Raw genomic sequence first — 46,421 nt, forward strand, 5'->3', positions numbered from 1 at the left:
GAACTGTTCCTGCTTCATCGCCGCCCCAGCAACCAGTTGGCCATGGCATACAGGCGCAGCACGCCGACCTGGCCGTGGGTGCCGGTCAGGGGTTCGGCAATGCCGGCCAGTTCCTGCTGGCGTGCCGACGACAGCCGTGGTGCGCGCTCGGCGAAGGCCATCAGCGCGGCCTGTTCCTCCGGCCGCAGTGGCTGTGGCGGCGCCAGCGCGCTGTCGATGGTCGGCGGCGGCGGCAGGTACAGTACCGGTGCATGCACCACCACGGTGCCGGCGACCAGGTCGCCGAGGCGGCGGCCATGCGGATCGAACAGGCTGCTGACCAGGCCCAGCGCGTAGCCGAATGGCAGCATGTCCACGGTCCGTAGCAGGTTGCGGGTGATGGCGGCCATCCAGCCCACCGGCGCGCCGTCGCGCGCGAGCACGCGCAGCCCCAGTGCGCGCTTGCCCAGGGTGCGGCCCCACCGCGCTTCGCAGACGATCGGGTAGGCCCAGTAGACCAGGAACATCAGCACCAGGCCGAGCCCGGAGCCGAACGTGTCCAGCAGCGCCAGCGGGATCGACATCAGCACCAGCACCGCGATGCGCACGCCCAGATCGATCAGCCAGGCCATCGCCCGCGGCACCGGGCCGGCCGCCGGCAGCTGCAGCGGCACACCCTCCGGCGTCACCACCTCGCGGTAGGTATCGAGCATCGGTGCGGCCATCAGCGCGATGGCCTTCGTTGTGGGCGCCGGAGTCCTCTCCGGCAGGCAGCCACAGGCATGGGGGTCTCGACAGGTCCTGGTCGGGCCCAGACTTTAGCAGAGCCGCATGGCGGCGTTGGCCGCTCAGCCCAGGTATTCGTCCTTCAGCCGCACGTAGTGGTCGGCCGAGTAGTGCAGCGACTCGATCTCCTTGTCGCTCAGCGTGCGCGCCGGGCGTGCCGGGTTGCCCACCCACAGCTCGCCTTCGCCGACCACCTTGCCCGGGCCGACCACCGCACCGGCACCGACGAAGCCATGGCGCTCGACCCGGGCGCCGTCGAGGATGCAGGCGCCCATGCCGATCAGGCTGTAATCACCGATGCTGCAGGCATGGATGATGCAGCCATGGCCGACGGTCACGCCTTCGCCGATCAGGGTCGGGTAGCCGGCCTTGTTGTAGGGACTGTGGTGGCTGACGTGGATGATGGTGCCGTCCTGCACGTTGGTGCGTGCACCGATGCGCACGTAATTGACGTCGCCGCGGATGATCGTGCCCGGCCACACCGACACGTCCTCGGCCAGTTCCACGTCGCCGATGACGGTGCAGGCCGGATCGATGTACACGCGCTCGCCGAGGACGGGCATCTTGTCGCGGAAGGGGCGCAGCGGGTTCATCGGTTTCTCCGGAAATCAGGGCGTTCGCACCGATGATACCTGCGTGGTCCGCACACCGCGTGGTAGTGCCGGCCGCTGGCCGGCAACCGCAGAAATCCAGATGCGCCCATGAGGTTGCCGCCCAGCGGCCGGCACTACCAGACGCAGGCGCGGTCGCCTACGCAGGCGCGTGCTCGGCCAGCATCTGCCGGAACAGTGCGTCCAGCCAGGCGCTGTCGCCCTGTCCGGCGGGCAACGATGGGGCCCGTGCTGCGCGGACAGCCAGCTCGCCCTCGATGAAGTCGCTGATCGCTGCAATGCGCGGTCCCGCGGCGACCTCAGCGCTGGCGCGCTTGACCACCAGCAGGGCATCGATCGCTTCACGCACCGGGCCCTCCGGCAGCCGCCGGTCCAGCAGATCCTCGAAGGCCATCGGCGGTGGCGTCTGCTCGTGCTCGATCCACTGGCAGGCCAGCAGCGGGCGCAGCACATACAGGTACTTCTTGGTGCGCACCGTATCACCACGCAGGTAACCGCGATGATTCGAGCGCGCCATGTTGAAGTAGTGCCACCACGTGCCCAGCGGCGAATAGAAGGCCTTTGCTGCCTCCCATAGCTGCGCCACGGCGGCGTCGTCCTGCCGGTACACGATCGGCGAACGCAGCCACTCGATCAGCGTCGGGTTGGACTTTGAAACCAGTCGCAGCGCCTTGCGCAGATCCCAGCCGCTGACATCGAGCGCATCGTCGATCGGCAGCTCGATCACGTCCCGCTGCGCATCGCCGGGGCCGGTGCTCTCGTTGACGGTGAGATACCACGGCTGGCGATGCACGTAGATGAAGCGTGCATCGTAGTCGCTGTCCGGCGACGAGAAGCCCCAGCCACGGCTGCCGGACTCGCACGCCAGCAGAACGCGCACGTCGTGGCGCTGTTCGATGTCGGCGAGGCTGGAAAGAATGGCGGCGCGCTTGTCCGGCGCGATCGGGTGGATGTCGTCCATGCAGTTGTGTTCGTAATGTCGAGCGTGCTCGACTGTAACGCAGTTGCGCACGGGTAGTGCCGGCCGCTGGCCGGCAACCACGGAAATCCAGGCGTGCCACGAGGTTGCCGGCCAGCGGCCGGCGCTACCGGCTAGGGTTCGTAGCTGTAACCCATCCCGTACACCGAGCGGATCGGTTCACCTTCCATGCCAGCGTCGGCCAGCTTGCGGCGCAGGTTGCGTACATGGCTGTCGACGGTACGGTCGACCACCACGCGATGGTCCAGGTACAGGCGGTCGAGCAGTTCATCGCGCGCCCAGATCCGGCCTGGCGTAGCCAACAGGGTGCGCAGCAGGCGGTACTCCACCGGCGTCAGGTCCAGGCCCCTGCCGTTCCAGGTGGCGCGCGCCGCCGGTTCGTCGATGTGCAGCCCGCTGTTGGCGCGTGCAGCCGGGTCCGGACGGTAGCGGCGCAGCACCGCCACCACCCGCGCCACCACTTCGCGCGGGCTGAAGGGCTTGCAGATGTAATCGTCGGCGCCGATGTCCAGGCCCAGCAGGCGGTCGATCTCTTCCACCCGCGCAGTGACCATGATCACCGGCACATCGCTGCTGGCGCGCAGTTCGCGGCACAGGTCCACGCCATCACGCTGCGGCAGCATCAGGTCCAGCAGCACCAGATCGGGTTGGTAGCGCGCGAATGCGTCGATCACCTGGCTGCCATCGTCCACCCATTCGCTGGTCATGCCGGCGGCCGCCAGGTAGTCGCGCAGCACCGAGGCCAGGCGTGGCTCATCCTCGACGATCAGGATCTTCGCGGACGCGGCGGGGGACAGGCTCATGCGGACTCCGGCAGGGTGACGACCACGCGCAGCCCGCCCAGCGGCGAGGGCTCGGCGTGGATATGGCCGTGGTGGGCGAGGACGATGTTGTGGCTGATGGCCAGGCCCAGCCCGCTGCCGCCGCTGGCGCGGTTGCGCGAACTCTCCACGCGGTAGAAGCGCTCGAACAGCAGCGCGCACTTGTCGGCCGGTACGCCCGGCGCGGTGTCTTCCACGATCAGCTGCACGCCGGCGGGAACGCGCGCAGCCTGCACGCGCACACGGCCGCCGGCATGGGTATAGCGCAGCGCGTTTTCCAGCAGGTTGGCCAGCACCTGCTGCAGCCGCCGCTCGTCGCCGGAGACCTGCAGCGGCGCGGCCGGCAGATCCTCCTCCAGCACCAGCCCCGCCGTGGAGAAGCGCACGCGCATGCCATTGAGCTCGCTGCGCAGCAGCGCCGCCACGTCCAGCGGGGCAAAGCGGTAGGCCAGGCCGCCGGACTGGGTCATCGACAGGTCGTGCAGGTCGTCGATCAGCTTGCCCAGCTGGCGGATCTCGCCCTGCAGGGCACCGAGGTTGGCGCGGTCCAGCGGGCGGATGCCGTCCTCGATGGCTTCCAGTTCGGCACGCACCACCGCCAGCGGCGTGCGCAGTTCGTGCGAGATATCGGCGATGAAGGCGCGGCGGTTGCGTTCGGTATCATCCAGCGCCTGCGCCATCCGGTTGAAGTCGTTGACCAGGGCGTCCAGCTCGTCATCGCTGGTGCGCTCGATGCGGGTGGCGTAGTCGCCGGCAGCGAGCCGATGGGTGGCTGCGGCCAGCTTGGCCAGGCGTTGCCGGAGCGCGCGCGATACCAGCCAGGCCAGCAGCACTGTCACCAGCAGCAGCGCGATGCCGATCACCCACCACGCACGCATCTGGGTGTTGTAGAAATTCAGGTCATTGGTGGCGATCACGGTCTGGAACGGCACCATGCCCAGCCAGCCGACCGTGTGCCCATCGACCTGCACAGCGTGCGGCTCGTCGTCGCTGGTCGCGTCCGGGTTGCCGGCCACGAACCGATGCTGTGCATCGAACAGGCCCAGGCGGGAGGGAACGCCGGTCTGGTCGGACAGCGGCGGCACGGGCCCCTCGTGCCCATGGGCCAGATCCGGGCGCAGCAGCCGCGCCCAGCGGTCACTGTCACCGCGCAGATGCTCCCAGCCGCCGTGCGTGCGGTACTCGCGCTGCAGGTGTGGCATCACGCGCTGCATGCGCAGATCGCCTTGGTCGTTGAGGTAGTCCAGGAAGCCGGTCTGGAATGCCACGCGGCTGGCAATACCATTCACTGCCAGCACCAGCAGGCAGGCGGTGAAGATCGCGAGGAAGGTCTTCGCGGTCAAGCCGAATTTGAGTCGTATCTTCGCCATCGCCGGCCATTAGCGGCGCATGCGGCGCCGAAAGCAAGCGCCCGCTGAGCCGGTCGCACAATCTCCATATTCTCTGCACACTTTCACGGCAGCGTGCACGGGTCAACGCAAGGCCCCACGCCCCCCATGTCATTCCTGCGCCCGCTGTCCCGCTTCCCCCGTCCGCTGATGTTGCCCCTGCTGCTGGCCCTGGCGGCCTGCTCGGCGGGCCGGACCGAACCTCCGGCTGCTCCCGAAGTGGGCGTCATCACCGCCCGCGCGCAGCCGCTGTCACTGCAGCAGACCCTGCCCGGCCGTGCGGTGCCGTTCGAGGTGTCCGAGGTGCGGCCGCAGGTCGGCGGACTGGTCCGCCAACGGTTGTTCACCGAAGGCCAGCAGGTCAAGGCCGGCCAGCTGCTGTACCAGATCGATCCGGCGCCGTACCAGGCTGCGTTCGATACCGCCCGTGGCCAACTGGCGCAGGCCGAGGCCAGCGTGCTGTCGGCGCAGCCCAAGGCCGAGCGCACCCGCGCGCTGCTGGGCATGGATGCGGCCAGCAAGCAGGATGCCGACGATGCCACCTCGGCGCTGAAGCAGGCGCAGGCCAACGTGATTGCTGCGCGCGCTGCACTGCAGGCCGCCCGCATCAACCTCGACTACACCCGGGTGACCGCACCGATCGACGGCCGCATCGGTACCTCCAGCGTCACCGCCGGCGCGCTGGTCGCCGCTGGCCAGGATGCGGCGCTGGCGACCATCCAGCGGTTGGACCCGGTCTATCTGGACGTGACCCAGTCCAGCACGCAGATGCTGGCGCTGCGCAAGCAGCTCGATGCCGGCCTGGTGACGGCCATCGACGGCAAGGCCCAGGTGAAGGTGCTGCTGGAGGACGGCAGCAGCTATGCCCATGAAGGCACCCTGGAGTTCGTCGGCAGCGCGGTCGATCCGGGCACCGGCAACGTGGTGCTGCGCGCGGTCATTCCGAACCCGGAGGGCCTGCTGCTGCCGGGCATGTACCTGAAGGCGGTGCTGCCGATGGCCACCGATGCGCGCGCTTTGCTGGTGCCGCAGAAGGCGGTACTGCGCAATGAGCGCGGCGAGCCGCTGCTGCGCCTGCTCGATGCCAGGGACCACGTGGTCGAGCGCCGGGTCAGCACCGGCCAGGTGGTGGGCAACCAGTGGCAGATCACCCAGGGCCTGAAGGCCGGCGAGCGGGTGATCGTCAGCAACGGCAGTGCGGTATCGCTGGGCCAGCAGGTGAAGCCGGTGGCCGCCACCACGGCGCAGCTGGCTGCAATGCCGGCGGTCGACCCGAACGGCAACACCGACGAAAAGTCGCACTGAGGCCTGCCGCGCATGGTTCGTTTCTTCATCGACCGGCCGATCTTCGCCTGGGTGATCGCCATCGCGGTCAGCCTGCTCGGCCTGCTCGCGATCCTGATCCTGCCGGTGGACCGCTACCCGCAGATCGCCCCGCCCACCATCACCATCCGCGCCACCTACACCGGCGCCTCGTCGCAGACCGTGGAAAACGCGGTCACCCAGGTCATCGAGCAGTCCCAGCAGAGCCTGGACCACCTGATGTACATGACCTCGACCAGTGCTTCCGATGGCTCGGCGCAGGTCAACCTGGTCTTCGCCACCGGCACCAACCCGGACACCGCGCAGGTGCAGGTGCAGAACCAGCTGCAGTCCGCGATGGCCACGCTGCCGCAGGCGGTGCAGCAGAACGGCCTGACCATCACCAAGTCCAGTGGCTCGATTTTCGAGGTGCTGTCGTTCACCAGCGAAGACGGCAGCATGGACAACTTCGATGTCGCCAACTTCATGGAGGCGCGCATCGATGACCAGATCAGCCGCGTCAGCGGCGTCGGCAACATCCAGCCGATCGGCCAGGAATACGCCATGCGCATCTGGCTGGACCCGGAAAAGATGCGGCAGTACGCACTGATGCCGTCGGACATCGAGACTGCACTGCAGGCGCAGAACACCGACGTATCGGCCGGTGAGCTGGGCGGCCAGCCGGCACTGAAGGGCCAGCAGCTGGACGCCACGGTCACCGCACGCAGCCGCCTGCACACCCCCGAGCAGTTCGCGCAGGTAGTGCTCAAGGCCGATGCCAATGGCAGCGTGGTGCACCTGGGCGACGTGGCGACGATCGGCCTGGGGCCGGAAAGCTACGACAGCATCAGCACGTTCAACGGCAAGCCGTCGGCCTCGCTGGGCATCGAGCTCAATGCCGGTGCCAACGCCATCGCCGTCTCCAAGGCCGTCGAGGCACGGCTGCAGCAGCTGCAGAAGTACTGGCCGCACGGCTACACCTACCACGTGGCATTCACCACCACGCCGTTCGTGACCATCTCGCTGAAGGAAGTGGTGATCACCCTGATCGAGGCGATCGCGCTGGTCGTGCTGGTGATGTACCTGTTCCTGCAGAACTGGCGGGCCACGCTGATCCCGACCATCGCAGTGCCGGTGGTGCTGCTGGGCACCTTCGGCGTGCTGGCCGCCTTCGGCTATTCGATCAATACCCTGACCATGTTCGCGCTGGTGCTGGCCATCGGCCTGCTGGTGGACGACGCCATCGTGGTGGTGGAGAACGTGGAGCGGGTGATGACCTTCGAAGGGCTGGCACCGAAGCCGGCCACGCTGAAGGCGATGGGCCAGATCACCGGCGCGCTGGTCGGCATCGTGCTGGTGCTGACCGCGGTGTTCCTGCCGATGGCGTTCTTCAGCGGTGTCACCGGCGTGATCTATCGCCAGTTCTCGGTGACGATCGCCGCCGCGATGATCCTGTCGGTGCTGGTGGCGATGACCATCACCCCGGCGCTGTGCGGCAGCATCCTGCACCCGATTCCCAAGGGCGGCCATCCGCATGGCGACCCCGCTGGCGAGCCCAGCCTGCTGGGCAAGTTCTTCATCTGGTTCAACCATCGCTTCGAGCGCACCTCCAACGGCCTGCGCCATCGCGTCGACCGCTTCCTCGGCCGGCGCACGCTGGGCGTCCTGTTCTATCTGGTGCTGAGCGTGGCCACCGGCCTGCTGCTGTGGCACCTGCCGGGCGCGTTCCTGCCCGATGAAGACCAGGGCATGCTCAACGCGTTGGTGAAGCTGCCGGCCGGGTCCACGCTGGAGCAGACCCGTGCCGTGATGGACCGCCTCAGTGCGGCGGCAGTGAAGGACGACAGCGTGCTGTCGATCCAGGCCACCGCCGGTTTCAGTGTGACCGGCAGTGGCCAGAACGTGGGCCAGGCGTTCATCCGCCTGAAGGACTGGGACGACCGCAAGGATGACGCCGATACCATCGCCGCACGACTCACCCGGGCCATGGCCAGTGTGCCCGATGCGCAGGTGTTCATCACCTCGCCACCGGCGATCCTCGGCCTGGGCGATGCTGGCGGTTTCACCCTGGAACTGCAGGACGAAGGCGGTGCCGGCCATGCCGCCGCCGTGGCCGCGCGCAACACACTGCTGAAGAAGGCCGCCAGCGACCCGAAGCTGGTCAACGTGCGCTACGCCAGCCTGGAAGACGCGCCGGTGTATGCGGTGAAGGTGGACGACGCCAAGGCGCAGGCGATGGGCGTGAATCCGCAGGACATCAACGACACCTTGAACGCAGCGCTGGGTGGCGACTTCGTCAACAACTTCATCTACAAGGGCCGCATCAAGAAGGTGTTCATCCAGGGCACGGCCGAAGCCCGCATGCAGCCGCAGGACATCGAGCGCTGGAGCGTGCGCAACCAGGCTGGGCAGATGGTGCCGCTGTCGTCGCTGGTCAGCGCGCACTGGACCAGTGCCCCGGCCGCATTGCAACGCTACAACGGCGTCTCGGCGATGGAGATCACCGGCCAGCCGGCACCGGGCGTCAGTTCCGGCGAGGCGATGGCCGAGATCGCGCGCCTGGCCGACACGCTGCCGGAAGGCTTCAGCCATGCCTGGTCGGACATGGCCTACCAGGAACAGCTGTCGGGCAACCAGGCGCCGATGCTGTACGCCATCTCGCTGCTGTTCGTGTTCCTGTGCCTGGCCGCGCTGTATGAAAGCTGGGCGGTGCCGTTCGCGGTGATGCTGGCGGTGCCGGTGGGCGTGTTCGGCGCCGTGCTGATGATGAACCTGCGTGGCCTCAACAACGACGTGTACTTCCAGGTCGGCCTGCTGACCACGATTGGCCTGGCAGCGAAGAACGGCATCCTGATCGTCGAGTTCGCGCGCATCCTCGAACAGCAGGGCAGGAGCACCCGCGACGCAATCCTGCAGGCGGTCTACCTGCGGCTGCGGCCGATCGTGATGACCTCGCTGGCGTTCCTGATGGGCGTGTTGCCGCTGGTGTTCGCCACCGGCGCCGGTTCGGCCGCGCGCCGTTCGCTGGGCACGGGCGTGGCCGGCGGTACGGTCGCCTCGATGGTGCTGGGCATGTTCTTCGTGCCGTTGTTCTACCTGCTGGTGCGCCGCCTGTTCCCGGGCCGCGCGCCGGCCGACGCCACTGCCCCGGAGGCAAGCCCATGAAGCCGATGCTGCTGCGCGCCCTGGCGGCCGCAACGATGACCACCGTGCTGGGCGGCTGCGTGAGCATGGCCCCGCACTACCAGCGTCCCGAGGCACCGGTGCCGGCGCAGTTCGGCAATGCCGCTACCGGCGCGGCCGAACCGGTACTGGCGATGCCGGCCTGGCGCGACGTGTTCCTGGAACCGCGCCTGCAGCAGGTCATCGCGCTGGCGCTGCAGAACAACCGCGACCTGCGCGTGGCGGTGCTGCAGGTGGAGAAGGAACGCGCGCAGTACCGCATCCAGCGCGCGGCGCTGCTGCCGTCGGTGGACGCCAGCGGCAGCGTCACCCGTGCGCGGGTGAGCGATGCCAACAGCGAAACCGGCGCTACCCAGGTGACCGAATCCGATGCCGTGCAGGTGGGGATCAGCAGTTGGGAGCTGGACCTGTTCGGGCGCATCCGCAGCCTGAAGGACGAGGCCCTGCAGAACTGGCTGGCCAGCGCCGAGAACCAGCGTGCCGCGCGCACCAGCCTGGTGGCTGAAGTGGCCACGGCCTGGCTGGCGCTGGCGGCCGACGAACAGTCGCTGGCGTTCACCCGGCAGACCCTGGACAGCCAGCAGCAGACCCTGCAGCGCACCGAAGCCCGCCATGCCCAGGGCCTGGCCTCGGGCCTGGACCTGTCGCAGGTGCAGACCAGCGTGGACGCCGCGCGCGGCGCGCTGGCCAGGCTGCAGGCCCAGCAGGCGCAGGATCGTGATGCGCTGCAGTTGCTGGTGGGCGCGCCGCTGGAGGCGGCACTGCTGCCCGGCGCGCAGGCACTGGACGGCAGCGTGGCGCTGGCACCGCTGCCTGCCAACCTGCCCTCAAGCGTGCTGCTGCAGCGCCCGGACGTGCTGTCGGCCGAGCACGCGTTGCAGGCGGCCAACGCCGATATCGGCGCCGCGCGCGCCGCGTTCTTCCCGACGCTGACGCTGACCGCCAATTACGGCCACAGTTCCACCGCGTTGTCGACGCTGTTCTCGGCCGGTACCCGCGGCTGGTCGTTCGCGCCCAGCATCACCGCACCGATCTTCCACGCCGGCGCGCTGAAGGCATCGTTGGATGCCTCGAAGATCGGCAGGGACATCGGCATCGCGCAGTACCAGAAGGCGATCCAGCAGGCCTTCACTGAAGTGGCCGATGCCCTGGCCACGCGCGATCACCTGGGCACGCAGATGGAGGCACAACGGGCACTGGTCGCCGCCAGCCAGCGCAGCTACACGCTGGCCGAGGCGCGCTACCGCACCGGGCTGGACGGCTATCTGCAGGCATTGGATGCGCAGCGCAGCCTGTTTGCCGCGCAGCAGGACCTGATCGCGCTGCAGCAGCAGGAAGCGGCAAACCGGGTGACACTGTTCAAGGTGCTGGGCGGTGGCGCGGACGCACGGTAACGCGCCCGCCAATGTGGGTGTGTCTTCCGCTCCGGTGGGTACCGACCTGGGTCGGCATAAAGGCCTTCATCCACGCATGGCGTGGATCTACCGGGGCGGGAGGCCTTGGTAGGTGCCGACCTTGGTCGGCACCCACCAGAAGCAGGTGCGACCGCTTACGCCACGCGGCCGCGGCGGGCACGCTCCAGGTGCACCAGCAGCAGCGAGATCGCCGCCGGGGTCATGCCCGGGATGCGCTGCGCCTGGCCGATGGTCTGCGGGCGCACGCGCTCCAGTTTCTGCAGCGCTTCGGCCGACAGCCCTCGCACCGTGGCGTAGTCGAAGCCTTCGGCGATCGGCGTGGCTTCATGCCGCTGCTGGCGCTCGATCTCCTCGCGCTGGCGGTCCAGGTAGCCGGCGTACTTCACGCCGATCTCCACCTGCTCGGCCACCTTGGCGTCGGCCACCGCCGGGCCCAGTGACGGCACCTGCATCAGCTGTGCGTAATCCAGTTCGGGGCGCTTGATCAGGTCCAGCACGTTGGTTTCGCGGCTGACCGCCACGCCCAGCGTGTCCTGTACCTCGCGGCCCAGTGCATTGGCCGGGGTCGCCCACAGCGCGCCCAGGCGCGCGCGCTCGGCGGCGACGGCGGCCTGCTTGGTCTCGAACGCGCTCCAGCGGTGATCATCCACCAGGCCCATTTCGCGGCCGGCCGGGGTCAGGCGCTGGTCGGCATTATCCTCGCGCAGCTGCAGGCGGTACTCGGCGCGGCTGGTGAACATGCGGTACGGCTCGTTGGTGCCGTGGGTGATCAGGTCATCCACCAGCACGCCCAGGTACGCCTCGTCGCGGCGCGGGCACCAGCCGTCCAGCCCGCGCACCTGGCGCGCAGCGTTGAGACCGGCCAGCAGGCCCTGCGCAGCAGCCTCTTCGTAGCCGGTGGTGCCGTTGATCTGGCCGGCGAAGAACAGGCCGTTGACCAGCTTGGTTTCCAGCGAGGCCTTCAGCCCGCGCGGATCGAAGAAGTCGTACTCGATCGCGTAGCCCGGGCGGGTGATATGCGCGTTCTCGAAGCCGCGGATGCTGCGCACCATCTCCAGCTGCACGTCGAACGGCAGCGAGGTGGAGATGCCGTTGGGGTAGATCTCGACGATGCCCAGGCCTTCGGGTTCGACGAAGATCTGGTGGCTGGCCTTCTCGGCGAAGCGCACCACCTTGTCCTCGATGGACGGGCAGTAGCGCGGACCGATGCCTTCGATCTGGCCGCTGTACAGTGGCGAGCGGTGCAGCGCGTCGCGGATGATCTGGTGGGTCTGTTCGGTGGTGTGGGTGATCCAGCAGCTGACCTGCTGCGGATGCTCGTCCACCGAGCCGAGGAAGGACATCACCGGGCGCGGCGAATCGCCGGGCTGCTCGTCCATCACGCTGTAGTCCAGCGAACGGCCGTCGATGCGCGGCGGCGTGCCGGTCTTCAGGCGGTCAACCTGGAACGGACGCTCGCGCAGGCGCGCCGCCAGCGTAGTGGCCGGCGGGTCGCCCATGCGGCCGGCGGCGTACTGGGTCGGGCCGACGTGGATCTTGCCGGCCAGGAAGGTGCCAGCGGTCAGCACCACGGCCTCGGCATCGAAGCGCAGGCCGGTCTGGGTGATGACCCCGCGCACGGCGTCGCCTTCGATGACCAGGTCATCGACGGCAGCCTGGAACACGGTCAGGTTGGCCTGGCCTTCAACGATGGCGCGGATCGCCATGCGGTACAGGTTGCGGTCGGCCTGGCAGCGGGTGGCGCGCACGGCCGGGCCCTTGGAGGCGTTGAGGGTGCGCCACTGGATGCCGGCACGGTCGGCGGCATGCGCCATCGCACCACCCAGGGCGTCGATTTCCTTGACCAGATGGCCCTTGCCGATACCGCCGATGGCCGGGTTGCAGCTCATCGCGCCCACCGTTTCGATGTTGTGGGTCAGCAGCAGGGTGCGCACGCCGGTACGGGCCGCGGCCAGCGCGGCTTCGGTGCCGGCGTGGCCACCGCCGATGACGATGACGTCGTAACGATGGAAGGACGGGTTCATGGGGGCTGTTCAGCTGGGGCGGGCGCGGCCGGGGCCGGCGCAGGGGTGGCGATTTTAGCGCCATTCGGGGCCAGGGCGTGGGCGTCGGCCGGCCGGCGCCGAAATCAGCGCTAAAGTTGGCAGGATTTTTGCAGATAACCCAATAGCACCCACCGTGGCTGGCGCCGCAGGCGCCCGTGACCGGAATTGGAACAGGGGCCGGTACAGGCGCACGGTGGGGAAGCAGGGGGCCGGCAGTCGGGGGACTGTCCGGCCCTGTTTTTTTCTGGAGGCTATCGGGAGAGCTCCATCCACGCATGGCGTGGATCTACTGATGACGGGCCTTGGGTGGCGACGGCACCAGAACAACGTGCCCCAGAAACAAACGGCCCCGCACTGCGGGGCCGTCTGTCTTCAGAGGTGCCGACATCCGACAGGGCCGGAACAGGGGGGATCCAGATGTTCCTGTCGGATATCGACGTAGAGCTTTTTGCGGCGGCCCGTGTCGTTTTTGTCACTTTGTGACGCGGGCCGTCACCGGTTCCGTAGAGTGCAACCTGGACCGGGTGAAATGCAAGACGGTTCAGCGCTCAACTGTGCGCTGCGTCCCACGATCCATGTTGCGCCACGGGGAACCGTTCATCCTCGGCGCGCTCGGCGCCGGGGCCGGACGGGCCGGCGGTGGCGGCGCCGACGGCTGGATGTTCGACTGCGGCGGGCGACGCATCGAGTCCATGTTCCGCCACGGCGAACCACCGTTGTTCGACGGCCGCGGCGGCGGCGGACGGTTCTCGCCGCCGTTGCCGGGTGGGCGCGGTGGCGGACGGTGGTTGTGCGGCGGGCGGTAGATCGGGCGCGAGTAGTACGGGTTGCCATAGCCGCCGTAGTAGCCGCCATAACCGCCGTAGTAGGGGTAGCCGTAGTTGTAGGGATAACCGGCCGGGTAGCGGTACTCCACCGACGGCGCACCGTGGTAGTAGCCGCCGCTGCGGCCACCGCCGACATAGTCGTAGGTGGTGCAGCCGGTCAGGGCCAGCAGCAGGCCACCGGCAAGCATCAGGCGCGTTTTCATGGTGGGTCCCCCCAGAGGACGGGTTGTGCTGCCAGCTTCGTGCGCAGGCATTGAATCTGCCCTTAACTTCACTGGCCAGGATGAATGGAGGCGAAGGCGCTCATGCTGGCATGACCTGTGCCGGGGTCGCCAGCGCGGGGGCATACGTTAATCTTGCGTCATGAGCGATTCACTGTTGCCCCGTGCCGACGATGTCCTGGCTGCCGCTGCGCGGATCGCGCCGCACGCCAGCGTGACCCCGGTGCTGCGCTCGCGCACGCTCGATGCGCTGGCCGGCGCGCAGCTGGCCTTCAAGGCCGAGCACCTGCAGCGCGGCGGCGCATTCAAGTTCCGCGGCGCCTGCAACGCGGTGTGGTCGCTGGATGCCGATCGCGCCAGTGCCGGCGTGGTTACCCATTCGTCCGGCAACCACGGCGCCGCGCTGGCGCTGGCGGCGCGCACCCGCGGCATTCCGTGCCACGTGGTGGTGCCCGAAGGCGCGGTCGCGGCCAAGCTGGCCAACATTGCCCGCCATGGCGCCACGCTCTGGCGCTGCCCGCCGACCATCGCCGACCGTGAGGCCACCTGCGCCAGAGTGCAGGCCGATACCGGCGCGTCACTGGTCCACCCGTACACCGACCCGGCGGTGATGGCCGGGCAGGGCACCGCGGCCCTGGAGCTGCTGCACAGCGACGGTCCGTTCGACGTGCTGGTAGTCCCGGTCGGAGGGGGCGGCCTGGCCAGCGGTATCGCGCTGGCCCTGCAGCTGGCCAGTCCCCAGACCCGGCTGGTGCTGGCCGAACCGGCCGGTGCCGACGACACCGCGCGCTCGCTGGCCGCGGGCGAGCGCCAGGGCGCGTTCACCCCGGACACGATCTGCGACGGCCTGCGTACCCTGGTCGGCGCGCCCAACTTCGAACTGCTGCGCAACGCCAACGCCGAGGTGATCGTGGTCGATGACGCGGCGACGATGGCCGCGATGCGCCTGCTGTGGGACGTGCTCAAGCAGGTGGTCGAGCCGTCCTCGGCCACCGTGCTGGCCGCCGTGCTGGCGCGACCACAGCGGTTCGCGGGCCTGCGCGTGGGCCTGGTGCTGTCCGGCGGCAACGTCGACCTGCCCGCACTGCGCTGGGGGGCGGCATGAGCCGCGACCGGCACCGCCCCCGCACCGGCCTGCTGGGTTGGCTGTGGCGGCTGTTCGTGGTGCTGGTGATCTGGCTGCTGGGCGTGACCGCCTGGATCGTCTGGGTCGGCGAGCGCGACCAGGCGGCCAAGGCCGACGCCATCATCGTGCTGGGTGCGGCGGCCTATGACGCCAAGCCGTCACCGGTATTCGAGGAGCGCATCCGCCACGGCCTGGACCTGTACGAAGCCCGCTACGCGCCGCTGCTGATCTTCACCGGCGGCTATGGTGGCACCGGCGCGCGCTTTTCCGAGTCGCAGGTGGCGCGGCGCTACGCGCTCAAGCATGGCGTGCCGGATGATGCGATCCTGATCGAGACCGCCTCGCGCAATACCGTGCAGAACCTGGTGGAAGCCAAACGACTGATGGACCAGCGCAACCTGCACCGGGTGATCATCGTCAGCGATCCGCTGCACATGGCACGCGCGTTGCGGTTGAGCAGGGCGCTGGGCATCGACGCGCTGGCCTCGTCCACGCCCAGCACGCGCTTCCGCAGCTTCCACACCAGCTGGCGCTTCCTGGTGCAGGAGATCTATTTCTTCCATCGCGACCTGGTGCGCCCGCCGCTGAGCTCGCCGGCCAATACCTGAGCGCGGAAACCTGTTCTGGACGGGTGTCATGCGGTAGTGCCGGCCGCTGGCCGGCAGAGGCCCACCAGGGAATCATGAGGTGCCGGCCAGCGGCCGGCACTACCGGGCGATCAGCCGCCGACACGGCGCGGGTCTGGTGCGTGCCAACCCTGCGTACGGCGTGGCACGCGGCCGGCACCACCGGGCGATCAGCCGCCGACACGGCGCGGATCTGGTGCATGCCAGCCCTGCGTACGGCGTGGCATGAGGTCGTGCTGGCCGCCGGCCGGCAGAGATCCACCAGGGAATCATGAGGTGCCGGCCAGCGGCCGGCACTACCGGGCGATCAGCCGCCGACACGGCGCGGGTCTGGTGCGTGCCAACCCTGTGTACGGCGTGGCACGGGGTAGTGCCGGCCGCCGGCCGGCAGAGGTCCACCGGGGAATCATGAGGTTGCCGGCCAGCGGCCGGCACGACCGGGCGATCAGCCGCCGACACGGCGCGGGTCTGGTGCATGCCAACCCTGCGTACGGCGTGGCATGTGGTAGTGCCGGCCGCTGGCCGGCAGAGGTCCACCGGGGAATCATGAGGTGCCGGCCAGCGGCCGGCACGACCGGGCGATCAGGTCTGCTTGCGCCGGATCGGAATCGCCGACACCGGCACCGAGGCGACGTCATGCCCGCCTTCGCGGATCGGTGCGCCCGGGTCTGGTGCCCAGGCGTGGGCGTAGATCACTTCCCAGCTGCTGGGCAGCTTGCCGTCGGCGCGGCGCATCGGCTCGTACGCCGCTGCCGCTGCGGCGAAACGGCCACGTCCGGTCAGCGTGTGGCGGCGGTCCACCCGTGCGTTGGTCGCGCCCATCGCGCGCAGCTCGCGCATCAGCGAGGGCAGGTCGTCGTAGGTCAGGGTGAACAGGTCGCGGTCCAGCACCGGGTCGCGGAAGCCGGCCATCATCAGCGCATCGCCGAACTGGGCGATCTGCGCGAAGCGGCTTACGTGCGGGCGGTCATCGGCGGCCGCAAAGGCCTCGTTGAGTTCCACCAGCGTGTCCGGGCCGAAGGTGGAGCACAACAGCAGGCCCCCGGGCTTGAGCACGCGACGGAACCCGGCGAACACCGCTGGCAGGTCGTCCACCCACTGCAGGCACAGGTTGCTGAAGATCACGTCCACGCTGTTGTCGGCCAGCGGCAGCGCGGCGGCGTCACCGCACAGGCGCTGGAACGGCTTCCACCACCCGGCCTGGCGCTTGGCCTGGTCCAGCATCGGCAATGCGACGTCCAGCGCGATGACCTGCGCCTTCGGCCAGCGCTTCTTCATCAGCGCGCTGGCGTGGCCGGTGCCCGCACCAATGTCCAGCACGACCTCGGGCTTGCGCGCCTCCAGGTAGTCCAGCGATTCGATCAGCCGCGACTGCACCTCGCGCTGCAGGGCGGCGGCGGCGTCGTAGCTGCTGGCGGCACGCGCGAACGCGCGGCGGACGTGGCGGGCATCGAAGTGGGACGGCATTGCGAAGTCTCTTAGAACGTACCGGGGTAGGCGCCGCCGTCGATCAGCAGGTTCTGCCCGGTGAGGTAACCGGCCTGCGCACTGCACAGGAAGGCGCAGGCGGCGCCGAATTCGTCCGCCGTGCCGAAGCGGCCGGCGGGGATCTGCTGGCGGCGGCGTTCGGCCACTTCCGCAGCATTGCCGTCCTTGCCCGCACTGTGGGCGAAGTTGGCGCGCAGGCGGTCGGTGTCGAACTGGCCGGGCAGCAGGTTGTTGATCGTGACGTTGTGCGCGACGGTACGGCGCGACAGACCGGCGACGAAGCCGGTCAGGCCGCTGCGCGCGCCGTTGGACAACGCCAGGATGTCGATCGGCGCTTTCACTGCCGACGAGGTGATGTTGACGATACGGCCGAAGCCGCGCGCGATCATCGCGTCGACGGTGGCGCGGATCAGCGCGATCGGCGCCAGCATGTTGGCGTCCAGTGCGGCGATCCAGTCTTCGCGCTCGAAGCTGCGGAAGTCGCCGGGCGGTGGGCCGCCGGCGTTGGTGACCAGGATGTCCACCTGAGGGCATGCGGCCAGCGCCGCGGCACGGCCGGCCTCGGTGGTGACGTCGGCGGCGACCGCGCGGATCTCCGCCGCGCCGGGCAGGGCGCGCAGCCCTTCGGCTGCGGCCTGCAGCGCTGCCTCACCACGGGCCACGATCACCACGTTGACGCCCTCGCGCACCAGCGCCCGCGCGCAGCCCAGGCCCAACCCCTTGCTTGCGCCGCAGACCAGTGCCCAGCGGCCGTTGATACCCAGATCCATGCGTCAATCCTGCGGAATTCGGAGGGGACTCATTGTCCGCCATCGACCGGTGACAGGCCGGCAACGAAGTGTTGCAGGGCGCTGGCTACCTCGTCGGCATGGCCGAGGAACGGCGCGTGGCCGCCATGGGCGATGGTCAGTGCCTGTGCACCCGGGGCCAGTGCCGCGGCGGCCTGCATCGCCGCCGGAGACACCAGCCGGTCACGCTGGCCGGCGATCCACAGGCTGGGTTTGCCCAGCGTCGGCAGTGCCCCGCGCAGGTCGCTGCTCTCCAGCAGGCGCAGGCCTTCCAGCAGGGCGCGTTCGCTGGGCGCGCCACGCTCGACCAGGTGCTGGCGCAGCGTGCGCAGCTCCTCGCGGGCGTGCGCCGAGCCCATCACGTCCAGCGCCAGGAAGCGTTCCAGGATGCCACCGAAGTCGGTGGCCAGCTCGCGCCCGAACTGCTCGAACACCGCCGGCTCCACCGCATGCGGCCAGTCATCGCCACGCACGAAGCGTGGCGTGGCCGCGATCATCGCCAGCCCACGCACCTTCGGCAGTGTCGCGGCGGCGTGCAGCGCGAACAAGCCGCCCAGCGACCAGCCGCACCACACCGCCGGCGGCGTGGCTGCGGCAATGGCGTTGACCACGAACGGCAGGCGCAACGGCGTGGTGTCTTCGCGGCTGTGGCCATGGCCCGGCAGATCAACGCAATGCAGGGTGAACCGGTCGGCCAGGCGTTGCACCAGCGGCGCGAACACACCGCCCTGCAGGGCCCAGCCATGGATCAGTACCAGGTCCGGCCCCTGGCCGGTGACATCGATATGCATGGGAAAACGACAGCAGGCTCAGGCAAAGACAGGCAATGGCGGCGGCGCGGCGTCGCGCATCGCCAGGTCCACGCGGTCGCGCGCGCTGGCGATGGCCTCCACCAGGCCACGCACCTGCTCGGGGGTGTGCAGCGCGGACAGGGTGACGCGCAGGCGTGCCTTGCCTTCGGGCACGGTGGGCGGGCGGATCGCGCCGACCAGCCAACCGGCCTGTTCCAGTGCCCTGGACATCGCCATGGCGCGATGATCGTCACCACACAGCAGCGGCTGGATCGGCGTTTCCGAGGCCATCAGGTCCAGTCCGTGGCGGCGCGCTTCGCCGCGGAACAGCGCGATCAGGTCGGCCAGTTTCGAACGGCGCCAGTTGTCACGGCGCGCCAGGCGCACCGCTTCCAGTGCAGCCGCGGCCAGCGGCGGTGGCATCGCAGTGGTGTAGATGTACGGGCGTGCGGTTTCGGCCAGGTGTTCGACCAGGTCGTCGCGGCCCAGCACCAGCGCGCCGGAACCGCCCAGTGCCTTGCCCAGCGTGACCAGCTGCAGCGGCACATCGTCCACGCCCAGTCCGGCGGCGGCCACGGCACCGCGGCCGTCACCGACCACGCCCACGCCGTGCGCATCGTCCACATAGAACAGCGCCTGCTGCAGGCGCGCCACCAGCGACAATGCGCGCAGCGGTGCGATGTCGCCATCCATGCTGAAGACACCGTCGGTGGCCAGCATCGCCGCACCGTCAGGCGCATGCTTGAGCTGGCGCATCGCGCCTTCGGCGTCCAGGTGCGGATAGCGACGCAGGCGTGCCCCGGCCAGCCGCGTCGCATCGAGCAGGCTGGCGTGGTTGAGCTTGTCCTGCACGCAGACGTCGTTCTCTTCGCTCAGCAGCGCCTGCTGCACGGCCAGGTTGGCGGCGAAGCCACTGCCGAACAGCAGTGCACGCGGATAACCCAGCCACTCGGCCATTTCGCGTTCCAGCGCGTCATGCAGGGCGTGGTGGCCGCAGACCAGGTGCGAGGCGCCGGCACCGGCGCCTTCGCGCGCCGCTGCATCCTGCAGCGCATTGACCACGCTGAACTGCTGGGCCAGGCCCAGGTAATCATTGCTGCAGAAGCCAGTCAGCCACTGGCCGTCCACCTCCAGGCGGACGCCATCACGACGGCTGACCGTGCGCCGCGTGCGGCGACGGCCTTGGGCATCGCGCAGGGCGCGCTGGGCGTGGAGGCGGGCGGTCAGGTCGGGGCGGGCCATGGCGGCTGAATGCAGCGACGGGGCGGCTAGGGTAGCGCGTTGCCGCGACGCCTGCTTGCGGCCCGTCTCAGGCCGCGTGAGCGCAGCCACAGGCGGGCGCTTCGGCGCTGATATCGGCGTGCACGGTGCCACCGTGGTCGTGGCCCTCGGCATCCACCTGCAGCGCCATGGGCTGCAGCCCCAGCCGCGCGAACAGGGCCAGGTCGCGTTCGCTCTCCGGGTTGCCGGTGGTCAGCAGCTTGTCGCCGTAGAAGATCGAGTTGGCACCGGCCAGGAAACACAGCGCCTGCAGTTCGTCGCTCATCGCCTCGCGACCGGCCGACAGCCGCACCATCGAACGCGGCATGGCGATGCGCGCCACCGCGATCATGCGCACGAACTCGAACGGGTCCAGTTCGGCACTGCCATGCAGCGGCGTGCCCGCCACCTGCACCAGCTTGTTGATCGGCACCGAATCGGGATGCGCCGGCAGCGTGGCCAGTGCCAGCAGCAGGCCGACGCGCTGCGCGCGCGTCTCGCCCATGCCGACGATGCCGCCGCAGCAGGTCTTCAGGCCGGCATCGCGCACGTGCTCCAGCGTGTCCAGGCGGTCCTGGTACTGGCGGGTGTGGATGATCGAATCGTAGTAATCCGGCGCGGTGTCGAGGTTGTGGTTGTAGTAGTCCAGGCCGGCGTCCTTCAACGCGCGCGCCTGTTCGCCACTGAGCATGCCCAGCGTGGCGCAGGTCTCCAGGCCCAGTGCTTTCACCCCGGCGATCATCGCCGCCACCTTCGGGATGTCGCGGTCCTTCGGCGATCGCCACGCGGCACCCATGCAGAAGCGCGATGCGCCAGCGGCCTTGGCCTGGCGTGCCTTGGCCAGCACCGCGTCGGTGTCCATCAGCTTCTGCGCGTTCACCCCGGTGCTGTAGCGCTGTGCCTGCGGGCAGTACGCGCAGTCTTCCGGGCAGCCGCCGGTCTTCACCGACAGCAGGGTGGACACCTGCACCTGCGACGGGTCGAAGTGCTCGCGATGGACCGCGGCGGCGCGGAACAGCAGCTCGGGGAACGGCAGATCGAACAGCGCCTGCAGTTCGTCGTGTTGCCAGTCGTGGCGGATGGCAGCAGCCATGGCGGGACCTTGGGTACGAGTGGAGCGAGGGCGGCAGTGTGGGTGGGCGCCCTCGGCCTGTCAACCAAATTTCCTATTTCGTAGTTTACGGCGTAAAAAGGGTGCTAAAACGACACTCTGCGGTGTACGTTTGCTGCTGCGTACGGATTCGCGAGTTTCGCTTGGACAGCTATCAGACCTACCCGCCCCGCCGTGATGCCGTCCTGTGCAGTCTTGCCGAACTGCCCGACGGCGGCCTGCGCGTGGTGCTGGATGATCTGCGCCAGTCCGACACGCCAGGGCAGTGGAAGAACCACGTCTTCGTGACCTTCAAGGATTACCCGGCAGGGCAGCTCGATCCGGCGACGTTGCCGAAAGAGGAGCTCGAGGCTTTCGGCCACTATGTGCTGGTTCGCCTGTTGGCCATCAATGGCTGCCTGCGCGATACGGACGAGCGCTCCGACAACGATGTCCATCTCACTGACCAGGCGCGGCAGAACATCGCCGCGCTGACCAACGAGGACATCGCCTCGATCGATGAGCAGCTGTTCTCCCTCTGCGACGGGCAGTTCCGAAAGATCGCCCACATTGTGGGCATGGTCATGTCGCTGCAACCGAAGTGCCGATCGGAAATTCCCGATGTGTTCTATGCACAGCGTGTACGCATGCTGGTGGAACGGGGCGTGTTGCAGGCGCAGGGCGACCTCACGCGGATGGGCTGCTGCGAAGTGCGCATCCGGCAGTAGGCTTGCGCCAACCAGGACCTCGTTGGAACTGTGCTTACATCTACCTGCTGGAAGGACACATGCTGAAGTCCATCCAGAAGATGGAGGCAGCTAAGGCAATGAAAGAAGGATGCGCATGGAACCGGACACGATGCAGGGCGGAAAGCTGCTGATACTCGATCTGGATGAGACGCTGGTGCATGCCAGCGAGCGTGAACTGGAGCGACCCGCGGATTTCCGCCTCGTCGGCTACCACGTCTACCTGCGGCCCCATCTGCAGGCATTCCTCGACTATGCGTTTGCCCATTTCACGGTGGGTGTGTGGACGTCGTCCGGGCAACTGTACGCCGAACCGCTGGTGGACCGGCTGATGCCGGGGCGTCCGCTGGCGTTCCTGTGGTCCGCGCCGCGGTGCAGCATGGCCCGTGATTGGGAAACCGGCGGTTACACCTCGCAGAAGCGGCTGGGCAAGCTGAAGCGCCACGGCTTCCGTTTGGAGCAGATGATCGGTATCGATGACACGCCCGGCAAGTACGCCAGAAACTACGGAAATCTGGTCGAGGTGCGTGAGTTCACCGGTGATCCGGCTGATGACGAGCTGGCCCATCTGCAGCGATATCTGGAGTGGCTGCGGCAGCAGCCCAACGTGCGTGCGGTGGAGAAGCGCCGGTGGCGGGAGCGTCTGCACGCGTAGGTATCTGCACACGGCAGGTGCTATCGGCGAGCACCCGCACTTGCGCGTTTCACCGCATCCTGCAAGGCCTGCAGCCACAATAGCCGCTGCCCAACGCAAGCGCTGGCGCGCAGACTGTGCCCCATGACCGATCTCCATCGCCTCCGCGGCCGCATCACCGCGCTGGTTCTCAGCGAAGCCTGGCGCCGTCGTGCCGCGCTCTGGGGCGGCGCTGTGGCCGTAGCGCTGGTGGCCATCCTGTTCGCCAAGGCCAGCGACGCGGCCTTCCATCTGTTCCAGCGCATCACCGCGCACTCGCCATGGTGGGCCCTGCTGTTAACGCCCGGCATCTTCGCGCTGCTGGCCTGGCTCACGTCCGGTGTGCTGAAACCCACGCGGGGCAGCGGCATTCCGCAGGTCATCGCTGCGTTGGACAAGCCCGATGAGCCCTTCCGGAAGACCAATCTGTCGCCTGCGGTCTCAGCCGGCAAGCTGCTGCTGACCTCGTTGTCGCTGCTCGGTGGCGCGTCCGTTGGCCGCGAGGGCCCGACCGTGCATGTGGGTGCCAGCCTGATGTACCTGTTCGGCCGCTGGTTCGGCTTCAAGGATCCACGCGAGCTCTCGCACTTCCTGCTGGCGGGTGGTGCAGCGGGCATTGCGGCGGCGTTCAACACGCCGCTGGCCGGCATCGTCTTCGCCATCGAGGAGCTCAGCGGCCGTTTCGAGCATCGGTTCTCCGGCACCCTGCTGACCGCGGTGATCGTCGGTGGCGTGGTGTCGCTGGGCCTGCTTGGCAACTACACCTACTTCGGCCATGTGAGCGCGCGGTTGCCGCTGGGACAGGGCTGGCTGGCGATCCTGCTGTGCGGCGTGGTGGCCGGGTTGCTGGGCGGCCTGTTCGCGCGCGCGGTGCTGGCCAGTGCGGCGGGCCGCCCGCGTTGGCTGGGCCAGCTGCGGCAGCGGCATCCGGTGCTGCTGGCGGCAGCCTGCGGCGTGGTGGTGGTGGCGCTGGCGTTGACCTTCGGCGACGGCGCGTTTGGTACCGGCTACGAGCAGGCGAGCAGCCTGGTGCAGGGGCAGGCGATGGTCGGCCACGAGTTCGGGTTGATGAAGCTGCTGGCCAACCTCGCATCGTACGTGGCCGGTATTCCCGGCGGCCTGTTCTCGCCGGCGTTGGCGGTCGGTGCGGGACTGGGCGACAACCTGGCGGTGCTGATGCCGGGCGTGGATCCGCGTGCGTTCGTGCTGCTGGGCATGTGTGCCTACCTGACCGGCGTCACCCAGGCACCGCTGACCTCGGCAGTGATCTCGCTGGAGCTGACCGATAGTGGTGATCTGCTGCTGCCGATCCTGGCCACGGTGCTGATCGCGCGTGGCGTGTCCGGGCTGGTATGCCGGGTGCCGATCTACCGTGGGCTGGCGGAGGTGTTGCTGGCGTCGGCCGTTGCATCAACCGGGCCTGTGCAGGGCGAACGCCCTTCCTGATCGGCAGCACCCTCCGCTGCTGCGGGCAGCCCCGACACTGCCATCGGTCCTTCGCCGATGGCCGCACGGGGGGGCGCGATGAAGCATGGGGGATGCGTATTGATCTCCTGCATTCGGCAACCCGTGTCTCCCGCGCACTGCTGGGCATCCTGCTGCCACTCCGCTGCCTGGTCTGCGGCGATCCGGGCCATGATGATCTCGATCTGTGCCGCGCCTGCCTTGCCGAACTGCCCTGGGCCGGTCGTGCCTGCCTGCGTTGTGCGCTGCCGTTGTCGGACGCGGCCCTGATCGTCTGCGGCAGCTGCCGCGAGGAAGCACCGCCGCAGGCGGCCACGCATGCCAGCCTGCTGTACCTGCCGCCGGTGGACCAGCTGCTGCTGCGCTACAAGTTCCATCAGGACCTGGCGGCTGGTCGCCTGCTGGCGCAGTTGATGCAGCGCGCACCACCGCCCTGGTCATGCCCGCCGCTGGTGCCGGTGCCGCTGCACCGCCGGCGCCTGCGCCAGCGCGGCTACAACCAGGCTGCCGAGCTGTGCCGGCTGCTGCCGTTGCCGGTCTGGCAGGGGCTGTACCGGCGGCGGCACACAGCGCCGCAGTCCGAACGCACGGCCGAACAGCGCAGGGAAAACCTGTTCGATGCGTTCGATGTCCACGGGCCGGTGCCTACGCGTCTGACGGTGGTCGACGACGTGATGACCACCGGCAGCACGGTAACGGAAATCGCCGAAACCCTGCGCTGCGTGGGCGCCGAAGAGGTGCGGGTGTGGGTGTGCGCGCGGGTGCCGTGATCGCTCCCTTCATCGCAACGGGCTAGGATGAAGCCGATTCCGGATCGAAGGAGTGGTCATGAATTCCCCCTTGTCTCCCTTGTTGTCGGCGGTTGGCCGTAGCTCGTGGATCCTGCTGCTGTATGGCCTGGTTGCGCTCGGCTTCGGCATCATCGCCATCGGTTGGCCGCTGTCCGCAGCCATGGCATTGGCCTGGACGCTCGGCGTGATGGCCATCATCGAAGGCGTCATCAGCCTGTTCGCACTGATCAGTGGTGGCAGCGGTGCCTCGCGCGGCTGGTTGGCGCTGTATGCCATCGCCTCGCTGGGCTTCGGCATCCTGGCGGTAATCAACCCGCTGGCCACCGCCAGCGTGCTGGTGCTGTTCCTGGCGGCATGGCTGCTGGTGGCCGGCATCTATCGCATCGTCCTCGCGATCCGCGTGCGCAAGCAGATCCAAGGCGAGTGGCTGCTGATCCTCAGTGGCGTGCTGGCAGTGGTGCTGGGGCTGCTGTTCGCGGCCAACCCGTATGCGGGCGTGGCGGTGACCACGCTGTGGATCGGCATTGGGAGCCTGCTGTACGGGCTGCTGCAGGTGCTGGTGGCCTTCAAGCTGCGGAAGCTGAAATGAGGGCGGTGCCATCGTTGTTGCTGGGGGCGGCACTGGCCCTGAGCGGTTGCGCGCCGGGCGGCCTTCCGCACGCGCTGACCGGTGGCAAGGATCAGCCGCCGCGCCCCGGTGTGGACGTGCGCCTGAGCGCAGTCGATGCGGCCGGCAACGGCACTCCGGCGCACTGGCAAGGTGAAACCCTGGCCCTGCGCGAGCCGCCGATTGCCGTCAGCGCCGACATCGCCGATGTGCGGCACGTGCTGGATCAGGACAAGCAACCTGGCCTGCAGATCCGCTATCGACCCGAAGCGCACCAGCGCATCCACGATGGCACGGCAGCACTGGTCGGCCAGCGAGCGGCGATCAGCGTGGATGGCCGCGTGCTGATGGTGGCGACGGTGAAAGGCCCGTTCGGGGCATCGATGATGCTGAGCGGGCTGCCAAGCGTTGCCGAGGCGCAGGCGCTGGCCAGGCACATCACCGGTCAGTGACGGGCGCGCCAACACCACCGCGCTACGCGCGGAGATCGACCAAGGTCGACCGCTACCGTGCGAACCGTGCTTCGATCTCCTCCAGTGACTTGCCCTTGGTCTCCGGCAGCCAGAACGCGGCCACCAGGAAGAACACGAAGGTGCACGCCGCCCAGAACACGAACATGCTGGCGTAGCCGTAGTGGCCCACCGTCGGCAGGAAGATCGCGGCGATGGTGGTCGACACGAACTGGTTGATCAGCAGGGCGATGCTCATGCCGTTGGAGCGGATGCGGTTGGGCATCAGTTCTGACAGCGCCAGCCACACGCACACGCCGGGGCCGACCGCGAAGAACGCGACGAACACCAGGATGCAGGCAGCGACCGCCCAGCCATGGGCCGGCGGCGGTACCGGGCCGATACGGGCCTGTTCGATGCGCAGCGGTGCCTGCGCGGCACTGGCCGGGTCGGCAAACGGGTTCAGATGCAGTTTGCGGAAGAAGGCACCGATCACGCTGTCGGCCTGCACGGTGCCGGCGCGCTCGATGCGCAGCTCGCGATCAGTCAGGTTGTCGCTGCGCAGGGCGCGCACATTGGTGAAGTCACCATAGGCGTACGACACGATCAGCTGCATCGGCCGGCCCTGGCTGTCGATGCCATTGCCCAAGCGCTGCCACTGCGCGTCGTCCAGCACCAGCTGCAGGCCGTCGCCGCTGACCGCCGCCTGAAGCTGCGGCTGCACGTCAGCACGGCCGCGCTCGGCCTGGAAGAACAGGGTGGCGGCGGCCAGCAGGGCCACGCAGATGCCGCCGCTGCCGAGCATCAGCAGGAACTTGCGGCCTTTGCGGTCGACCAGCAGCAGGGCGACCACGGTCATCACCGCGTTGAGCAGCTTGATTGCCACGTCGGCGCCGTTGGCGACCGAGCCGGACAGGCCAGCCTGGTTGAGGATGTTCACCGCGTAGGCCAGCACCGAGTTGATGCCGGTGGCCTGGGTGCAGGCCAGCACCACGCAGGCCAGCAGGAACGGCACCACATAGCGGCGGCTGAGCAGGGGGTCGCGCCTGCCGTCGCTGCTGCTCGATTCCGGCGCCTGGATCTGGGCCAGCGTGGGCTCGACGTCTGCGCTGGGAAGCACACGCTGCAGGCTGCGGCGGGCGTCGTCGATGCGACCGCGACGCACCAGCCAGCGCGGCGATTCGGACAGCCAGAAAATGCCCGTGCAGAACAACAGGCCCGGCGCCAGGCAACTCCAGAAGATGGTGCGCCAGGCATGATCCTTCACCGTGAACAGTTCCTGCGCCTGCTGTGCAAGCGGCAGCGAGCGCACCGCTTCGGCGGCGGCATCCACCGCATGTGCGTGGTACAGCCCGATCAGTGCGGCCAACACCAGGCCAATGGTCAGCAGCAGCTGGAACATTGCCGCACCCCGGCCACGTCGCTCGGGACTGAGGACCTCGGCCAGGTACAGCGGCACCACCACGCCGATCAGGCCACCGCTGACGCCTTGAAGCAGGCGGCCCAGCAGCAGCGGGGTGTAGCCGGACGCCAGCGCCATGATCGGGATGGAGGCGGTGAACAGCAGGCCGGCCAGCAGCATCGCACCGCGGCGACCGATCAGGTCGGCGACCATGCCGGCGAACAGCGAGGACAGCACGCTGCCCAGCAGTACCGCCGCCACCACGAAGCCGAGCTGCTGGCTGCTGAGCTGCCAGGCGTGGCTGGCCGTTGCCTCCAGGTAGGGCAGGGCACCGGCGATGATGCCGATGTCGATGCCGTACAGCAGGCCACCGAGGCCGCCGATGAAAAGCAGGTAGCGTACGGGCCAGCGCGGGGTGGGGGAAGCGGGTACGGCAGGTGCGGCGGCTGCGGTCATCGGCGTATTCCTGGAATAACGGGGATGGTGCGTGGCTGGGGCATTTTGCTTGCGCGCTTCATGTAGAGCCGGGCCATGCTCGGCTTGCCGCGCGAAGCACGGCGCGGACGTCATCGATGTCGGTACGAAAAGCAGCCGAGCATGGCTCGGCTCTACAAGAACGCAGCCATCAAGCGTCTGCGGCGTTCAGATCGACTACCCGCCCACCGACCACCACCCGCTGCAGGCGCAGCTCGGCGTCCAGCACCACCAGGTCGGCGCGGGCGTCGGGCGCGATGCGGCCGCGATCGCCCAGGCCCAGGTAGTCGGCCGGGAAGGTGGAAACCCGCTGCGAGGCATCGGCCAGGTCCAGGCCGACGCGCACCAGGTTGCGCAGTGCCTGGTCCATGGTCAGCGCGCTGCCGGCCAGCGAGCCGGTGGCCAGGCGCACGCAACCGCCACACTTGTGCACGCGCTGCTCGCCCAGTGCGTACTCGCCATCGGGCATGCCGGTGGCGGCAGTGGCATCGGTCACCGCGTACAGGCGCGGGATCGCGCGCGCAGCCAGGCGGATCACGCCGGGGTGGATGTGCTGCAGGTCGGGAATGATCTCGGCGTACTGCGCATGCGCCAGCGCGGCCGCAGCGATGCCTGGGCGATAGTGATCGACGCCGGTCATGCCGTTGAACAGGTGGGTGAAGCCGGAGGCACCCGCTTGCAGGGCAGCCACGCCCTCTTCGTAAGTGCCCGCACTGTGGCCGAGCTGCACGCGGATGCCCAGTGCCGACAGTGCGGGAATCAGCGCGGTGTGCTCGCCGATTTCCGGCGCCAGTGTCATCACCCGGATCGGCGCCAGCGCGTGCAGCTGCTGTACCAGCGCCAGCGTCGCCTCGATGGTGCGGTTGGGTTGCGCGCCCAATCGCTGCGGGCTGATGAAGGGGCCTTCCAGATGCACGCCGGCGATGCATGCCGCATCGGCGTCGGGCGCGGCCATGGCGGCGGCCACACCCTGCAGCGCGTGCGCGATCTCGTCCAGGCCGGCGGTCATGGTGGTGGCCAGCAGCGTGGTGGTGCCGAAGCGCAGATGGGTGCGGGCGATGGTGCGCGCCACGTCGCCGCCCTGCATCAGGTCCACGCCGGCCGCACCGTGCACATGCAGGTCGATGAAGCCGGGCAGGATCACCGGCAGCTGCGGGTCATCAGCGCCGCTGTGGTCATCCACCTGCAGCTGGCGCACATGCGAATCAAAATGGACGTGGCCGCGCCGCCAACCCAGTGGGGTGAGGATGCGGCCGTGCAGGGAACGGGTATCGGTCATGCGGGAGGCTCGGCGATGATCACGTCGATGCCCAGCCGCTGCAGTCCCTCGCGGGTTGCGTCGTCGATGCCGGCGTCGGTGATGATGGCGTGGATCTGGTCCAGGCGGGCGATGCGGTGCAGGCTGACGCGGCCGAACTTGGAGGCGTCGGTCAGCACCACGATGCGGCGCGCGCGCTCGACCATGCGGTGGTTGAGGCGGGCTTCGGCTTCGTCATGGGTGGTCAGCCCGAACTGCAGGTCCAGGCCATCCACGCCCAGGAACAGGGTGTCGAAGCTGTACGAGTTGAGGCTGGCTTCGGCCTGGCTGCCCTGCAGCGAGAGCGATTGCTGGCGCAGCAGGCCGCCGGTCAGCAGCACGTTGATGCCCGGCGCGTTGGCCAGTTCCCAGGCGATGTTCAGGCCATTGGTCATCACCGTCACGTCGCGATGCGCGCGCAGGTGGCGGGCCAGCGTCATCGTGGTCGAGCCCGAGTCGATGATGATGTTGTCGCCCGGCTGCACCAGGCGCGCCGCACAGGCGCCGATGGACTCCTTCAGTGGCAGGTTCAGCGCATCCTTCTCGTGGATGTCCTGCTCCTGTGGCGGGGTGCGCACCAGCGTGGCACCACCGTGGGTACGGTTGGCCAGGCCCTGCGACTCGAAGTGGGTCAGATCGGCACGGATGGTCACCGCCGACACGCCGAAGCGCTCGACCAGATCGGCCACCTGCACCGAGCCGTGCTCGATCAGCAGCTGCAGGATCTGTTGCCGGCGGGAGCGGGTGTTGCGCATGGCCATTCTCGGTTTCGCGGGGAAAGGTAGAGATTAGCTGTTCGCAGGAACGCCGGCAGCCGAACCTGCGTCGTGCCTGCGGTTACCGGCGCGGTTGCCGCTGCAGGCGCGGGCATATTCGCCCAGGCACAGGCCGATGCGGTGCTGGACCAGTGCGGTGGGGGTGTTGGCCAGCGTGCCCTCGCGCACGGCGCGGTACTGCTCCGGCAGGTACTGGCTGAGCAGCACCAGCGGCGGCGCGTGCTGTTCCAGGTTGGCGAACAGGGTCTGCACCGCCTGCACCAGCGCCGGCTCGCCCCAGTAGTAACGGCAGCGGTCGCTGAACGAGTAGCTGCGCAGCAGGCGCAGTGTGGCGTCATCGCCGTGGTAGTAGGACTGCCAGTACTTCGGCTGCGCCACCATCACCGCGTCCAGCACCTGCGGCAGGCGCGAGCATTGTGCAGCCGGCAGCAGTTCGGCCTCGATCGCAGCCAGCGCGAACAGCGCCTCGCGATAGGCGAAGGTGGCCGCCGGGCCGACCTTGAGGATGGCGAAGTGGTCGCGCACCAGGGCGTGCAGGCCGCTTTCGCGCTGGTAGTCGGTGGAGTGCGCTTCGAACACGATGCGCGGCTGCCGCTCGAGGAAGTCGGCCAGCGCATGGGCGGCCTCCGGGTTGTACTCGTGCACGCTGCTGTGGTCGAAGTCCACGCCCGGCTGCACCACCATCGCGATCACGCGCTGCCATGCATCGCGCAGCTGTGGCGTATCGAACGCCTGCTGGTGGATGGCCAGGGTCTGCGCGGCGGCGGCCGGCGTGGTCACCTGCAGGCCCTCGGCCAGCGAGGCTTCACCCCCGGGAATCGGCACCTCGGTACCGATCACGTAGACCGGCGGCGGCAGGCCGTGTTCGGCGGCGGTGCGTTCGGCAATCTCGGCCAGCTCGGCCGAACGCGCGGCGACGACGGCATCGGGCAGCGGCACAGGGTCATCGGCGCAGGACATGCTGCAGTCCAGGTGGATCTTGTGGAAACCGGCGGCGACGTAGGCTTCGATCAGCACGCGCGCGTGGGTCATCGCTTCGGCAGCCGGGCGCTTCTGCCAGGCATTCGGGCCGAGATGGTCGCCGCCCAGGATCAGCCGCTCGCGCGGGAAGCCTTCTTCATCGGCCAGGGCGCCGACGTAATCGCGGTACTGCGGCGGGGTCATGCCGGTGTAGCCGCCGAACTGGTCGACCTGGTTGGAGGTGGCCTCGATCAGCAGCACGGTGCCATGGGCCAGCGCCACGTGCATGGCGGCGCGTAGCACCTGCTCGTTGCTGCAGCAGACGCTGTACAGGCCGACGTTGGCGCCGGCGCGGTGGGAGGCAAGCAGGGTCTGCAGCGAGGACATGGTCAGGCTCCGGACATCAGGAAAACGAGGGTTGGCAGGCGAGCAGCGCGGCACCGCGTGCGCCACCGGCATCGCCGAAACGCGGCGGCACGATCGGTGGTACCTGCACGCCATGGAACAGATGGGCCGCGATGGCCGCCGGCAGCTGCTGGTACAGCGGCGCGTACTGCGAAAGGCCACCGCCGAGCACGATCACATGCGGGTCCAGCGCCAGCACCAGCGCGGCCAGGCTGTGGCCGAGCAGGTCACGAGGGATGTCCAGCGCCTGGCGCGCGCGCGCATCGCCGGCCTCGGCCAGGGCAATCACCGCGCTGGCGTCGGCGGCGCTGCCACCGAGATGGCGTTCGATCATTGCTACGCCACTGCCGGAGACATAGCGCTCCACGCAGCCCTGCAGGCCGCAACCGCAGTCCAGCAGCGGCAGGCCGTGGCGCTGCAGCAGGTGGCCGGGCACGCTCCAGTGGCCCCATTCGCCGGCCAGGCCGTTGAAGCCGGACAGCAGCCGGCCCTGCAGGCAGAAGCCGCCACCGGCACCGGTGCCGAGGATGGCGCCGAACATGCTGGGGTAACCGTCAGCCGCGCCGCCGTGCGCTTCAGACAGGGCAAAGCACTGCAGGTCGTTGCCGAAATGCAGTGGGCGTTGCAGCCGCGCCTGCAGATCCTGCGCCACGCATTGGCCGGTCAGTGCGGGCACGTTCGCACTGAGCTGGCGGCCACTGCGGCGGTCGCGCACGCCGGGCAGGGCGATGCCGATGGCCGCATCGCTGCGGCCGAGGGCAGCGTCCGCCTCGGCGACCAGCGCCACCACCGCCTGCAGGAAGCCTTCGTAGTCCCCTTGCGGCGTACCGACGCGGCGACGCCAGGTGACCTGCATCGCCGCATCGCATGCCACCAGCTCGATCTTGGTGCCGCCGATGTCGATGCCATAGCAGGCGTGGGCGATCAGCTCAGCCATGGTGGATGGTGACGCCCTTGACGACGCGGTTGACGGTGCCGTCCGGGAACGGGTTGTCCGGGGTCAGTCCCAGCGCGGCCGAGCGCTGCAGTGCGAACAGCTGCGCAAAGCCCAGCCACACCGGCGCCAGCCACGGATCGTCCAGCGGCGGCACGCTGAGGGTGTAGTCGTCGTCGGCGCCGATGTCCGAATGCGGGCCGATCGCCAGCACCTGGCCCGCTACGCCGTCGCGGCGCAGCTCTTCCAGCAGGTCCTGCTCGTAGCGGCGCGCCAGTGGCTGCACGCTGCGCAGCACCACCACCAGGGTGTTGCCATCCAGCGTCGACTTGGGGCCATGGCGGAAGCCCAGCGGCGTGTTGGCCAGTGCCAGCACGCGGCCGGCGGTCAGTTCCAGCACCTTCAGCGCGCACTCGCGCGCCAGCGCTTCCAGCGGGCCACTGCCGAGGTAGATCACACGGTTGAACGGGCCTTGCGCCAGCGCAGCCACCGGTGCATCCCACTGCGCCTGGCCTTCGCGGGCCAGCGCAGCGATCTGCTTCAGGCGCGCCACGCGCGCATCCCACGGAGAGCGATCGAACACCGTCAGTGCGGCCAGCAGCATGCAGGTCAGGCTGCTGGTCATGGCGAACGCGCGGTCGCAGCTGGCCGACGGCATCAGCAGGGTGCAGGTATCGGCACGGCCGGCGCCACGGCGGGCCAGTTCGCCATCGGCGTTGCAGGTGATGTCGAGGAAGCGCGCGTCATCCACGTCGCTGCGCACGCGATCCACCGCTGCCACGCTTTCCGGGCTGGAACCGCTGCGGCCGAACGAGACCAGCAGGGTCGGGCGGTCGCGCTGCAGGTACAGCGCCGGGTGGGTCAGCAGGCTGGTGGTGTGCACCACGCGCACCTCGGCCGGCCAATGCGCGTTGATCGCGTCGGCCACCATCTCGGCGATGAAGCCGGAGCTGCCAGCGCCGGTGAACAGCACGCGCTGGTGGGGGTCGTTGAGGCTGTCGCCAAGGAAGGCCTGCAGGCGGTCGCGGGCACGCGACAGGTCCAGCGCAAGGGCTTCCCACAGCGCAGGCTGCTGGGCGATTTCGGTAGCGGTATCGGCTCCGCCCAGGCGCTGCCAGGCGGGGACATCGGAAAGCAGGGTGGCGTCCATTCGGAGGTTCCAGTTAGGCCAGCGCACCATCTGCGTTTTCTTTCGAAATGTCAAACATCGAAAGTAAAAAGAAAGAAAACGGGTGGGCGACTTTTCCCGGCGCACGGACCGCAGGAAAACGAAAGGGTGGGCGGAATGCCGTATCGCACAATGCTTAACAGGCGCCTGCAAGCGCTTACACAAAGTACTGCAACGCAACAACTTTCGTTTCACTGGAATATATCTTCCTTTTTCCTTTCAATTTGTTGACATCTTTCGAATCGCTGCCCTAGAGTCGGCCCAACCGCTTTCGAAACGCCCGGTGAACGGGTTGGGAGTCCGCGTGGAAAACTGCGTTCGTCGCTCGCCGCTGATGCTGGCCCTGTTGCCGGCACTGATGCTGGCGTCCATGCCGTCCCGGGCCGAGCCGGTCGGCAACCTGCGTTCGGTCAGCGCCAGCGACAGCCGCGACGGCGTGCAGGGCTGGGACCTGCAGACCGACAAGGGCGCGCGGATCCGCATCGAACTGCCGGCCACCGACATCATCCGCGTGCAGGCAGGCCGCAACGGCACGCTGACCGGCGCCGGCGACAAGGCCGCACCGATCGTGCTGCCACAGCCCAAGGCGAACGTGCAGGCACAGCTGGAAGAAGACGCGCAGGAAATCCGCGTGCGCACCGATGCGCTGGTGCTGCATGTACAGCGGCAGCCGCTGCGCCTGCGCCTGGAACGGCTGGACAACGGCCAGCCCACCGCGCTGTGGCAGGAACTGCAGCCGCTGGACCTGGATGCCACGCAGAGCGTGCAGGTGCTGTCCTCGCAGGCCGATGAGGGCTACTTCGGTGGTGGCCAGCAGAACGGCCGTTACCAGTTCAAGGGCCGCGAGCTGGACGTGTCCTATTCCGGTGGCTGGGAAGAAGGTGATCGGCCGAGCCCGGCGCCGATGCTGCTCAGCAGCCGTGGCTGGGGCATGCTGCGCAATACCTGGAGCGATGGCAGCTACGACCTGCGCCAGAGCGACCAGGCCACGCTGCTGCATCGCGAAGACCGCTTCGATGCCTACTACTTCGTCGGCGCGGACCTGCCCAAGCTGATCGAACGCTATACCCAGCTGACCGGCCGCCCGAACATGGTCGCGCGCTGGGCGCTGTCCTACGGCGATGCCGATTGCTACAACGACGGCGACAACAGCAAGAAGCCCGGCACCGTGCCCGAAGGCTGGAGCGACGGCCCGACCGGCACCACACCCGATGTGATCGACAGCGTGGCCAAGCAGTACCGCGCCCACGACATGCCCGGTGGCTGGATCCTGCCCAACGATGGCTACGGCTGCGGCTACAAGCAGTTGCCGGAAACGGTGAAGGGGCTGGCCGGCTACGGTTTCCGCACCGGCCTGTGGACCGAGAACGGCGTCGACAAGATCGCCTGGGAAGTGGGCAAGGCCGGCAGCCGCGTGCAGAAGCTGGACGTGGCCTGGACCGGCAAGGGCTACCAGTTCGCGATGGACGCCAACCGCCAGGCGTTCAACGGCATCCTCGACAACTCCGATTCGCGCCCGTTCCTGTGGACGGTAATGGGTTGGGCCGGCATCCAGCGCTACGCCGTAGCGTGGACCGGTGACCAGAGCAGCAGCTGGGACTACATCCGCTGGCACGTGCCGACCCTGGTCGGTTCGGGACTGTCCGGCATGGCCTACGCCAGCGGCGACGTCGATGCGATCTTCGGCGGCAGCGCCGAGACCTTCACCCGCGACCTGCAGTGGAAGGCGTTCACCCCGGTGCTGATGGGCATGAGCGGCTGGTCGTCGAACGCGCGCAAGCACCCCTGGTGGTACGACGAGCCCTACCGCAGCATCAACCGCGACTACCTGAAGTTGAAGATGCGCCTGACGCCATACATGTATGGGCTGGTGCACGAGGCCGCGCAGACCGGCGCGCCGCCGGTGCGTGGCCTGATGTGGGACCACCCGCGCGATCCGCATGCGCAGGATGAGACCTACAAATACCAGTTCCTGCTCGGCCGCGACCTGCTGGTGGCGCCGGTGTACCGCAGCCAGGCGGCCAGCCGTGGCTGGCGCCGCGACATCCACCTGCCGGCCGGCGGCTGGATCGACTACTGGGATGGCCGTCGCGTGCTGGCCGGTGCCGACGGCCGCCAGCTGGACCGCCAGGTGGACCTGGCCACACTGCCGGTGTTCGTGCGTGCCGGTGCGATCCTGCCGATGTACCCGTCGATGCTGTTCGATGGCGAAAAACCGCTCGATGAAGTGACCTTCGACCTGTACCCGCAGGGTGATTCGCAGTACACGCTGTACGAAGACGATGGCAACACGCGCCGCTACCAGCAGGGTGAGTCGAGCACGCAGCAGATCCGCGTGCAGGCGCCGGCGCAGGGCAGTGGCCCGGTGCAGGTGCAGATCGACGCCGTGCAGGGCCAGTACAACGGCCAGCTGGCCCAGCGCCGCTACGGCCTGCGCGTACTCAGCCGGCAGGCACCACGTGCGGTGCCGGCCGGTGGCCGCGTGCTGCCGGCGCTGGCCGATGCGGCAGCGCTCAACAACGCCAGCGAAGGCTGGTACTTCGATGCCAAGGAGCGCCGTGGCACGCTGCATGTGCGTACCGCCACCCAGGACATCCGCCAGCCGCTGCAGCTGCAGCTGGACTTCGCGGTGGCGGCAGCGGCCGCCGATGATGCCTACCCGGCCGCACCGGTGCTGGGCCGCGAACTGCCGGCCGACAGCCTGCTGGTGGTCAACCGCCCGGCCGAAGAGCCCGGCCACGCACTGGAGAACGCCTTCGACGACGATCCGGCCACCTGGTTCCGTAGTGTGCGCAACCAGGCCGTGCGCACCGGCGCCCACGAGTGGGTGATCGGCTTCGGCGAGCGGAAGATGATCGATGGCATCGACATCGCGCCACGCAACGACAAGAACTGGAAACACGGCCAGGTACGCGACTATGAGGTGTACCTGGGCGACAGCAACGGTGAGTGGGGCGAGCCGATCGCCCGCGGCCGCCTGCAGTTGAAGGAGGGCGTGCAGCGCATCGACTTCCCGGCGCATGCCGGCCGCCTGCTGCGCTTCCGCGTACTGAGCGTGCAGAACCCGGAAGGCGACGGCGCCAGCAGCACCGACCCGATGGTCACCGCCGCCCAGGGCAGCGCCCGCGCGTTCGACGCACTGCAGCCGCGCGACGTCGGCCCGATCGCGCTGTCCACTTTCCACATCCTCGAACACCAGGAACCAGAACGACCGGCCCGGCAGCGCTATCTCTCCGAGCTGCCGGTGCCGGCCGCGCTGGCCAGCCAGCTGCGCGCCGACCAGTCGTTCCGTGGCGACGCCGGCATGCGCATGAACGGCCTGCAGTTCCGCCGGGGCCTGGGTGTTGGCGCCAACAGCCGGATCGACCTGCGCCTGCAGGGCGGCTGGCACCTGCTGCGCGCCGATCTCGGCATCGATGACGCCTGCCGCAACGCCGGTGGCCTGCAGTTCCAGGCCTGGGGCGACAACCGCCTGCTGTACGACAGCGGCCTGGTGAAGGCGCCCGGCGTGGTCAAGCCGGAGCTGGACATCCGTGGCCTTTCCACCCTGAGCCTGCGCACGCTGGGTGCGCAGGGCAGCCAACCCGCCCAGGTCTGCGCCAACTGGGCCAACGCCGTACTGATCGGCCAGGAGGGCGACTCCGCCAGCATCGTCGCCCCATGACCCCCTCGTAACACCGCTCCTCCCCCCGCCCATTCCGACCATGGCCCTGGTGGCCGTGGCCCGGGAGCGTTTTGCCCGCCGAACGCCCACGCGCTCACTTATCGCGCTGCACCCCTGCCAGGAGAGAACCCCGATGTTGCCCGCCCGCCACCACCGCCCCCCCTGTCGTTCGATCGCTCCGCTGTCGCTGGCCATCGCCGGCGTGCTGCTGTCGGTTGCCGTTCCTGCCTTCGCCCAGGAGAGCAAGGACAAGGCCACTGACCTGGCCCGCATCGAGGTCACCGGCTCCAACATCCGCCGCACCGACGTTGAAACCGCCTCGCCGGTGCAGGTGATCAGCAAGCAGGACATCCAGAACATGGGCGCGCGCACGCTGCTGCAGGTGCTCGACAACCTGCCGGCCGCACGCCCGGCGCAGCAGGATGCGCGGTCGCTGTTCACCGGTTCCGACGGTGCCTCGCAGGCCAATCTGCGTGGCCTCGGTGCCCAGGGCACGCTGGTGCTGCTGAACGGTCGCCGCCTGTCGTACTACGGTGCACCGGCCGGCTTCCAGACCCAGTTCGTCAACATCGATGCGATTCCGGCCGCGGCCATCGAGCGCATGGAAGTGCTGACCGACGGCGCCTCGGCGGTGTACGGCACCGACGCGGTGGCCGGCGTGATCAACGTGATCACCAAGCGCAACTTCCAGGGTGCCGAGGTCAGCTTCACCAACGATACGTCCTCGCGCATCGACTCCTACGGCGAGCGCCAGGCCAGCATCACCGCCGGCTTCGGTGACCTGGCCGAGAACCGCTTCAACATCTACGGCGCGGTGAACATGTACCGCCGCGACGCGATTCCGCTCAGCGACTTCTACGACAAGCGGCCCGACCAGTATTACGTCAACAACCCGAACTACCTCAACAACCTGCGCCTGGGCGTGGGCAGCAAGCCGGGCGAGTTCAACCCGGGTACCTACTTCGCGTTCGATCCGGTCACCGGCCGCCGCGTGCAGGAAGCCGCACCGGGCTGCAGGAACGTGCTGACCAGCGAAGCGGCCGGCCCGCGTTGCGTCTGGGAAACCTGGATGAACAACGAGATCGATGCCGGCGCCAAGTCCGAGCGCAACACCGCCTACCTCAACGGCACGTTCCTGGTCGGCGACAACACCGAGATCTTTGCCGAGGCCACCTACACCGACATCGACCTGCGCGCCAACGGCGGTACGCCGCGCACCTACGGCACCACCACCGGCAACCCGACCAGCTGGTTCTCGCGCAATACCGGCAACACCGTCAATCAGTTCCTGTACCCGTTCCTGGGCCCCAACAACGAATACAACCACGCCAGCCCGCAGCTGAAGGCAATGATGGGCGGGGTGGTCGGCCTGAACTACCTGCTGCAGGATGCCGGCCCGAACTACTTCGGCCAGCGCAACACTGACAAGAGCTACCGGGTACTGGCGGGCGCACGTGGCAATGTGGGTGACTGGAACTGGGAGACCGCATTCGCCAGCGCTGGTACCCACTCCACCACCTACCAGACGATCAACGTCAACACCAAGGGCTTCGAGAAGGCCTTCGGCCCATACACGATCGATCCGGGCACCGGTCGGGTGATCATCTCCGATCATCCGGCGTACAAGTTCGGCGAGATCAGCGAAGCCAACGCCGCGCTGATCCGTGAAGCGTTCCCGACCTTCGACATCCAGTCGTGGACCCGCCTGCATACCCTGGACGGCAAGATCGAAGGCCCGCTGTTCCAGCTGCCGGCCGGCGAGATGCGCGCCGCATTCGGCTTCAACGCCAGCCGCGAAACCTTCTACACCCCGGGCAACGCCGATGCGGCCAACGGCCTGATCACCCAGCAGGGCGGCTCGTGGTTCGACGGCAAGCGCAACACCTACGCGCTGTTCGCCGAGACCGTGGCACCGATCACCGACAAGCTGGAGCTGGACGCCGCGGTCCGCGTGGACAAGTACCCGAACTTCAGCGCCAACGTCGCGCCGAAGATCGGCTTCAAGTACCAGGCGTTCGACCAGCTGATGCTGCGCGGCACCTATTCCACCGGCTTCCGCGCACCGAGCCTGGCCGAGTCCGGCAATGGCGGCGTGTTCGCACAGCTCGGTGGCTTCCGTGACGAACTGCGCTGCGGCGAGACCAATGCCATCGCCAACCTGCTGCTGAAGTCGCAGCGGCCGGGCGACGTCGATCTCGGCAAGACCCTGCTGAACGTCGATTGCAGCCGTACCGTGGCGCGCATGACCCAGCCGAACAAGGACCTGAAGCCGGAGAAGGCGAAGATCGCCACCCTCGGCTTCGTCTACGAGCCGGCCAGCTGGCTGTCGGTGTCGGCCGACTACTGGTTCATCTACCGCAACAATGAAATCGTCGCGCCGGACTATCGCCGCATGGAAGACATCATCTCGATGTCGCGCTCGCCGATCACCGACAGCGACCGTGCCAACCTGGCGCAGCTGGCGGCCATGTGCGCCGATCCGGCCAGCGGCGTGAGCTGCCCGTCGGTGCTGCCGGGTTATTCGGCCGGCAACGTGGCCAGCGTGGTGGGCCAGTACAAGAACCGTGGCAAGACCCTGATCGACGGCTTCGACATCGACGCACGCAGCCGCTTCTCGCTGGGCGACTGGGGTAACCTGAACATCGGCCTGGCGGCCACCATCGCCAACCGCAACCGCTTCTACATGGACGCGGAGAACGGCTGGTACTACGGCGACGTGGTGGGCTACTACAACAACCCGCGCCTGCGCGCCACGCTCAATGCCGACTGGACCTACAAGCAGGTGACCACCAGCATGTTCGTCAACTACGTCGGCGGCACCAAGTGGGCCACCGACCAGATCGACGAAGAGAGCAACAACAAGGAAACCTGCACCGGCGGCTACCTGGCCCTGCAGGAGAGCAAGTGCGATGGTGCACCGTCGTGGTGGACCGCCAACATGAGCGTCACCTGGCGCCCGGATGATGCCTGGAACCTGAGCTTCACCGTCAAGAACCTGTTCAACCGCCTGCCGTTCTACGACCCGAACAGCTTCCTGGGTGACTCCAGTGACTACGCAACCATCTTCGGCCGTGGTTACAGTGTGACCATCGGCTACCGGTTCAAGTAATTCCGTTTGCGTGACCTGGCGTGCCGGCTGTGGCCGGCACGCTGCCAAGAGGAGAGATGTCTGCCATGAAGCGTAGGGAATTCATCGCGGCCAGCGCCGCTGTCGCCGCCAGCAGCCTGCTGCCGCAGAGCCCGGCCTGGGCACGCGGGCGCAAGGTGCGCCTGGCCATGATCGGCACCGGCATGCGCGGGCTGGTGCTGCTGAAGGAGCTGGTGCGCCGCGACGACGTCGAAGTGGTTGCCCTCTGCGATATCGAGCCGATCATGCTCGGCCGTGCCACAGAGATGGTGGCCAAGGCGGGCAAGCCGGCGCCGAAGACCTATGGCCAGGACCGCGACACCAACGCGTGGAAGCGACTGCTGGAACAGAAGGGCATCGATGGCGTGATCATCGCCACGCCGTGGGAATACCACGCACCGATGGCGATAGCCGCGATGCAGGCCGGCGTGGCCGTCGGCTGCGAAGTGGTGGCCGGCATCACCCTGCAGGACCACTGGAACGTGCTGAAGACCCAGTTGAGCACCGGCACCCCGTACATGCTGCTGGAGAACGTCTGCTACCGCCGCGACGTGATGGCGGCGTTGCAGATGGTGCGCCAGGGCCTGTTCGGCGAGCTGGTGCATCTGCAGGCCGGCTACCAGCACGACCTGCGCGGCGTGAAGTTCAATTCCGGTGACCCGAACCAGCCCTACGACAGCGGCGTGGAATTCGGGCCCAAGGGCTGGAGCGAAGCACGCTGGCGCACCGAGCATTCGGTGCAGCGCAACGGTGAGCTGTATCCCAGCCATGGCATCGGCCCGTGCGCGATGTACACCGGCATCAACCGTGGCAACCGCTTCACCCACATCAACGCTTTTGCGGCCAAGGCGCGCGGCCTGCACGAATACACCGTGGCCAAGAGTGGCGGCACCACCCACCCCAGCACCCAGGTGAAGTTCAAGCTGGGCGATATCGTGACCACCACGCTGGCCTGCGAGAACGGCGAAACCATCCTGCTGCAGCACGACACCTCGCTGCCGCGCCCGTACTCGATGGGCTTCCGCGTGCAGGGCACCAAGGGCCTGTGGATGGACGTGAACCATTCGATCCACATCGAAGGCCGCAGCCCGCCGCACCAGTGGGAAGAGTTCAAGAAGTACCAGGACCAGTACGAGCACCCGCTGTGGAAGCAGAATGCCGACACCGCTGCCAGCGCCGGCCACGGCGGCATGGACTGGTTCGTCATCCATGCCTTTGTTGAAGCGCTGAAGGCCAAGGCACCGATGCCGATCGACATCTACGATGCGGTGACCTGGAGTGCGATCACGCCGCTGAGCGAGCAGTCGATCGCCAACGGTTTCCAGACGCTGGAGTTCCCCGACTTTACTGCTGGTGCGTGGAAGACGCGCAAGCCGATATTTGCGTTTGACGGCAAGTACTGAGGTTCATCCCTTCCATGCGGTGACTGAAATGCCGGGCGATGCCCGGCGTTTCTGTTTGCATTGGTGCATTGGCATCCATAGAGCCGAAACCACGCTTGGCTGTCTTTCCACCCGCGATTGACCGCGACAGCTTCCGCCAGTGCGGTGATTACTGGCTGGACAAGCGCAATGTCTACTTCGAATACGGGACGTCGCTGAAAGCCTTGGCCGAAGCCAACTGCGCCACCTTCGGCAGTATGGGCGGCTACGGTGCCGACGATCACGGCGGCTGGCACTGCGGCCGACGCATGAAGCACTGCCTGCGCGGCGATCTGCTGCAGACAATCCCGCAGGATCCGCTGTACGCCGTTGACGACAGCAGCGTCTATTGCGACGGGAAGCCTCTGCCCGGCGTGGATCACGCGCGCTGGCGGCTGCTGGATGGACACTTCTCGGGCGATGGCAGCCGCGTCTACTACTTGGAACGGAAGCTGCCGCGCGTGGATGTGGCGTCGTGGCGTCTGTTGCAGGGGAGCTGGCCGCGGGACCATAAACACCTGTTCCATATGTTCATGATCGAGACCGACCCGATGCTGCGTGCACAGCATGGTTTCACGGATGATGAGGGTTGACGCGCGAAGCGGTTACCGTGACACCTTGATCTGCGTCAGCCGTCCCCCGGACGCCCTGGCATGCGGTACGCGGAACATTGCACCAGGTTGCACGAGTTCGGCCTGCTGCATCATCTTGGGCCACCACTCCAGAAGCCGCGCTGCGCGCTCGTAGTGGTTGAAGGTGCTCCAGCCCTTGGCCAGAACGAATACGGTCAGGCCGAGACGTGCGATCGCCTCGCGCTCTGCGGGCTTGCGATGATGATGATCCTGGGTAACGTGTACGCGGATGCCACGCTGGGTGGCCGCGTCGAAGAGCTCCAGGTCAGTAGTACCGGGCATCACGAACTCCCTCACGTGGAAGACTTCGTGTTCGTCCGTTCCTGCAATGGCGTCGATGGCCCGGGCCATCGCGGGCGGAAGATTCTCATCGATCTGCGCCTTCAAGGCGCGGCTCGATTCTCGAACTGCAGTGCTTTCTTCACTGCAGTCAGAGGTAGGTCATACAGCCTGGCCACGCGACGCTCGTCGCCACCTTCGGCGCGCAGCGCCTCGACAATGGCGATGGTAGGAACGCCCGATTCGGCAAGGATGGGCTGACCAAAACTGCGCTGTGGATCAAATACCACCGCACGGGAGCCCTTCAGTGGGAACCATCGTTCGGCTCGATCATCGATGCCCAGTTCGATGCCGTCACGCAGCGAAGGTGCGATGACCTTGCGCATCACGTCCTGGCGCTTCACCACATCCACCAGTGCGGCATCGCCGCTGTCGCCCACGAGCTCCATGAAAATGCGGCGCCCATCGGTCTTGAAGCTCGTGCTGGTGAAGGGGTACTCCTTACCGAGCCGCTCGTTCAGCTCGACAATGGTTCGCCGCACCAGGTTGAGGGGCACGCCACATGCGACGAATGTGCGGACGAAGCGCAGCTCGATCAGATCGCGAAAGCCAATGCCGTCGATCTCTGAATCAGCCCATTGCGACTTCCACAGGGGAGGGTGGGCTTCCGGCTTCCCGTGCTTCCGGCCATGGTAGCCCTTCAGCCACCGGCGCAGTTCCGACGAGCTGCCGCCAATGAAGCGCGCGGCATCGGCGTAGGAATAGAGACCGACGCCGAGGCTGTCCTGTGCTGGCAAGGCGATACCCATGGCGCCGAGTCTACTCAATCGGAATGGAGCTGGAGTACAGAGTCACATTCTGCGCCCTGCGAGGCTCATAAACTGAGAACGGAGACATGCGCGGGCGAATCTGCCAGGTGAGTGGCAGGCCGAAGCCGACAGAAAAATGGCGCGCCCGGAGGGATTCCAATATGCCTGCAAAACCATTGCTATCAAAGGAGAGGTGGATCCATTGCAGGCTAGATTACCGCCATAGTTACCGCCATACGTCACGCCCTACGTACAAGGATTCAGCGTCACCGCGCCTTTGGCGGCGCTGCGAACTCCTGGATCAGCAGCGCAAGGAAGCGGCACATAGCGCTTAGCGACCATAGCAGCGTGATGCATATCGTCGCCAGCAGCAGAAGCGCGAGAAGCGTGAAGATCAGGTATCCCATACGCAGCGATCTACCAGAGTGGGAGGGGGTGCGGCCGCGCTGGGTCGGGAGGACACGTTGCGATAGCACTAATTTCATGTGACTAGATTAGCGGAGTCGGCCTTGATCTATCGCTAAGCCAGCCGCCAAGGCCATCGGGTCAGAATCACCTTCGCAGGAAGTCGTCTGAAGGAAGCGCCGAACTCACGGCGAGTTGGGATCTTCAGTTCCTACCCGACGCGACACACCTAAGTCTGCATCGGGCTTTGGAACGCCCGGAGCCAAGATCACGGCACGCTCAATCCGAGCTTGCTCGATGCGAATGGAATGGCTGCCATGGTCGCTTCCCGTGGTCGCGGTAACAATGAGAGCAGCAAGAGAAATTATAAGAGCCAGCACTGAGAGTCCGCGTGTCCAATTGAACCTTCTATGCTCTAGCTCCAATGCTGAGAGGATGGCAGCCAGGTAAGGGAAATCAACCGCATGGCGGAGATTTCCAACTTTAATTGCAAAAAGGTGCGCCTCAGCGACATTGGGTTTTGACCTAATTATGTACTTTCGATCCAGGTGACGGAGGTAACCAAAAAGGAGGTGCCTGTCTACCTTAAGTGCATCAGCCACTAGGCTGACGTCAATCTCAATGAATATCTCCGCCAACTGATCTAGCGCCTTCTTATGGATATAACTATCGTAATAAAGATCATAGATAGATCTAAGTACGACCTGCTCTGGCGGAATCTTCTTCATATCGATTACTTGATGGACGGGAGTTCCGAATTTTCGCGGCTTGACCAACTAAGTCAAGCCTAATTTTTAGCTTCGATATATTAAGTCGCTATTGCGGGCGGGGCTGCAGACGCAGGCATGATATGCACTAGCGATGCGACTCTATGCGCACCGCCTAGACAAGCTCGGCGGTGCGGTAGGGCGTGCTTAGATGAGCGCCGGCAGCGGCAACGATGGCGAGCCTAGAGCGCTCCCGGCGCGCGCACTTGTCTCCCCGCCACACCTGCGCACTTCGTGGGATGCTTTTTCTGCACCACCTGCACATGGGCCAGTAACAGACCCAGCAAGGCTTGCGGGGGCACGGAGGGGTCACCCCGATCCCTGCGAATCCCTGCACCCAGGCAGGGGATCGAGGGGGCGCTGAACGGCCAGAGGGACGCAATACGCGCAGTCGCAACGGAATGGAGAAATGAGGGCATCCGATAGCGTCCAAGAAGAAAACACCACTAATTGCAGCGTTTCAGGAAAGCTATGAACTGAGGTTGTGGAACACTTTTTTGGTTACAGCCCCTGCACAGGCACTGTTGGCCCTCTCCGACCGCCACTTCTCTTGTCTACCAGCGGTCTCGCCGATTTACCTGCTGTCTTGCCGCCTGCCATTTCCTGCCTGAGATTTCTGACTGACGGTCTTTGTTGGTTACATTGGTACGCTGGTTACACCGCGTCACATTTCCATGTATATCAATGATTTGCCGTTGATCTGCGTGCGTACCAGCCGTTGGGACGACTGGTTACACTGGTTACAGTCGGGACGCAGATAGGCGCACCGCCGCCTGACTGTCTGCAGGACGGCGCCCTCCAGCTATCGCAACGATGGCTGATTACGTAACTGGCCTAAAGCCGCCTGACGCGTCGACCCGAAGTCGGGCAGTCCGGCTCGGTCAACCTCAGTTACGCGTTCCACGGAACGACATGCTCCATCTCAGCGAGGGGCAACTCACGGCGGGCCTGCTTGCGCCTGCCCAGCCTCTCAGCGACGCCGAATGTCAGCTGCGTGGATGGCTCCTCAACATGTGCAGGCAGTCGGTCATAGCGCGGAGGGCGGTGTCGGCCACTGCTGGCGCTGTTCTTCAGAACGGCCCTAGGCCGATCCAATCACCGCGAAGTATGCCCGCGTTACAAAGGCCAAATCGTGCCATCTGGATATACACAATAATTATAAAAAACGAGAAGGCACTTGCTGGGTGGAGCATCCAAATTGGATGCGTACTAACATTCTACTAATTTAATTTAAAGATGGCCTTGTTGCATTCGGGGTCGTTTTGGATATTATGCGCTGGCCGAGGACCCCCCCCGGCCACTTATAAACTCTAAGAGGTAAATAATGAGCAATTTCTCTACGCAAATTCGCGATTTCGCAGATGATGCCATTGAAAGCATTAATTCTGTATTGGGCCTTGAGCCTCGAAGTGATTTCGTCAAGGAGCATACCGGATTCCCGTCAATGGACGAGCTACTTGCGTCGGCGGGTGTTGATGCGAGTCAGAATCAAGCTCTAGCCGAATTCTGCAACTCCGCAGATGCGGATACTTTGATTCAAAAAGTATCTAAATTTGAATCCTGGCAAGATTTCCTTGGCTCGGCGCTTCAAGACGCATTGGAACATAGCGGCCTGAGCAAAAAGGGCTTCTAGCCTGCGACATAATCAGTTCGAAAGATGCATCGAGCTTTAGCAGATACGCGGCCGCGACTGCACGGGCCGATGGGCCGCCGACTCGTCGGCCACGTCGGCCACGTCGGCGATCCACCACCAGCCATCCGCGCGAGCCTGGCGGCACGCGCCCCAATGCTGAGCGACGCAGGGTGTGCTCGGCTCGTTGCTTCCTTGGTACTCCCATTGGGAGCCGTAGCAGACCGATTGGTCACCAACGGTCAGCAGCTTGTCGTCAGGAGGCACTGCCTAGGTCAAACGGGGCGAAGGTAATGACCTCCTCGCCGATCCATTCGTTAGCCATGGCCATCCGCGATTGCAGGGGTGCCAGTTCCATCGACGCCCACACGCTGGCCGCATCCCGAATCGAGCCGAATCCACCCGCATTCTGAGGCACGATGCCCAGCAGCTGCGGGGGGATGCGCAGCGCAGCAAGAATGTCATCGCGGGTCACGCGCTTGATACCGGTGAACTCATCCTTGGCCGCCACTTCGCTGATCGGGATCAGCTGCAAGCCATCCTTCTTGCCGTTGGGCGAATGCACGAACAGGTTGCGGAAATTGCCCGGCCCACGCGAGTCCCGCAGCGCTTCACGCAAAGCGTCCACGTCCATGCCCTCCGGCTGCGGATCGGTCATGTAGAGGATGAACCCCGCGTGCGAGCCGTTGGTGTAGTACCTGCGGCGGAACAACGTGGCCGATTCGTTGAGCAGCGCCGACTGAACCACGGCCAGCCACTCCGGCAACCCGTAGATTTCCTGATCAGTATCGGCCTCGCGCAGCTGGTGCACAGAG

At 67.1% G+C, this 46,421-nt stretch carries 40 protein-coding genes (1 of these 40 cut by a window edge); 16 read left to right on the top strand and 24 right to left on the bottom strand.

The window, feature by feature from the left end; genetic code table 11:
* The 6 genes from AC5P9I_RS09065 to baeS form a co-directional block, all read right to left on the bottom strand.
* Positions 1-18, bottom strand: the 5' portion of a protein-coding gene (locus AC5P9I_RS09065; RefSeq protein ID WP_057493950.1) for a stage II sporulation protein M. Its footprint begins 975 nt before the window's first position; the window shows 18 of its 993 coding nt (coding positions 1-18); the start codon lies at positions 16-18; the stop codon falls past the left edge of the window.
* Entirely contained in the window at positions 15-704 is a 690-nt protein-coding gene (locus tag AC5P9I_RS09070) for an RDD family protein (protein WP_049465276.1), read from the bottom strand. The genes AC5P9I_RS09065 and AC5P9I_RS09070 overlap by 4 nt, the downstream gene beginning before the upstream one ends.
* Positions 705-827: 123 nt before the next feature.
* Positions 828-1,358 carry a gamma carbonic anhydrase family protein gene (locus tag AC5P9I_RS09075; RefSeq protein ID WP_049465277.1) on the bottom strand — a complete coding sequence of 177 codons (531 nt, stop codon included), beginning with the start codon at positions 1,356-1,358 and terminating at the stop codon, positions 828-830.
* 157 nt (positions 1,359-1,515) lie between these two features.
* Complete coding sequence (locus AC5P9I_RS09080; protein WP_049465280.1) at positions 1,516-2,337, bottom strand: nucleotidyltransferase domain-containing protein; 822 nt, start codon at positions 2,335-2,337, stop codon at positions 1,516-1,518.
* Between the two features lie 131 nt (positions 2,338-2,468).
* A complete protein-coding gene (locus AC5P9I_RS09085) occupies positions 2,469-3,158 on the bottom strand; it encodes a response regulator (protein WP_049465282.1) in 690 nt (229 codons plus the stop codon).
* Positions 3,155-4,546, bottom strand: coding sequence for a sensor histidine kinase efflux regulator BaeS (baeS, locus tag AC5P9I_RS09090; RefSeq protein ID WP_049465284.1), 1,392 nt, complete (start codon positions 4,544-4,546; stop codon positions 3,155-3,157). The genes AC5P9I_RS09085 and baeS overlap by 4 nt, the downstream gene beginning before the upstream one ends.
* A 126-nt stretch (positions 4,547-4,672) precedes the next feature.
* On the opposite strand from baeS, the gene smeA reads away from it, so the two are divergent.
* Genes smeA through smeC form a run of 3 tightly spaced genes read left to right on the top strand, consistent with a single transcriptional unit; the run spans position 4,673 to position 10,443 of the window.
* The gene (smeA, locus tag AC5P9I_RS09095) at positions 4,673-5,869 is read left to right on the top strand and encodes a multidrug efflux RND transporter periplasmic adaptor subunit SmeA (protein ID WP_187756858.1); all 1,197 of its coding nucleotides are present in this window, start codon (positions 4,673-4,675) and stop codon (positions 5,867-5,869) included.
* Between the two features lie 12 nt (positions 5,870-5,881).
* Entirely contained in the window at positions 5,882-9,031 is a 3,150-nt protein-coding gene (gene smeB, locus AC5P9I_RS09100; RefSeq protein ID WP_049465288.1) for a multidrug efflux RND transporter permease subunit SmeB, read from the top strand.
* Positions 9,028-10,443: a multidrug efflux transporter outer membrane subunit SmeC gene (gene smeC, locus AC5P9I_RS09105; RefSeq protein ID WP_049465290.1), complete on the top strand. Its 1,416-nt coding sequence runs from the start codon at positions 9,028-9,030 to the stop codon at positions 10,441-10,443. Before smeB ends, smeC begins: the two co-directional genes overlap by 4 nt.
* Before the next feature lie 155 nt (positions 10,444-10,598).
* Here smeC and mnmG read toward each other — a convergent pair whose 3' ends face one another.
* A complete protein-coding gene (mnmG, locus tag AC5P9I_RS09110; protein WP_049460939.1) occupies positions 10,599-12,488 on the bottom strand; it encodes a tRNA uridine-5-carboxymethylaminomethyl(34) synthesis enzyme MnmG in 1,890 nt (629 codons plus the stop codon).
* A gap of 562 nt (positions 12,489-13,050) precedes the next feature.
* The gene (locus AC5P9I_RS09115; RefSeq protein ID WP_130768283.1) at positions 13,051-13,539 is read right to left on the bottom strand and encodes a hypothetical protein; all 489 of its coding nucleotides are present in this window, start codon (positions 13,537-13,539) and stop codon (positions 13,051-13,053) included.
* 160 nt (positions 13,540-13,699) lie between these two features.
* Between AC5P9I_RS09115 and AC5P9I_RS09120 the strand changes: the two genes are divergently transcribed.
* Together AC5P9I_RS09120 and AC5P9I_RS09125 are read left to right on the top strand one after the other, a co-directional pair.
* Positions 13,700-14,662 carry a pyridoxal-phosphate dependent enzyme gene (locus AC5P9I_RS09120; protein ID WP_049465294.1) on the top strand — a complete coding sequence of 321 codons (963 nt, stop codon included), beginning with the start codon at positions 13,700-13,702 and terminating at the stop codon, positions 14,660-14,662.
* Positions 14,647-15,291, top strand: coding sequence for a YdcF family protein (locus AC5P9I_RS09125; protein WP_049460978.1), 645 nt, complete (start codon positions 14,647-14,649; stop codon positions 15,289-15,291). Before AC5P9I_RS09120 ends, AC5P9I_RS09125 begins: the two co-directional genes overlap by 16 nt.
* A gap of 600 nt (positions 15,292-15,891) precedes the next feature.
* Here the strand turns inward: AC5P9I_RS09125 and bioC are convergent.
* The 5 genes from bioC to bioB all read right to left on the bottom strand — a co-directional run bounded on the left by bioC (position 15,892) and on the right by bioB (position 20,729).
* Positions 15,892-16,776, bottom strand: coding sequence for a malonyl-ACP O-methyltransferase BioC (gene bioC, locus AC5P9I_RS09130; RefSeq protein ID WP_049468835.1), 885 nt, complete (start codon positions 16,774-16,776; stop codon positions 15,892-15,894).
* An 11-nt stretch (positions 16,777-16,787) separates the two neighbouring features.
* On the bottom strand, positions 16,788-17,567 hold the full coding sequence (locus AC5P9I_RS09135) for an SDR family oxidoreductase (protein WP_088475801.1): 780 nt from the start codon (positions 17,565-17,567) through the stop codon (positions 16,788-16,790).
* A gap of 29 nt (positions 17,568-17,596) precedes the next feature.
* Complete coding sequence (gene bioH, locus AC5P9I_RS09140; RefSeq protein ID WP_495217357.1) at positions 17,597-18,376, bottom strand: pimeloyl-ACP methyl ester esterase BioH; 780 nt, start codon at positions 18,374-18,376, stop codon at positions 17,597-17,599.
* Between the two features lie 18 nt (positions 18,377-18,394).
* A complete protein-coding gene (bioF, locus tag AC5P9I_RS09145; RefSeq protein ID WP_049468838.1) occupies positions 18,395-19,618 on the bottom strand; it encodes an 8-amino-7-oxononanoate synthase in 1,224 nt (407 codons plus the stop codon).
* A 67-nt stretch (positions 19,619-19,685) separates the two neighbouring features.
* Complete coding sequence (gene bioB, locus AC5P9I_RS09150) at positions 19,686-20,729, bottom strand: biotin synthase BioB (protein WP_088475800.1); 1,044 nt, start codon at positions 20,727-20,729, stop codon at positions 19,686-19,688.
* Positions 20,730-20,890: 161 nt separating this feature from the next.
* On the opposite strand from bioB, the gene AC5P9I_RS09155 reads away from it, so the two are divergent.
* From AC5P9I_RS09155 to AC5P9I_RS09180, 6 genes are all read left to right on the top strand, one after another.
* On the top strand, positions 20,891-21,454 hold the full coding sequence (locus AC5P9I_RS09155) for a DUF3658 domain-containing protein (protein WP_049468842.1): 564 nt from the start codon (positions 20,891-20,893) through the stop codon (positions 21,452-21,454).
* A gap of 115 nt (positions 21,455-21,569) precedes the next feature.
* Positions 21,570-22,127 carry an HAD family hydrolase gene (locus AC5P9I_RS09160; RefSeq protein ID WP_197591042.1) on the top strand — a complete coding sequence of 186 codons (558 nt, stop codon included), beginning with the start codon at positions 21,570-21,572 and terminating at the stop codon, positions 22,125-22,127.
* A gap of 123 nt (positions 22,128-22,250) precedes the next feature.
* Positions 22,251-23,591, top strand: coding sequence for a chloride channel protein (locus AC5P9I_RS09165; RefSeq protein ID WP_049468843.1), 1,341 nt, complete (start codon positions 22,251-22,253; stop codon positions 23,589-23,591).
* 92 nt (positions 23,592-23,683) lie between these two features.
* The gene (locus AC5P9I_RS09170) at positions 23,684-24,379 is read left to right on the top strand and encodes a ComF family protein (RefSeq protein WP_049468845.1); all 696 of its coding nucleotides are present in this window, start codon (positions 23,684-23,686) and stop codon (positions 24,377-24,379) included.
* Positions 24,380-24,437: 58 nt separating this feature from the next.
* Positions 24,438-24,989 (top strand): HdeD family acid-resistance protein, encoded by a 552-nt coding sequence (locus tag AC5P9I_RS09175; RefSeq protein WP_049468848.1) that lies wholly within the window; start codon positions 24,438-24,440, stop codon positions 24,987-24,989.
* Positions 24,986-25,459 (top strand): SecDF P1 head subdomain-containing protein, encoded by a 474-nt coding sequence (locus tag AC5P9I_RS09180; RefSeq protein WP_049468850.1) that lies wholly within the window; start codon positions 24,986-24,988, stop codon positions 25,457-25,459. The genes AC5P9I_RS09175 and AC5P9I_RS09180 overlap by 4 nt, the downstream gene beginning before the upstream one ends.
* A 52-nt stretch (positions 25,460-25,511) precedes the next feature.
* On the opposite strand, the gene AC5P9I_RS09185 is transcribed toward AC5P9I_RS09180, so the two are convergent.
* The 6 genes from AC5P9I_RS09185 to AC5P9I_RS09210 all read right to left on the bottom strand — a co-directional run bounded on the left by AC5P9I_RS09185 (position 25,512) and on the right by AC5P9I_RS09210 (position 32,854).
* Positions 25,512-27,314 (bottom strand): MFS transporter, encoded by a 1,803-nt coding sequence (locus tag AC5P9I_RS09185; protein ID WP_049468852.1) that lies wholly within the window; start codon positions 27,312-27,314, stop codon positions 25,512-25,514.
* A 169-nt stretch (positions 27,315-27,483) separates the two neighbouring features.
* A complete protein-coding gene (locus tag AC5P9I_RS09190; protein WP_049468854.1) occupies positions 27,484-28,611 on the bottom strand; it encodes an N-acetylglucosamine-6-phosphate deacetylase in 1,128 nt (375 codons plus the stop codon).
* Positions 28,608-29,384, bottom strand: coding sequence for a DeoR family transcriptional regulator (locus tag AC5P9I_RS09195; protein ID WP_049468965.1), 777 nt, complete (start codon positions 29,382-29,384; stop codon positions 28,608-28,610). The genes AC5P9I_RS09190 and AC5P9I_RS09195 overlap by 4 nt, the downstream gene beginning before the upstream one ends.
* Before the next feature lie 33 nt (positions 29,385-29,417).
* Positions 29,418-30,752: a D-tagatose-bisphosphate aldolase, class II, non-catalytic subunit gene (locus AC5P9I_RS09200; protein ID WP_049468856.1), complete on the bottom strand. Its 1,335-nt coding sequence runs from the start codon at positions 30,750-30,752 to the stop codon at positions 29,418-29,420.
* 16 nt (positions 30,753-30,768) lie between these two features.
* A complete protein-coding gene (locus AC5P9I_RS09205; RefSeq protein WP_495217358.1) occupies positions 30,769-31,707 on the bottom strand; it encodes an ROK family protein in 939 nt (312 codons plus the stop codon).
* Positions 31,700-32,854, bottom strand: a complete 1,155-nt coding sequence (locus AC5P9I_RS09210; protein WP_049468860.1) for an SIS domain-containing protein — start codon at positions 32,852-32,854, stop codon at positions 31,700-31,702. The genes AC5P9I_RS09205 and AC5P9I_RS09210 overlap by 8 nt, the downstream gene beginning before the upstream one ends.
* Before the next feature lie 322 nt (positions 32,855-33,176).
* On the opposite strand from AC5P9I_RS09210, the gene AC5P9I_RS09215 reads away from it, so the two are divergent.
* The 4 genes from AC5P9I_RS09215 to AC5P9I_RS09230 all read left to right on the top strand — a co-directional run bounded on the left by AC5P9I_RS09215 (position 33,177) and on the right by AC5P9I_RS09230 (position 41,677).
* Positions 33,177-36,536 (top strand): TIM-barrel domain-containing protein, encoded by a 3,360-nt coding sequence (locus tag AC5P9I_RS09215; RefSeq protein WP_235644837.1) that lies wholly within the window; start codon positions 33,177-33,179, stop codon positions 36,534-36,536.
* Between the two features lie 133 nt (positions 36,537-36,669).
* Positions 36,670-39,645 carry a TonB-dependent receptor gene (locus AC5P9I_RS09220; protein WP_197591040.1) on the top strand — a complete coding sequence of 992 codons (2,976 nt, stop codon included), beginning with the start codon at positions 36,670-36,672 and terminating at the stop codon, positions 39,643-39,645.
* Between the two features lie 65 nt (positions 39,646-39,710).
* Entirely contained in the window at positions 39,711-41,066 is a 1,356-nt protein-coding gene (locus tag AC5P9I_RS09225; RefSeq protein ID WP_187756856.1) for a Gfo/Idh/MocA family protein, read from the top strand.
* Positions 41,067-41,161: 95 nt separating this feature from the next.
* On the top strand, positions 41,162-41,677 hold the full coding sequence (locus tag AC5P9I_RS09230) for a DKNYY domain-containing protein (RefSeq protein WP_187756855.1): 516 nt from the start codon (positions 41,162-41,164) through the stop codon (positions 41,675-41,677).
* A gap of 12 nt (positions 41,678-41,689) precedes the next feature.
* Here AC5P9I_RS09230 and AC5P9I_RS09235 read toward each other — a convergent pair whose 3' ends face one another.
* The 4 genes from AC5P9I_RS09235 to AC5P9I_RS09250 form a co-directional block, all read right to left on the bottom strand.
* Positions 41,690-42,103, bottom strand: coding sequence for a DUF5615 family PIN-like protein (locus AC5P9I_RS09235; protein WP_495217359.1), 414 nt, complete (start codon positions 42,101-42,103; stop codon positions 41,690-41,692).
* Positions 42,100-42,804 (bottom strand): DUF433 domain-containing protein, encoded by a 705-nt coding sequence (locus AC5P9I_RS09240; RefSeq protein WP_049468866.1) that lies wholly within the window; start codon positions 42,802-42,804, stop codon positions 42,100-42,102. The genes AC5P9I_RS09235 and AC5P9I_RS09240 overlap by 4 nt, the downstream gene beginning before the upstream one ends.
* A gap of 266 nt (positions 42,805-43,070) precedes the next feature.
* Positions 43,071-43,211: a hypothetical protein gene (locus tag AC5P9I_RS09245; RefSeq protein WP_478419028.1), complete on the bottom strand. Its 141-nt coding sequence runs from the start codon at positions 43,209-43,211 to the stop codon at positions 43,071-43,073.
* Between the two features lie 183 nt (positions 43,212-43,394).
* Positions 43,395-43,937 carry a hypothetical protein gene (locus AC5P9I_RS09250; RefSeq protein WP_478419027.1) on the bottom strand — a complete coding sequence of 181 codons (543 nt, stop codon included), beginning with the start codon at positions 43,935-43,937 and terminating at the stop codon, positions 43,395-43,397.
* 1,363 nt (positions 43,938-45,300) lie between these two features.
* Between AC5P9I_RS09250 and AC5P9I_RS09255 the strand changes: the two genes are divergently transcribed.
* Positions 45,301-45,609 carry a hypothetical protein gene (locus AC5P9I_RS09255; RefSeq protein ID WP_478419026.1) on the top strand — a complete coding sequence of 103 codons (309 nt, stop codon included), beginning with the start codon at positions 45,301-45,303 and terminating at the stop codon, positions 45,607-45,609.
* Between the two features lie 253 nt (positions 45,610-45,862).
* Here AC5P9I_RS09255 and AC5P9I_RS09260 read toward each other — a convergent pair.
* Positions 45,863-46,421 (bottom strand): phage portal protein (locus AC5P9I_RS09260; RefSeq protein ID WP_495217360.1); only part of this gene is annotated, 559 nt, incomplete at its 5' end.

Source organism: Stenotrophomonas sp. YJH_SMC_29, assembly GCF_059371235.1.

Coding starts and splice junctions, on each gene's coding strand:
- smeA (WP_187756858.1), top strand. CDS start 4,673: ATGTCATTCCTGCGCCCGCTGTCCCGCTTCCCCCGTCCGCTGATGTTG.
- AC5P9I_RS09195 (WP_049468965.1), bottom strand. CDS start 29,384: ATGCGCAACACCCGCTCCCGCCGGCAACAGATCCTGCAGCTGCTGATC.
- smeC (WP_049465290.1), top strand. CDS start 9,028: ATGAAGCCGATGCTGCTGCGCGCCCTGGCGGCCGCAACGATGACCACC.
- bioB (WP_088475800.1), bottom strand. CDS start 20,729: ATGGCTGCTGCCATCCGCCACGACTGGCAACACGACGAACTGCAGGCG.
- AC5P9I_RS09180 (WP_049468850.1), top strand. CDS start 24,986: ATGAGGGCGGTGCCATCGTTGTTGCTGGGGGCGGCACTGGCCCTGAGC.
- AC5P9I_RS09250 (WP_478419027.1), bottom strand. CDS start 43,937: ATGAAGAAGATTCCGCCAGAGCAGGTCGTACTTAGATCTATCTATGAT.
- AC5P9I_RS09210 (WP_049468860.1), bottom strand. CDS start 32,854: ATGGACGCCACCCTGCTTTCCGATGTCCCCGCCTGGCAGCGCCTGGGC.
- AC5P9I_RS09220 (WP_197591040.1), top strand. CDS start 36,670: ATGTTGCCCGCCCGCCACCACCGCCCCCCCTGTCGTTCGATCGCTCCG.
- AC5P9I_RS09115 (WP_130768283.1), bottom strand. CDS start 13,539: ATGAAAACGCGCCTGATGCTTGCCGGTGGCCTGCTGCTGGCCCTGACC.
- AC5P9I_RS09245 (WP_478419028.1), bottom strand. CDS start 43,211: ATGGGATACCTGATCTTCACGCTTCTCGCGCTTCTGCTGCTGGCGACG.
- AC5P9I_RS09165 (WP_049468843.1), top strand. CDS start 22,251: ATGACCGATCTCCATCGCCTCCGCGGCCGCATCACCGCGCTGGTTCTC.
- AC5P9I_RS09240 (WP_049468866.1), bottom strand. CDS start 42,804: ATGGGTATCGCCTTGCCAGCACAGGACAGCCTCGGCGTCGGTCTCTAT.
- AC5P9I_RS09135 (WP_088475801.1), bottom strand. CDS start 17,567: ATGGATCTGGGTATCAACGGCCGCTGGGCACTGGTCTGCGGCGCAAGC.
- AC5P9I_RS09160 (WP_197591042.1), top strand. CDS start 21,570: ATGGAACCGGACACGATGCAGGGCGGAAAGCTGCTGATACTCGATCTG.
- AC5P9I_RS09185 (WP_049468852.1), bottom strand. CDS start 27,314: ATGACCGCAGCCGCCGCACCTGCCGTACCCGCTTCCCCCACCCCGCGC.
- smeB (WP_049465288.1), top strand. CDS start 5,882: ATGGTTCGTTTCTTCATCGACCGGCCGATCTTCGCCTGGGTGATCGCC.
- AC5P9I_RS09070 (WP_049465276.1), bottom strand. CDS start 704: ATGGCCGCACCGATGCTCGATACCTACCGCGAGGTGGTGACGCCGGAG.
- bioC (WP_049468835.1), bottom strand. CDS start 16,776: ATGCCGTCCCACTTCGATGCCCGCCACGTCCGCCGCGCGTTCGCGCGT.
- AC5P9I_RS09085 (WP_049465282.1), bottom strand. CDS start 3,158: ATGAGCCTGTCCCCCGCCGCGTCCGCGAAGATCCTGATCGTCGAGGAT.
- AC5P9I_RS09170 (WP_049468845.1), top strand. CDS start 23,684: ATGCGTATTGATCTCCTGCATTCGGCAACCCGTGTCTCCCGCGCACTG.
- bioF (WP_049468838.1), bottom strand. CDS start 19,618: ATGGCCCGCCCCGACCTGACCGCCCGCCTCCACGCCCAGCGCGCCCTG.
- AC5P9I_RS09225 (WP_187756856.1), top strand. CDS start 39,711: ATGAAGCGTAGGGAATTCATCGCGGCCAGCGCCGCTGTCGCCGCCAGC.
- AC5P9I_RS09190 (WP_049468854.1), bottom strand. CDS start 28,611: ATGACCGATACCCGTTCCCTGCACGGCCGCATCCTCACCCCACTGGGT.
- AC5P9I_RS09200 (WP_049468856.1), bottom strand. CDS start 30,752: ATGTCCTCGCTGCAGACCCTGCTTGCCTCCCACCGCGCCGGCGCCAAC.
- mnmG (WP_049460939.1), bottom strand. CDS start 12,488: ATGAACCCGTCCTTCCATCGTTACGACGTCATCGTCATCGGCGGTGGC.
- AC5P9I_RS09205 (WP_495217358.1), bottom strand. CDS start 31,707: ATGGCTGAGCTGATCGCCCACGCCTGCTATGGCATCGACATCGGCGGC.
- baeS (WP_049465284.1), bottom strand. CDS start 4,546: ATGGCGAAGATACGACTCAAATTCGGCTTGACCGCGAAGACCTTCCTC.
- AC5P9I_RS09175 (WP_049468848.1), top strand. CDS start 24,438: ATGAATTCCCCCTTGTCTCCCTTGTTGTCGGCGGTTGGCCGTAGCTCG.
- AC5P9I_RS09080 (WP_049465280.1), bottom strand. CDS start 2,337: ATGGACGACATCCACCCGATCGCGCCGGACAAGCGCGCCGCCATTCTT.
- bioH (WP_495217357.1), bottom strand. CDS start 18,376: ATGCATATCGATGTCACCGGCCAGGGGCCGGACCTGGTACTGATCCAT.
- AC5P9I_RS09120 (WP_049465294.1), top strand. CDS start 13,700: ATGAGCGATTCACTGTTGCCCCGTGCCGACGATGTCCTGGCTGCCGCT.
- AC5P9I_RS09075 (WP_049465277.1), bottom strand. CDS start 1,358: ATGAACCCGCTGCGCCCCTTCCGCGACAAGATGCCCGTCCTCGGCGAG.
- AC5P9I_RS09255 (WP_478419026.1), top strand. CDS start 45,301: ATGAGCAATTTCTCTACGCAAATTCGCGATTTCGCAGATGATGCCATT.